The 57412-nt window shown below is 66.9% G+C and carries 51 protein-coding genes (1 of these 51 cut by a window edge); 25 read left to right on the top strand and 26 right to left on the bottom strand.

What is annotated here, in order from left to right; all coding sequences use genetic code 11:
* From CF68_RS20320 to CF68_RS20310, 3 genes are all read right to left on the bottom strand, one after another.
* A protein-coding gene (locus CF68_RS20320; protein WP_035822216.1) for an efflux RND transporter permease subunit crosses the window boundary here: on the bottom strand, window positions 1-840 show its beginning. 2346 nt of this gene lie to the left of the window's left edge; 840 of the gene's 3186 nt are visible here — the first part of the coding sequence; the start codon lies at window positions 838-840; the stop codon falls past the left edge of the window.
* 118 nt (window positions 841-958) lie between these two features.
* Window positions 959-2209 (bottom strand): efflux RND transporter periplasmic adaptor subunit, encoded by a 1251-nt coding sequence (locus tag CF68_RS20315; protein ID WP_035822214.1) that lies wholly within the window; start codon window positions 2207-2209, stop codon window positions 959-961.
* 176 nt (window positions 2210-2385) lie between these two features.
* Window positions 2386-3351, bottom strand: a complete 966-nt coding sequence (locus CF68_RS20310; RefSeq protein WP_035822211.1) for an alpha/beta hydrolase — start codon at window positions 3349-3351, stop codon at window positions 2386-2388.
* A gap of 388 nt (window positions 3352-3739) precedes the next feature.
* Here CF68_RS20310 and CF68_RS20305 point away from each other — a divergent pair, with 388 nt between their 5' ends.
* Both CF68_RS20305 and CF68_RS20300 read left to right on the top strand, forming a co-directional pair.
* Window positions 3740-4675 carry a LysR family transcriptional regulator gene (locus tag CF68_RS20305; RefSeq protein WP_011617016.1) on the top strand — a complete coding sequence of 312 codons (936 nt, stop codon included), beginning with the start codon at window positions 3740-3742 and terminating at the stop codon, window positions 4673-4675.
* Window positions 4676-4792: 117 nt separating this feature from the next.
* Entirely contained in the window at window positions 4793-5371 is a 579-nt protein-coding gene (locus CF68_RS20300; protein WP_035822209.1) for a superoxide dismutase family protein, read from the top strand.
* Window positions 5372-5585: 214 nt separating this feature from the next.
* On the opposite strand, the gene CF68_RS20295 is transcribed toward CF68_RS20300, so the two are convergent.
* The gene (locus tag CF68_RS20295) at window positions 5586-6584 is read right to left on the bottom strand and encodes an isopenicillin N synthase family oxygenase (RefSeq protein ID WP_035822206.1); all 999 of its coding nucleotides are present in this window, start codon (window positions 6582-6584) and stop codon (window positions 5586-5588) included.
* Between the two features lie 542 nt (window positions 6585-7126).
* On the opposite strand from CF68_RS20295, the gene CF68_RS20290 reads away from it, so the two are divergent.
* Together CF68_RS20290 and CF68_RS20285 are read left to right on the top strand one after the other, a co-directional pair.
* The gene (locus CF68_RS20290; protein WP_035822204.1) at window positions 7127-8167 is read left to right on the top strand and encodes an ABC transporter substrate-binding protein; all 1041 of its coding nucleotides are present in this window, start codon (window positions 7127-7129) and stop codon (window positions 8165-8167) included.
* Between the two features lie 174 nt (window positions 8168-8341).
* The gene (locus tag CF68_RS20285) at window positions 8342-9919 is read left to right on the top strand and encodes a phospholipase D family protein (protein ID WP_035822202.1); all 1578 of its coding nucleotides are present in this window, start codon (window positions 8342-8344) and stop codon (window positions 9917-9919) included.
* A gap of 25 nt (window positions 9920-9944) precedes the next feature.
* On the opposite strand, the gene CF68_RS20280 is transcribed toward CF68_RS20285, so the two are convergent.
* Complete coding sequence (locus CF68_RS20280) at window positions 9945-10208, bottom strand: hypothetical protein (RefSeq protein WP_010812450.1); 264 nt, start codon at window positions 10206-10208, stop codon at window positions 9945-9947.
* A gap of 121 nt (window positions 10209-10329) precedes the next feature.
* Window positions 10330-11589 carry a M20/M25/M40 family metallo-hydrolase gene (locus CF68_RS20275; RefSeq protein ID WP_035822200.1) on the bottom strand — a complete coding sequence of 420 codons (1260 nt, stop codon included), beginning with the start codon at window positions 11587-11589 and terminating at the stop codon, window positions 10330-10332.
* A 187-nt stretch (window positions 11590-11776) separates the two neighbouring features.
* Between CF68_RS20275 and CF68_RS20270 the strand changes: the two genes are divergently transcribed.
* Window positions 11777-12859: a GlxA family transcriptional regulator gene (locus CF68_RS20270; protein ID WP_035822198.1), complete on the top strand. Its 1083-nt coding sequence runs from the start codon at window positions 11777-11779 to the stop codon at window positions 12857-12859.
* Window positions 12860-12877: 18 nt separating this feature from the next.
* Here CF68_RS20270 and CF68_RS20265 read toward each other — a convergent pair whose 3' ends face one another.
* On the bottom strand, window positions 12878-13609 hold the full coding sequence (locus tag CF68_RS20265; RefSeq protein ID WP_035822196.1) for a BON domain-containing protein: 732 nt from the start codon (window positions 13607-13609) through the stop codon (window positions 12878-12880).
* 148 nt (window positions 13610-13757) lie between these two features.
* Window positions 13758-15410: an AMP-binding protein gene (locus CF68_RS20260; RefSeq protein ID WP_035822194.1), complete on the bottom strand. Its 1653-nt coding sequence runs from the start codon at window positions 15408-15410 to the stop codon at window positions 13758-13760.
* 240 nt (window positions 15411-15650) lie between these two features.
* On the opposite strand from CF68_RS20260, the gene CF68_RS20255 reads away from it, so the two are divergent.
* A complete protein-coding gene (locus CF68_RS20255) occupies window positions 15651-16325 on the top strand; it encodes an SOS response-associated peptidase (RefSeq protein ID WP_035822192.1) in 675 nt (224 codons plus the stop codon).
* A gap of 50 nt (window positions 16326-16375) precedes the next feature.
* Here CF68_RS20255 and CF68_RS20250 read toward each other — a convergent pair whose 3' ends face one another.
* Window positions 16376-18583 (bottom strand): TonB-dependent siderophore receptor, encoded by a 2208-nt coding sequence (locus tag CF68_RS20250; protein ID WP_035822190.1) that lies wholly within the window; start codon window positions 18581-18583, stop codon window positions 16376-16378.
* Window positions 18584-18833: 250 nt separating this feature from the next.
* Between CF68_RS20250 and CF68_RS20245 the strand changes: the two genes are divergently transcribed.
* Window positions 18834-19103, top strand: coding sequence for a BrnT family toxin (locus CF68_RS20245; protein WP_035822188.1), 270 nt, complete (start codon window positions 18834-18836; stop codon window positions 19101-19103).
* Window positions 19087-19437 (top strand): BrnA antitoxin family protein, encoded by a 351-nt coding sequence (locus CF68_RS20240; RefSeq protein WP_063832576.1) that lies wholly within the window; start codon window positions 19087-19089, stop codon window positions 19435-19437. The genes CF68_RS20245 and CF68_RS20240 overlap by 17 nt, the downstream gene beginning before the upstream one ends.
* Window positions 19438-19494: 57 nt before the next feature.
* On the opposite strand, the gene CF68_RS20235 is transcribed toward CF68_RS20240, so the two are convergent.
* The 3 genes from CF68_RS20235 to CF68_RS20225 form a co-directional block, all read right to left on the bottom strand.
* Window positions 19495-20043 (bottom strand): TetR/AcrR family transcriptional regulator, encoded by a 549-nt coding sequence (locus CF68_RS20235; protein ID WP_035822184.1) that lies wholly within the window; start codon window positions 20041-20043, stop codon window positions 19495-19497.
* Between the two features lie 107 nt (window positions 20044-20150).
* On the bottom strand, window positions 20151-21542 hold the full coding sequence (locus CF68_RS20230) for a dihydrolipoyl dehydrogenase (RefSeq protein ID WP_035822182.1): 1392 nt from the start codon (window positions 21540-21542) through the stop codon (window positions 20151-20153).
* A 142-nt stretch (window positions 21543-21684) separates the two neighbouring features.
* The gene (locus CF68_RS20225) at window positions 21685-22416 is read right to left on the bottom strand and encodes a glutathione peroxidase (protein ID WP_035822180.1); all 732 of its coding nucleotides are present in this window, start codon (window positions 22414-22416) and stop codon (window positions 21685-21687) included.
* Window positions 22417-22720: 304 nt separating this feature from the next.
* On the opposite strand from CF68_RS20225, the gene CF68_RS20220 reads away from it, so the two are divergent.
* Window positions 22721-24439 carry a dipeptidase gene (locus tag CF68_RS20220; protein ID WP_235205831.1) on the top strand — a complete coding sequence of 573 codons (1719 nt, stop codon included), beginning with the start codon at window positions 22721-22723 and terminating at the stop codon, window positions 24437-24439.
* A 129-nt stretch (window positions 24440-24568) separates the two neighbouring features.
* Here CF68_RS20220 and CF68_RS20215 read toward each other — a convergent pair whose 3' ends face one another.
* Window positions 24569-25048: a nuclear transport factor 2 family protein gene (locus tag CF68_RS20215; RefSeq protein WP_035822176.1), complete on the bottom strand. Its 480-nt coding sequence runs from the start codon at window positions 25046-25048 to the stop codon at window positions 24569-24571.
* A 236-nt stretch (window positions 25049-25284) separates the two neighbouring features.
* Between CF68_RS20215 and CF68_RS20210 the strand changes: the two genes are divergently transcribed.
* Both CF68_RS20210 and ada read left to right on the top strand, forming a co-directional pair.
* Window positions 25285-26055 carry a 2OG-Fe(II) oxygenase gene (locus tag CF68_RS20210; RefSeq protein ID WP_200872574.1) on the top strand — a complete coding sequence of 257 codons (771 nt, stop codon included), beginning with the start codon at window positions 25285-25287 and terminating at the stop codon, window positions 26053-26055.
* Between the two features lie 8 nt (window positions 26056-26063).
* Window positions 26064-27134, top strand: a complete 1071-nt coding sequence (gene ada / locus CF68_RS20205; protein WP_035822174.1) for a bifunctional DNA-binding transcriptional regulator/O6-methylguanine-DNA methyltransferase Ada — start codon at window positions 26064-26066, stop codon at window positions 27132-27134.
* An 11-nt stretch (window positions 27135-27145) separates the two neighbouring features.
* Here the strand turns inward: ada and CF68_RS20200 are convergent, their stop codons facing one another.
* Complete coding sequence (locus CF68_RS20200; RefSeq protein WP_035822172.1) at window positions 27146-28882, bottom strand: FAD-dependent oxidoreductase; 1737 nt, start codon at window positions 28880-28882, stop codon at window positions 27146-27148.
* Window positions 28883-29088: 206 nt separating this feature from the next.
* Here CF68_RS20200 and CF68_RS20195 point away from each other — a divergent pair, with 206 nt between their 5' ends.
* From CF68_RS20195 to CF68_RS20185, 3 genes are all read left to right on the top strand, one after another.
* Window positions 29089-29829, top strand: coding sequence for a YceH family protein (locus CF68_RS20195; RefSeq protein ID WP_035822169.1), 741 nt, complete (start codon window positions 29089-29091; stop codon window positions 29827-29829).
* Between the two features lie 284 nt (window positions 29830-30113).
* Window positions 30114-31016, top strand: a complete 903-nt coding sequence (locus tag CF68_RS20190; protein WP_035822166.1) for a patatin-like phospholipase family protein — start codon at window positions 30114-30116, stop codon at window positions 31014-31016.
* A gap of 150 nt (window positions 31017-31166) precedes the next feature.
* A complete protein-coding gene (locus CF68_RS20185) occupies window positions 31167-31760 on the top strand; it encodes a TetR/AcrR family transcriptional regulator (RefSeq protein ID WP_035822163.1) in 594 nt (197 codons plus the stop codon).
* A gap of 9 nt (window positions 31761-31769) precedes the next feature.
* Here CF68_RS20185 and CF68_RS20180 read toward each other — a convergent pair whose 3' ends face one another.
* Both CF68_RS20180 and CF68_RS38525 read right to left on the bottom strand, forming a co-directional pair.
* The gene (locus CF68_RS20180; protein ID WP_035822161.1) at window positions 31770-32276 is read right to left on the bottom strand and encodes a hypothetical protein; all 507 of its coding nucleotides are present in this window, start codon (window positions 32274-32276) and stop codon (window positions 31770-31772) included.
* A gap of 323 nt (window positions 32277-32599) precedes the next feature.
* Window positions 32600-32683 carry an Hpt domain-containing protein gene (locus CF68_RS38525; protein ID WP_235205834.1) on the bottom strand — a complete coding sequence of 28 codons (84 nt, stop codon included), beginning with the start codon at window positions 32681-32683 and terminating at the stop codon, window positions 32600-32602.
* Here CF68_RS38525 and CF68_RS20175 point away from each other — a divergent pair.
* Window positions 32658-33209 (top strand): hypothetical protein, encoded by a 552-nt coding sequence (locus CF68_RS20175; protein ID WP_235205835.1) that lies wholly within the window; start codon window positions 32658-32660, stop codon window positions 33207-33209. The two genes, CF68_RS38525 and CF68_RS20175, sit on opposite strands and share 26 nt — an antisense overlap.
* A gap of 293 nt (window positions 33210-33502) precedes the next feature.
* Here CF68_RS20175 and CF68_RS20170 read toward each other — a convergent pair whose 3' ends face one another.
* Window positions 33503-33709: a hypothetical protein gene (locus CF68_RS20170; RefSeq protein ID WP_035822159.1), complete on the bottom strand. Its 207-nt coding sequence runs from the start codon at window positions 33707-33709 to the stop codon at window positions 33503-33505.
* A gap of 76 nt (window positions 33710-33785) precedes the next feature.
* Between CF68_RS20170 and CF68_RS20165 the strand changes: the two genes are divergently transcribed.
* Window positions 33786-35612, top strand: a complete 1827-nt coding sequence (locus CF68_RS20165; protein ID WP_035822156.1) for a PAS domain-containing sensor histidine kinase — start codon at window positions 33786-33788, stop codon at window positions 35610-35612.
* Here the strand turns inward: CF68_RS20165 and CF68_RS20160 are convergent.
* Window positions 35609-36082, bottom strand: a complete 474-nt coding sequence (locus CF68_RS20160) for an Lrp/AsnC family transcriptional regulator (RefSeq protein WP_010812428.1) — start codon at window positions 36080-36082, stop codon at window positions 35609-35611. The two genes, CF68_RS20165 and CF68_RS20160, sit on opposite strands and share 4 nt — an antisense overlap.
* A 230-nt stretch (window positions 36083-36312) precedes the next feature.
* Between CF68_RS20160 and hppD the strand changes: the two genes are divergently transcribed.
* From hppD to CF68_RS20135, 5 genes are all read left to right on the top strand, one after another.
* Window positions 36313-37392 (top strand): 4-hydroxyphenylpyruvate dioxygenase, encoded by a 1080-nt coding sequence (gene hppD, locus CF68_RS20155; protein ID WP_018314692.1) that lies wholly within the window; start codon window positions 36313-36315, stop codon window positions 37390-37392.
* Window positions 37393-37565: 173 nt separating this feature from the next.
* Window positions 37566-38960 carry an amino acid permease gene (locus tag CF68_RS20150; protein ID WP_035822153.1) on the top strand — a complete coding sequence of 465 codons (1395 nt, stop codon included), beginning with the start codon at window positions 37566-37568 and terminating at the stop codon, window positions 38958-38960.
* A 109-nt stretch (window positions 38961-39069) separates the two neighbouring features.
* Window positions 39070-40266 (top strand): amino acid aminotransferase, encoded by a 1197-nt coding sequence (locus tag CF68_RS20145; protein ID WP_035822152.1) that lies wholly within the window; start codon window positions 39070-39072, stop codon window positions 40264-40266.
* A 173-nt stretch (window positions 40267-40439) separates the two neighbouring features.
* Window positions 40440-41300, top strand: a complete 861-nt coding sequence (locus CF68_RS20140) for a MipA/OmpV family protein (RefSeq protein ID WP_369798895.1) — start codon at window positions 40440-40442, stop codon at window positions 41298-41300.
* A 176-nt stretch (window positions 41301-41476) separates the two neighbouring features.
* Complete coding sequence (locus tag CF68_RS20135) at window positions 41477-42478, top strand: tripartite tricarboxylate transporter substrate binding protein (protein WP_035822150.1); 1002 nt, start codon at window positions 41477-41479, stop codon at window positions 42476-42478.
* Here CF68_RS20135 and CF68_RS38520 read toward each other — a convergent pair.
* Window positions 42436-42771, bottom strand: coding sequence for a cupin domain-containing protein (locus CF68_RS38520; RefSeq protein ID WP_235205832.1), 336 nt, complete (start codon window positions 42769-42771; stop codon window positions 42436-42438). The two genes, CF68_RS20135 and CF68_RS38520, sit on opposite strands and share 43 nt — an antisense overlap.
* A gap of 529 nt (window positions 42772-43300) precedes the next feature.
* Here CF68_RS38520 and CF68_RS20130 point away from each other — a divergent pair.
* Window positions 43301-44377 carry a porin gene (locus CF68_RS20130; protein ID WP_035822148.1) on the top strand — a complete coding sequence of 359 codons (1077 nt, stop codon included), beginning with the start codon at window positions 43301-43303 and terminating at the stop codon, window positions 44375-44377.
* A gap of 169 nt (window positions 44378-44546) precedes the next feature.
* On the opposite strand, the gene CF68_RS20125 is transcribed toward CF68_RS20130, so the two are convergent.
* Window positions 44547-45476 (bottom strand): AraC family transcriptional regulator, encoded by a 930-nt coding sequence (locus CF68_RS20125; protein ID WP_235205829.1) that lies wholly within the window; start codon window positions 45474-45476, stop codon window positions 44547-44549.
* Between the two features lie 117 nt (window positions 45477-45593).
* Between CF68_RS20125 and CF68_RS20120 the strand changes: the two genes are divergently transcribed.
* On the top strand, window positions 45594-45899 hold the full coding sequence (locus tag CF68_RS20120) for a carboxymuconolactone decarboxylase family protein (RefSeq protein WP_022539875.1): 306 nt from the start codon (window positions 45594-45596) through the stop codon (window positions 45897-45899).
* 245 nt (window positions 45900-46144) lie between these two features.
* Window positions 46145-46636, top strand: a complete 492-nt coding sequence (locus CF68_RS20115) for a YkgB family protein (protein ID WP_035822142.1) — start codon at window positions 46145-46147, stop codon at window positions 46634-46636.
* A gap of 253 nt (window positions 46637-46889) precedes the next feature.
* Here the strand turns inward: CF68_RS20115 and CF68_RS20110 are convergent, their stop codons facing one another.
* A complete protein-coding gene (locus CF68_RS20110) occupies window positions 46890-48032 on the bottom strand; it encodes a 3-deoxy-7-phosphoheptulonate synthase (protein WP_035822140.1) in 1143 nt (380 codons plus the stop codon).
* A 572-nt stretch (window positions 48033-48604) separates the two neighbouring features.
* On the opposite strand from CF68_RS20110, the gene CF68_RS39190 reads away from it, so the two are divergent.
* A complete protein-coding gene (locus CF68_RS39190; RefSeq protein ID WP_035822138.1) occupies window positions 48605-48883 on the top strand; it encodes a DUF1484 family protein in 279 nt (92 codons plus the stop codon).
* Between the two features lie 210 nt (window positions 48884-49093).
* Here CF68_RS39190 and CF68_RS20100 read toward each other — a convergent pair whose 3' ends face one another.
* The 5 genes from CF68_RS20100 to CF68_RS20080 form a co-directional block, all read right to left on the bottom strand.
* The gene (locus CF68_RS20100) at window positions 49094-51274 is read right to left on the bottom strand and encodes a phosphocholine-specific phospholipase C (RefSeq protein ID WP_035822136.1); all 2181 of its coding nucleotides are present in this window, start codon (window positions 51272-51274) and stop codon (window positions 49094-49096) included.
* Between the two features lie 48 nt (window positions 51275-51322).
* A complete protein-coding gene (locus tag CF68_RS20095) occupies window positions 51323-51508 on the bottom strand; it encodes a hypothetical protein (RefSeq protein WP_035822134.1) in 186 nt (61 codons plus the stop codon).
* Between the two features lie 229 nt (window positions 51509-51737).
* Window positions 51738-52640 carry a MurR/RpiR family transcriptional regulator gene (locus CF68_RS20090; RefSeq protein WP_235205827.1) on the bottom strand — a complete coding sequence of 301 codons (903 nt, stop codon included), beginning with the start codon at window positions 52638-52640 and terminating at the stop codon, window positions 51738-51740.
* 293 nt (window positions 52641-52933) lie between these two features.
* Window positions 52934-56344 carry an error-prone DNA polymerase gene (locus CF68_RS20085; protein WP_063832575.1) on the bottom strand — a complete coding sequence of 1137 codons (3411 nt, stop codon included), beginning with the start codon at window positions 56342-56344 and terminating at the stop codon, window positions 52934-52936.
* The coding region (locus tag CF68_RS20080; protein ID WP_035822132.1) for a DNA polymerase Y family protein at window positions 56341-57412 on the bottom strand (1072 nt) is incomplete at its 5' end. The genes CF68_RS20080 and CF68_RS20085, both read right to left, overlap by 4 nt.

Genomic DNA, 57412 nt, shown 5'->3' with positions numbered 1-57412 from the left:
CAGCGCGTATTCCGACGCGCCCAGCTCGATGCGGGCAACGTCCTTCAGGTACGTGACGGCACCGTCGGCGGAAGTGCGCACGACAATATCGCCGAACTCCTCCACCGTGCTCAGGCGGCCCTGCGCATTGACCGAAAGCTGCAGGTCCGCGCCCGGCAGCGCCGGCGACTGGCCGATCACGCCGGCCGCCACCTGCACGTTCTGCTCGCGGATGGCCCTGACCACGTCGCTGGTGGCAAGCTGGCGCTCGGCCATCTTCTCCGGATTGAGCCAGACGCGCATGGCGTAGTCGCCCGAGCCGAACAGCTGCACCTGGCCCACGCCCTGCAGGCGCGCCAGCCGGTCCTTGACGTTGATCACCGCGTAGTTGCGCAGGTAGGTCATGTCATAGCGGTCGTTGGGCGAGACCAGGTGGACCACCATGGTCAGGTCCGGCGAGCTCTTGACCGTGGTGATGCCCAGCCGGCGCACGTCTTCCGGCAGGCGCGGCTCGGCCTGCGACACGCGGTTCTGCACCAGCTGCTGGGCCTTGTCCGGGTCGGTGCCCAGCTTGAAGGTCACGGTCAGCGTGAGCAGGCCGTCGCTGTTGGACTGCGAAGACATGTACAGCATGTCTTCGACGCCGTTGATCTGCTCTTCCAGCGGCGAAGCCACCGTCTCGGCAATCACCTTGGGGTTGGCGCCCGGAAACTGCGCGCGCACCACGACCGACGGCGGCACCACTTCCGGGTACTCCGAGATCGGTAGCTTGAACATCGATATGGCGCCAATCAGGAAGATCAGCACCGACAGCACCCCCGCGAAGATGGGGCGGTCGATAAAGAATTTAGAGAGATTCATCTTGGTCTCTGCCTGCGTTGGCGTAGCGGCTCCCCTGGCGGCCCGCCGAAGCGGGCGCCATCCACATCATGGGGAGCGCTGGAGTTGTCTGGCTGTGCTGGTTGCTCGGGTCCGGGGATCAGATCACGGGCTTGCCGTCGTCGCCTTCGGCACTGGCCTTGCCGCTGGCGGCCTGCTTGCGGTCGGGCGTGGTGCCGCGCGGCTCCAGTTCGCTGCGGAACGCCATGGCCACCGGCTTGGGCTGGACCGTGTCGCCCGGCCGCACGCGCTGCAGGCCATTGACGACGATGGTCTCTCCCGGCTTCAACCCCTTGCGCACCACGCGCAGGCCGTCATGGTTGGGCCCCAGTTCCACTTCGCGGTAGACCAGCTTGTTGGTCTTGTCGACCACCAGCACGAACTTCTTGCCCTGGTCGGTGCCGACGGCGCGGTCATTGACCAGCACCGCCGCATGCGGCGCGCCGCCGCCCAGCTTGACCTTGGCGTACAGGCCCGGCAGCAGGCGCCCGTCTTCGTTCTGGAACACCGCGCGTACGCGGATGGTGCCGCTGCGCGGGTCCAGGCGGTTGTCGACCGACTGGATCTTGCCCTCATGCGGATTGCCGTCCTCGTTGGCCAGGCCCAGGTAGACCGGCAGGTTGGGCTGGCCACCGCCGGCACCCGGCGCGGTGTAGCGCAGGTAGCTCTGCTCGTCGATCTCGAAGCTGGCATAGACCGGCGACACCGACACCACCGTGGTCAGCGCCGGCGAGGCCGTGCCCGCAGCCACCAGGTTGCCGACGGTGATCTCGGCGCGCGACACGCGCCCGGCGACCGGCGCGGTGATGCGGGTGTAGGCCAGGTTCAGGCGTGCGGTTTCCAGCTGCGCCTGGGCAGCACGCACGTTGGCGCTGGTTTCGCGGGCCGCGTTGATGCGCTCGTCGAACTCGCGCTTCGAGATGGCGTTGTCATCCAGCAGCCGCTGGGCGCGCGTCTGTTCGCTCTGTGCATGGGCGGCGCGCACCTGCGCCGCGCCCAGCGCGGCGTCGGCACGGGCGACTTCCGCGGCATAAGGACGCGGGTCAATCGTGAAGAGCGGATCGCCCTTCTTCACCAGCGCGCCCTCGCGGAAGTGCACGGCGTCAATGGTGCCGCCGACGCGCGGGCGGATCTCGACGCGCTCCACGGCCTCGACCCGTCCGGAGAACTCGTCCCACTCGGTGATGGTCTGGCCGACCACTGCGGCCACTTCAATCGCCGGCGCGGGCGGCGGGGTGTTGGCATGGGCTTCGCCGCCATGCCACGGGCGCAAGATCGAGCCGGCCACGCCGGCGCCCAGCACCACGACGATGGCGAGGGCAATCAGGGTACGTCGTTTCTGCTGCTGCATTTCTCAAACTCCTGGATCGGGTTTTCTTCAACCGGAAAAGCNNNNCCCCCCCTGCCGGTCCGCGTGGGCGGACCGGAACCATGGCCAAACTGATGGTCGGACTTAGGACCGCTTGCGTATTGCGGCGGTCCTGGCTCTGGCCGAAACAGAGCCGGCTGGCGGTTGTCTGGAGCGGCTCAGCCGGCGGGCTTGGCTCCAGGCCGGCTGGCGTTGGCGTCAGCGCGGCGTTCAGTCAGGGATGAGGTATCGTCGGCCGCGGCCAGACATCGCCGCAGGAACCGCGCACCTTCGTCGACCCATGCCTGACAGCTGTCATGGGCCTCTTCCACGCCGTCGCCGCAGGCGCCGGGCATGATCATGGCCTGGGCCGGCACTCCGGCCTTGGCCAGGCGCCCGGCGAAGGCTTCGCCTTCGGCACGCAGCGCGTCGTATTCAGCCACCTGGACCAGCGTGGGCGGCAGCCCGGCCAGGCGCGAGGCCAGCGCCGGGGCGGCATACGGATGCACCGTATCCGCCGGCGTCGGCAGGTAGTCGCGATAGTTATCGGCCAGGCGCCGCAGGGTGTCCATCGGCACCTGCCCGCCGTCGAACCCCGCGCAAGAGGCATGCTGCAGGCACGGGTCCGTGACCGGGCGGATCAGCCATTGCCCGCGCGGTTGCGCGGTCCCGCGGTCGCGCAGCATCTGCGCCAGCGCGATTGCCAGGTTGCCCCCGGCCTCCTCGCCCACCAGCGCAAAGCGGGTCTTGTCCAACTTCAGCCGCCGGGCATTGCGCAGCACCCACTGCACCGTGCTGTGCGCGTCCTCCGGCGCCGCCGGGAACGGATGGTCCGGCGCCAGCGAATACGCCGGCGTTACCACCACCGCCGGCACCGTGGTGGCCAGGTCCTGCACCAGCTTGCATGCGTGTTCCAGGCCGCCTTCGACGAAGCCGCCGGCATGCAGGTAAACCAGCCAGGGCAGCAGCGCCGCGCCCTCGGCGCCCGGCGCCGGATAGCCCGCCGGGTAGCACACCCGCACCAGGATCTCGCGCCCGTCGCTGGTCACCGTATGCTCGGCCACGCGCGCCTGCCCCTGCCCGGCTGCCGTGGGGGCAGTGGCGGCGCTGGCTGCATCGGGGCGTTGGCCTGGCTTCTGGGACATGGCATTGGCGCACGACGGAAACAATGCGCTTGAGTGTTGCGATGCAACGGATTATGGTGGTTGACGAGGATGGGATAAAGCGAGAGATCGCCAATGCACTGTTCCGGGATTGGAATAATCGCAAACCGCCCCGTCATGCCACTGAAACCGCATATCCCCACGCATGACAAGGTCTTGGATTTTGTGATTCACTGCGGCTCTCGGCACGCGCGGCGGTCTGCCAGGCCGGTGCGCGCCCGATCAGAAATCCATGCCGGAACCCGCGCCCAGCCAGCGCGCAGTCCCTGTACCAGCCAGCCGGCAGACTCCCCACAACAACAACCAGCATGGCCACGTGCGTCACGAGCGCGCGCGGCACGCCGTTCGGATCTATCGTCGGAACCTCATCATGGACCGTCTCGTATCAATGCAGGCATTCACCCGGGTCGTGGACGTCGGCAGCTTTGCGCGCGCCGCGGAATCGATGGACCTGCCCAAGGCCACGCTGACCCGCCTGATCCAGAACCTGGAAACCCACCTGGGCGTCAAGCTGCTGCACCGGACCACGCGCCGCATCAGCGTGACCAACGACGGCGCGGCCTATTACGAACGGTGCGTGCGCATCCTGGCCGATGTCGAGGAAGCGGAGCAGTCGCTGACGCGGCAGAACAACTCGCCGCGCGGCACGCTGTCGGTGGACACCACCGCGGGGCTGGCGCAGCTGGTGCTGGTGCCCCACCTGCATGAATTCTTCCAGGCCTACCCGGACCTGAAGCTGGACCTGACCATCAACGGCAAGCCGATCGACCTGCTGCAGGAAGGCGTGGACGTGGTGCTGCGCGTGGGCACGCCGGTCGAGGAATCCATGGTGGCCCGCCGCATCGGCCATGTGCAACTGGCGTTCTACGCCTCGCCGATCTACCTGAACCGCTTCGGCACCCCGCACGACCTGGCCGAACTGGCCCAGCACAAGGCGGTCAATTTCCTGTCCAACCGCACCGGCCGTGAGATGCCGTGGCCCATGGCGCGCGGCATGGAGCGCAGCGAGGTGCTGCTGCCGTCGGCCATTTCCACCAACGATGCCGATGTCTACATGGGCTGCGCGCTGGAAGGCCACGGCGTGGCACGGGTCTCGCGCGCCATGGCCGAGCCCTATGTGGCCAGCGGCCGGCTGGTGGAGGTCATGACCGACTGGCAGACCGAAGAACTGCCGATCTCGGCGATGTATCCGCAGAACCGGCACCTGTCGGCCAAGGTGCGGGTGTTCGTCAACTGGGCAGCGGACCTGTTCTCGCGCCACCCGCACTTTGGTGCGGCACAGCAGCGGCTGGCGGCCGCGGCCTGATGGCGTGATTGGCTAGTATCCGCAGTTAGTGCGGTATGTAGGACAAAACCGGAAATCGGCCTGGCGCCGGCCAGCCTATACTGTTTCTTCCGAAATCATGACAAGAAGAGGAGTCCGATGAAACAAGTGCTTACCCCCCTGGCGGCCTGCATTGCCGCGACCATTGCACTGGCCGGCTGCGCCGGCTCCGGCAAGACCTCCTCGTCTGCGGCCAGCGCGTCCGCCGCCAGCACCAGCACCGGCAGCAGCGCCAAGGCGACGGCCACGCTCCAGCCCAAGAGCGGCGCCAATACCGCCGGCACCGTGACCTTCCAGCAGCAACCGGGCGGCGTGATGATGACCGCGGCGATCACCGGCCTGCCGCCCAACTCGGTGCACGGCTTCCACGTCCATGAGAAGGGCGACTGCTCCGCGCCTGACGCGATGAGCGCGGGCGGCCACTTCAACCCGACCGGCAAGCCCCACGGCCAGATGACCATGCCCGACCACCATGCCGGCGACATGAACAACGTCACCGCGGACGCCAGCGGCAACGTGCGCGTCAGCATGCTGCTGCCGGACCTGTCCGTTGGCACGGGCGCCAACGGGGTGATCGGCCGCGCGGTGGTGGTACACAAGGACCCGGACGACTACAAGACGCAGCCGACCGGTAATGCGGGCGGGCGGATTGCTTGCGGGGTTGTCGCGGCTTCGTAATGGCGTCATAAACATGGCGTCACAAGCGACCAGCGGACTTCGACACGCCCGCCGGTGTTCTCCCTCTCCCGCTTGCGGGAGAGGGCCGGGGTGAGGGCCGGCGCGTCAACGAAGTGAGCGCGTCGGCATAGCCACGGCCTGCCCTCACCCCCTGCCCCTCTCCCGCGCGCGGGAGAGGGGAGCAAACCCTCAGTGGCGGCATCGCCTCGCCGCCTCAATACCCCTTGAAATTCGCATTCACCCGCTGCCGCAGGTAATCCCCGGCGCTGATCGGCGGATACTTGCCCCCCGGCCCTTCGATCATCGAACTGCGGTTGGCCTGGCAGAAGAACGCCATGCTGTAGCGCGGGCCCATGTACTCATCCGGCGCGGGATTGCGCACGCGGTGGAAGTTCGACGGCAGCCGGTCGTCGCTCCAGCGCATCAGCATGTCGCCGATATTGCAGGTGATGACTTCCTCGTCCGGCTCGATCGGGGTCCATGCCTGCGCCTCCATCTCCTTGCCGGGGCAGACCTGCAGCCCGCCCTGGCCGGGACGCTGGAACAGCAGCGTCAGGCAATCGAAATCCGTATGCGCGCCGGCGCGCCAGAGCTCCAGCTTGTCGCGCAGTTCGGGCGGGATCGCGTAGTAGTGCAGCAGCCGCAGCGTGCTCTGGTAGTCCGGCGCCCGCGGATCGTGCGCCTGCGTGAAGAAGTCGCTGGCAAAGCCGAGCTTGCCGGCAAAGCATGACAGCACCTTCATGCCCACCTCCCAGCATTGCGCCTCGAAGGCAAGCATGGTGGCGCGGAAGCCTTCCAGCTTGTCATCGCCGGGCCACAGCCCGGCCATATGCGGGCGCGTGATCTGGTAGGACTCCTTCTGGTCCGGGGTGCCGGTCGAGGGGCGCACCTGCGCGCGGCTTTCCCAGCCGGCGTTGTTGGCCTTCTGCAGCGGGTATTGCGCCTTGACGGCGTCGGGCAGCGCGAAGAAGCGCTCGGTCATGGCGAAGGCTTCGCGCACCCTGGCCAGGTCGATGCCGTGGTTGGCGATCTGGAAGAAGCCGACGTCGACCGATGCCTGCCACAGTTCATCGGCGATCTGCGCCTTGCGCCGCGCGTAGTCGGACAGGTCGATGCGGCGGATCTCGCGCTGGCGGGTTTCCGAACCGAACGCGCCCATGCGCGATTCGCGGTGGAGTTCGGCCAGGGTGTAGGCGGTGTCTGGTTGGCTCATGGTGTTCCTTGTGCAAAGCGGGTCAGGGATTGGCCCCTCGCCGGCACAGGCAGACCACCCATGGCAACGCACGCCGGGACAACGCGCTCCTGAGGTCGCCTGTGCCAGCCTGCGCGATAGCGAGGGGCACGGACTTCAAGAGCAATTCCCGGCCATCCGGCGTGCGTCTGTGACGCGCGGCGCGGATGGTGAACGCTTCTACTCTTGCCTGAGGTCATGCAGGTTCCGGGCCAGGGGTTTTGCACCAGGGTCGCAGCGAGTGCGCCGGGGATTGCGCCGTGATGGCGCATGCCGGGCAACGGCTTGGTGCATGTCGCCGCGCAGCGCCCGGCACGGATCCTGCTGAAACCGCAACGGAGTAGAAGCGTTCAGCGGCACGCCGCCCGGAAATTGCTCCCGATGATGTGCATGGTCCCCGCGCATGCCCTGGCCGCATGCCGGCGCGGCATGGTGCCGGCGACTCGGGAGGCCACGCTCTCCTTCCGCACCCGCGCCCCCGCCCGTGCACGCATCGTCCAGTGACATTCGTTCCGGAGAAAGACATGCGTCGCCGTTCCTTCCTGCGCGCCACTGGCGCCACCGCCCTGCTTGCCGCCGCCCCGTGCGCGGTGCCCCATGTCCGCGCGGCGGGCTCGCTGCAGAAGTTCAAGTTCAATCTCGGCTGGAAGGTGGAAGCCTCGGGCGCGGGGTTCCTGCTGGCGCACCAGCGCGGCTACTACAAGGACGCCGGGCTGGACGTCACCATCGATACCGGCAACGGCTCGGCTTCGGCCATCAGCCTGGTCGCGGGCGGTGCCTATGACTGCGCCTCGGCCGACCTGGCGGCGATGATCGAATTCAACACCACCAATCCGTCCGCCACGCTCAAGGCGGTGGCCATCCAGTACGACCTGAATCCGAACGCGATCCTGGTGCGCAAGGGCAGCGGCATCGTCAGGCCCGCGGACCTGGCCGGCAAGTCCATTCTGGGCCAGCCGTTCAATGCCTCGCGCAAGCTGTTCCCGGTCTTCGCCAAGGCACAGGGCTTCGACCCCGGCGGCGTGAAGTGGGAGAGCGTCACGCCCGATATCGGCGACACGCGCTTCGTCAAGGGCGACTTCGATGCCGCCGCCTACTTCTTCTTCACCGGCCTGGTGAACCTGAAGGCGCGCGGCATGGGGCCAGAGAAGATCACCGTGTTCCGCTTCTCGGACTACGGCATGAAGTCCTACGGCAACGGGCTGGTGGCCAACCGCAAGAGCATGACATCCGATCCGGAGGTGATGAAGGCCTTCGTCAAGGCCTCGACCCGCGGCTGGCTCGACGCCATTGCCGATCCCGCCGCGGGCGGTGCCGCGGTCAAGGCGCGCGAGCCGCTGGCCGACCAGGCGCTGGAGACTGAGCGCCTGCGCCTGATTGTCGACGGCACCATGAAGACGCCCGACACCCGGCGCGATGGCTGGGGCGCGGCCACGCCGGCACGGCTGCAGGCAACGCTGGATGAAACCGTCGGCGCCTTCGGCATCAAGGCGCCGCTGACGGTGGCGGACATCTGGACTGACCAGTTCCTGCCAGCGCCGTCGGACCGCCGCCTCAAGGCGTAAGGAGAGCACGCCCGTCTCTATATCGTCCCTGGCCTGGGCGATGCGCCGGAGCCCCGTGGTGCGCCGCCACTTCCCGCTCCCGGTGCGTAATTAAGCTCGCGGCCCGCGCGGCATGGCAACATGGCGGCATTGCCGTAACGATCGGACCCCGCGAGGGTTCCGCCAGGACCCGCCATGCCATCGCCGACAGACGCCGCGTTCGCCCCCAACCGCCGCCTGCGCGCCAATTCGCTGCTGCTGTGCTGCGCCGCCCTGCTCGGCGGCTGCGCCTTGCCGCCGCTGGATCACCGCACCGAATCCTCTGCGCTGACGCCCACCGAATCCCAGGCCACGCCGCTGGGCCAGGCGGTGGCCGGCGAAGTGGCGCGCCATCCGGGCCTGAGCGGCATCCATCCGCTCGAGAATGCCTACGCCGCCTTTGCCGCGCGCGTGCAGCTGGCGCGCACCGCGCAGCGCACGCTTGACGTGCAGTACTACATCTGGCGCGACGACCTGACCGGCACCCTGTTGCTGGAAACGTTGCATGAAGCCGCCGACCGCGGCGTGCGCGTGCGCCTGCTGCTGGACGACAACGGCATTGCCGGCATGGACGAATTGCTGGCGGCCATGGACGCGCATCCGCAGGTCGAGGTGCGGATCTTCAACCCGTTCGTGATCCGCCACCCCAAGGCGCTCAATTTCCTGACGGATTTCCGGCGCCTGAACCGGCGCATGCACAACAAGTCCTTCACCGCCGACGGCGTCGCCACCATCATCGGCGGGCGCAATGTCGGCGACGAATACTTCGGCGCCACCAACGGCGTGCTGTTTGCCGACCTCGATGTCATTGCCGTCGGGCCCGCCGCGGGCGACGTGGCGCACGATTTCGACCGCTACTGGTCCAGTGCGTCGGCCTACCCGGTGGACCGGCTGGTGCCGCCCGTCAGCGTCGAACGGCTGCAGGCGCTGGCCAGCAATGCCCGCGCAGTCGAGCAGAACCCGGCTGCCGCCGCTTACCTGGCCGCGGTGCGCGACCTGCCTGACGTGCAGCGGATGCTGAACGGCACGCTGCAGTTCCAGTGGGCAAAAACGCGCATGGTCAGCGACAACCCCGCCAAGGCGCTCGGCGAGGCATCGCGCAACACCCTGGTGGCGCACCAGCTGCGTGAAATCCTGGGCGACCCGCAGCGCGAGCTTGACCTGGTCTCGCCCTATTTCGTGCCATCGACGGGCGGCACGTCCTATTTTGCCGACATGGCCAGGCGCGGCGTGGCGGTGCGCGTGCTGACCAATGCGCTGGAAGCCACCGACGTGGCCGCCGTGCATTCGGGCTATGCCAAGCGGCGCAAGGCGCTGCTGGAAGCCGGCGTGGACCTGTATGAGCTGCGGCGCTCGGCCGCGCCCGGCAAGAAGGAAGAGCGCGCCGGCCCCTTCGGCAGCTCGGGCTCCAGCCTGCACGCCAAGACCTTCGCGGTTGATAGCAGCCGGATCTTCGTGGGCTCGTTCAATTTCGACCCGCGCTCGGCCACGATCAACACCGAACTGGGCTTCGTCATCGACAGCCCGGAGCTGGCTGGCCGGATCGAGTCCACCTTCGCCAGCGTGGTGCCGCGCGCGGCCTACCAGGTCAAGCTAGATGAAACCGGCAAGCTGTACTGGCTGGAACGGCGCGACGACGAAGTCATCCGCCACGACACCGAGCCGAACACCAGCTGGTGGCGCCGGCTTGGCATCTGGTTCCTGTCGATTCTGCCGATCGAGTCGATGCTGTAGAACGGGTTCCTGGGAGCGCGGCCCCTCAGATCTGGTCGAGCAGGCTGCGCACCACATCGGCCAGCCGGCCGGCGCGCTGGCGCCCCTTGGTGTCCAGCGCCATGCCGCTGCCGCCGGCCAGCGCTTTCAGGCCAAACAAGGCATCGCCCACGTCACGCCAGGCCGGGTAATCGGCATGGATTTTTTCCAGCGCGGCGGCGCCGGCGGCCACCTGCGCGGGTGCGGGGGTGCGGCCGGCGGCCAGGTCTTCCAGTGCCGTGGCAGCGTCCAGCAAGCCTTTGCGGTTCATCTCCGTCTCCCCTGCAATGTCTCTTTTGTCATGGCCGCCGCATGCGGGCAGCCATGACACTGTAGCAGGCTTGCCGGGAGGGGCAACCAGGCGCTGGCAACGCAGGCCTGGCGGCGCCGGCTCAATTGCGCCCGATATCCTGCAGGATGCGGGTCATCAGGTACAGGCGCGGCACGATCGAGTCCAGTTCGATGTACTCGTCGCGGGCGTGATAGCCGAAGCCGGCCAGCCCGAAGCTTTCCACCACCGCGGGCTTGCCCGAGCGCGCGGCATAGCTGGCGTCAGTGGCGCCGCCGGTGCCTTCGGCCAGGGCCAGCGTGCGGCCGTCCAGCTCCGCGTAAATCTCCTGCGCGCGCTTGGCCAGCGCGCGGCCGCGCGCGTCGGCCACGAACGGCGGGCGGCCCTCTTCCATCGTCACCGTGGTCTGCGTCTCCGGCACCAGCTGGCTGGACTTGGCCTTGTCCTGCAGCGCCACCCTCAGCTTCTCGGCGGCGCCGGCCGCGGTGGTGCGCACATCGCCGTAGGCGACGGCGCTTTCCGGGATCTGGTTGCGCACCGTGCCGGCCTGCGCCTGGGTCCAGTTCAGCTGCGAGCCCGGCACCTGGCTGGCGGTATCGCGCGTCTGCTGCAGCTGGTGGGCGAGTTCGATCAGCGCATTGCGGCCGCGCTCCGGCGCGGCGCCGGCGTGGGATGCGCGGCCCTTGACCTGCATGGTGGCGGTGGCGGTGCCGGAGGCGCCCAGCAGCAGCGACTCGGCCTTGACCACGTCCTTGGCCGCGGTGGGCTCGCACGACAGCACCACGTCGTGCTGCGCGGCCAGCGCGGCGATGGCTTCGCCGGAGCCGACCGAGCCGACCTCTTCGTCAGGATTGAACAGCACCGTGATCTGCGCGTAGTCGCGCCAGCCCTGGTTCTTCAGGATCTCCAGCGAATGCAGGATCACGGCGATGCCGCCCTTGTCGTCGGCAATGCCCGGCCCGTAGAGCCGGTTGCCTTCCTCGCGGATGGGCTGCGTGGCCAGGGTGTTGTCCGGGTACACCGTGTCCATGTGGGCGATCAGCATGATGCGGCGCTTGCCGGTACCGGTGAAGGTGGCCTTGACCATGGTTCCCGGGCCCTTGGTGACCGGCATGCGTTCAACCTTCGCGCCCAGCGCCTGCAGGCGCTTCTCGGTATAGCCGGCCATCTGCGCCAGCCCCTTCGCGTTGGCGCTGCCGGATTCGATCGACACCATCTCCTTGAGCGACTGCACCAGCGCGGGCTGGGCCGCCTGCGCGGCGGACAGCAGCGCGGCATCGGGCTGGGCGGCACTGGCCAGGGTGCCGGCCCCGGCAAGCGTCAGGGCGGCGGCAACGGCAACGTGGCGAACGGAAAACGGCATGGAATCTCCTCGGATTGGTCTTGTTGGTGCCATGCCCCGGCGCACGGGCGGCGCCGCGGCACAACTGCACGATGCTAGCCCTTGCCAGAAACTTAGGGGAGGATCAATATCGCCAATCCGGATGCCGATCCCGCCACGGCATCCTGCCCCCACTCATCGCTCCATGCACCCGACCACGCCCCCACGCATGCCAGCCACCATCGCGCCGCCGTCACAGAACATCCCGCTGCATGTCCGCCTGCTATGGCTGCCGGAAGCCATGCCGGGCAGCCTGTTCACCACGCTCGACGTGCTCCGCACCGTGGCCGGCGTCGCCAGCCTGCAGCGGCCCGACGCGGCGCCCACGCTGAGCTGGCAGCTGTGCGGCAGCAACGGGCGCACGCTGGCGGCGGACCTGCCGGGGCTGGTGGCCTCCACCCGGCGCACCCGCACCGCGGACAGCCGCACGCTGCTGGTGATCCCGGCCCTGCTGGCCAGCAACGCGCTGCAGCTGGGCGAGATCGTGCAGCGCGATGCCGCGGCGCTGCGCCTGGTGGAGCGCCATGCGCAGGCGGGCGGCTGGATCGCGGCGTGTTCGTCGGGGATGGTCTTGCCGCTGCAGCTGGGGCTGCTCGACGGCGCCAGGACCGGCGCGCCGTGGATGTTCCAGAGCTGGATGATGCGCCAGTATCCGCATTGCGACCTGGGCAGCGACCAGGCCATGAGCGTGCACGAGCGTGTGTTCTCGTGCGTGGCGCCGGCGCTGCAGGTGGAATTCATGCTGCGCGTGCTGGGCCACCTGCACGACCCGGACCTGGCTCAGGCGGCGTCGCGGCTGATGCTGTTCCAGCCCGAGCGCCAGCGCAGCGTGCCGGCGCTGGTGTCGCAACGCTGGCTCAGCCGCACCGCAGACAGCCCGGTGTATCGCGCCATCCAATGGCTGCAGGACCATGTGTCCGAGCCCTACAAGCTGGCCGCGGTGGCCCAGGCGGCCGCGGTCAGCGAACGCACGCTGCTGCGGCATTTCCGCCAGGTTACCGGACTGAGCCCGCTGGACTACCTGCACACCCTGCGCGTGGAGCGCGCGCGCATGCTGCTGGAAGTCACGCTGCACGGCACGCAGGGCATTGCCGAAGCCTGCGGCTACAGCGACGCCGCCGCGTTCCGGCGGCTGTTCCAGCGCACCACCGGCATGTCGATGTCAGACTATCGCGCCCGCTTTGCGCTGCGGGCGCGGCGGCGCTACTGGCGCATGGAAGATGCCGCGGTACGGCGCGGCACCGGGGAGTGACCGCGCCCAGGGCAGCGCTCAGGTGCGCAAGGCGATGTGGTTGACCACGTTCTCCACGCCCTGCACGTACCATGCGTCACGCTCGGCCTGGCGCCGCGTGTCCTCGCTGGCGACGCAGCCTTCCAGCGTCACTACGCGGTTCTCGGTGCGCGCGCTGACCTGGCCGGCATCGATGAAGGGATCGGTCTCAAGCACCAGCATCAGTGCCTCGGTGATTTCGTCGTCGCGGTCGGCTTCGGCGGGCGCTACCACCAGTTCATTGACCACGCAGCGGCAACCGCGCGACCACCAGGCCAGCACCCCTGCCAGGCGCATGTGCGACAGGCTGATCACCTGCCCCCACAGGGTGACCACGCCGTCGTGCACTTCCACTTCAATCCAGCCGCTGCGTTCGCCCACGGCTTCGCGCATGGCCTCGGGCTTGCCCTTGACCCGCGCGCAAATCTTGCAATTGCGGAAATCGATGGCATTGAGCAGGCGCTCGCACACCGCGTCGCGCAGTTCGCCGTCGCCTACCTGCATGCCGCCATTGGCCACGCGCAGGTGATCAATCACGCTGGTTACACCGTCCACGCGCCGCACCGTCGCCGCGGCCCTGGTCTTGTCGACGATATCGGCCACCTCGCCTTCCAGGATCAGCGCGCCGTCAGAAAGCCGCAACTGGATGGTGGGATGGAGGACATGACCCTGATAAGGCACATGCGCCAAGGCTGCGCGCGCCTGCGTCAGCACCGCTTCGCTACTCTGCATTTTGTTCGCCTCGCCCGATTGGTCTGGAGATGGAAGACGCGCGCCCCTGCCTGCAGGCGCGCCTGGCGCGGTGCCGCTGGCTCCTTCACCCCCGGGGCCTGGCAACCGCTTCCTCATTATAGGAAGCGGTCCGGGAACGGCTCGGGCCTCAGGCCGCGGCTGCCTCGCGCGCGCGGGCCACTTCCTGGTTGCGCAGGATAAAGCGCTGGACCTTGCCGCTGGGGGTCTTGGGCAGTTCGGCGACGAACTCGATCTCGCGCGGGTAGGCATGGGCGGCCAGGCGCTTGCGCACGTGCTGGCGCAGCGCCTCGGCCAGTTCCGGCGCGGCGCGATATTGCGGGTCCAGCACGACAAAGGCCTTGATCAGTTCAGTGCGCTCCGGATCGGGCTTGCCGATCACCGCGGCCTCGACCACGGCCGGGTGTTCGATCAGCGCGCTTTCCACGTCGAACGGGCCCACGCGGTAGCCCGAGGTGGTGATGACGTCGTCGGCGCGGCCGATGAAGCTGATGCTGCCGTCGTCATTCAGCTCGGCGGAATCGCCGGTCAGGTAGTAGCCGCCGGCAAACCCGCTGGTGGACGTGCCGTGATAGCCGCCGAACCAGCACATCGGCGAGCGCTTCAGGTCCAGCGCCAGCGTGCCCGGCTGGCCCGGCGGCAGTTCACGCTGTTCATCGTCCACCACTACCACGCGGTGCCCCGGGCTGGCAAAGCCGGCCGCACCCATGCGCACCGGATGCGCCAGCGCATGGTGGTTGCACAGCACCATGCCCAGTTCGGTCTGGCCGTAGTGGTCGTGGATGGTCACGCCCAGCTCGCTGGCGAACCAGCGGATCACTTCCGGGTTGAGCGGCTCGCCCGCGCTGCTGACCGCGCGCAGCCGCCCGCGCAGCGGACCCGACACGGCCTCGCCCGCGGCGATCAGCAGCCGGTATGCCGTGGGCGAGCCAGCCAGGTTGGTGATGCCGTACTTGCGGATCACACGGCATGTGCTCTCGACGGTGAACGGGCCATCGTAGAAGGTGGTGGGATGGCCCAGCGCCAGCGGGCCCGTGACCGCGTAATACAGGCCGTAGGCCCAGCCCGGATCGGCCAGGTTCCAGAAAGCGTCTTCGGCGCGCAGGTCGACCGCGTCGCGCATATAGCCGGCAAACGCGGCGATTGCCTTGAGCGGCACCAGCAGCGGCTTGGCCGGGCCAGTGGTGCCGGAGGTGAACATTATCAGGAAGGGGTCGTCGCCCCGGCGCGGCACCGGCTCGAACGACGCCGGCTGGCGTTCCAGCTCGGCCCAGAAGCTGAAGTCGCCGCGCACCAGGCCGCGGCCTTTGTCGCCGGCCACGGTGACGACGGTGGGACAGCCATCCACGTCATCCAGCTTGGGGCGGTTGGCGCCATCGGTGACCACCACCTTGGCGCCGGACGCATTGAGCCGGTGCTCGATGGCCTTGGGGCCGAAGGCCGTGAACAGCGGCTGGTACACCGCGCCGGCGCGCCAGGTGCCGAGAATCGTCACCAGCAGTTCCGCATTGCGCGGCAGCAGGCCCGCCACGCGGTCGCCCGGCTGCACGCCCTGCGCCTTCAGGAAGCCGGCAAACTGCGCGGACAGTGCCTGCAGCTCGGTAAAGGTCCAGCTGCGCGAATTGCCGTCGCGCCCTTCCCAGAACAACGCGATACGGCCCGGCAGCGCGTGCCGGTCGCAGCATTCGACGCAGGCGTTCATTGCCTCAAGGTTGCCGTGCAGCTGCCGTGCCACGGCGTCGTCATAGGAAAATCCGTCGAAGGCTTGGGCGTAGTCGCGCATGGTGTCTCCTGTATTCCGGCATGTGCCTTTTGGTAGGTGGCCAGTGCGCGCGGCATGGCGGCGCGCAACGGCAGCCGCATGAGTTTGCGCGAGCGCCCGGGGAGCAGGCAATAACCGATTCCGCCAGCGCGGCTGACGGTTTTTGCCATCCCTGCCGTGAGCCCTGAGGCACCCCGAGGCACCCTTGACGCGGCACCGCCCGGCGCCGACGATACGGACATCACCGCCAGGAGACAGCGCATGTGCACCAATTACGCCCCGGTCCAGAGCCGGATCCTGCGCGAAATCTTCGGCGTGGAACCGCCGCCGGGGCTGTACAAGGCTGAAACCTATCCGGACTATGCGGCGCCGATCGTGCGCGCCGCGGACGATGGCACGCGCAGTGGCGCACTGGCCTCGTTCGGCATGGTGCCGCGCCCGCGCATCCCGCCGGGCGCACGGCGCTTTGACACCACCAATGCCCGCAGCGAGACCGTGGGCGAGCGCCCCGCCTTTGCGCGCTACTGGCGCCAGTGCCAGCTGTGCCTGGTGCCGGCCACGGCGTTCTATGAGTTTGCGTATCCCGAAGATGTAGTGCCCGGCGGCCCGCCCGGCAAGCCGGTGCGCTGGCGCGTCTGGCTACCCGGCGAGCCGGCCTTCGGCATTGCGGGCCTGTGGCGCAGCTGGCCGGACCAGTCGCTGTCCTTCACCATGCTGACCATCAACTCGGCCCAGCACCCGGTGATGCAGCGCTTCCACAAGCCGGGCGAGGAAAAGCGGTCAGTGGTGATCGTGCCGCGTGAACAGTGGGATGACTGGCTCGCCTGCCGCGACCCCGAGGTCGCGCGCACCTTCCTGACGCTCGTGCCCGCGGAGGCCATGCGGGCCGAACCGGCGCCCAAAGTGCAGGGAGCGCCAATCCCCGACTCGGAGTAAGCGCGCCGCTTTCGCCGCCATGGCCGCTGCTCGCTTCCATGCAAGGCGGCTCAGAAGCGGTAGGTAACGCTGCCCACCACCGTGCGGCGCGCGCCGAAGTAGCAGTCACCGCGCGCCAGGCAGGTAGTCAGGAATTGCTTGTCGAACAGGTTGTTGGCATTCAGCGAGACCCGCAGCGGGCCGTGGTCATAGGCGATCATCGCGTCGTAGAGCGTCACGCCGCCCACCCGGTTCTGGTCGGCACCGTCATAGCTGGGACCGACATAGCGCACCCCGCCGCCGGCGACAAAGCCCGGCACGCCAAACAGCTTGAAGCGATAGTTGGCCCACAGCGACGCCATGTTCGACGGCGTGCTCGCCAGCTTCTTGCCCACCTCGGCCGGCGTGCCGTCGATCACGCGCGCATCCAGGTAGGTATAGGTCGCGATCAGGTCCAGCCGGCTGGACAGCGAGGCCAGTGCCTCCACCTCGATACCGCGCGTACGCGCCTCGCCCACCTGGACCGAATCGGGAATGCCATTGACCACGCCTGCGGTCTTGCGGTTCTTCTCGCGCATATCGAATGCGGCGATGGTCAGCGTGGCGTTCTTGCCCGGCGGCTGGTACTTGATCCCCGCCTCCCACTGCGAGCCGCGCAGCGGCTTGAAGGCCTGGTTGGCCTTGTTGAAGCCGGCCAGCCCCTGGAACGACTCGGAATAGCTCACGTACGGGTTGAGGCCGGTGTCCGAGCGGTACATCAGTCCGGCACGCTTGGTAAGCTCGCTGTCGTCGCGGCTGGCTGAAGGCGTGTTGTCCTGCGCGGCGCGCGACCAGTCATAGCGCAGCCCCAGCATCAGCAGCCACTTGTTCCACGACAGCTGGTCCTGCACGTACAGGCCGGTCTGCGCCTGCGTGGCGGGGTTCAGGTCGCGCGTGCCCGGCAGGGTGAAATTGCCGTAGACCGGGTTGAACACATTGAGCGGCGCGGCCGTGCCCCCCACCCCGGCGCGCCCCGTGATCTCGGCGTGCTGGTAGTCGACACCGGTCAGCAGCGTGTGCTGGACCGGGCCGGTGCGGAAGTTGGTCTGCGCCTGGGTATCGACCGCGAACGAGTTCAGCGTGGGCTGGTTCAGGTAAACCGTGCGGCGCATCAGCATATCGCTGCCCGGCACCCAGCCGTGGCCGGCGCCATTGAAGCCGGTCGCGTAGATGCTGCGGTAGTCCACCGTGCTGTGCGAATAGCGCAGGTTCTGCCGCACCGTCACGGTGTCGTTGAACTTGTGCTGGAACTCATAGCCCACCGACGCCTGCTCGGCGTTGTAGCGGTCGAAGCCGGGCTCGCTGATAAACAGGTGATCGGGGATCTGGCCGGCCGGGTTGGCCTGCAGCGTGCCCCGCCAGGGGAAGAAGCCGACCGAGGTCCCGCTTTCATCGCGCTGGAAGTTGGCCAGCAGCGTGAGCGAGGTGTCCTGGCTCGGGCGCCACGTCAGCGAAGGCGCGATCAGGTAGCGGTTGTCCTTGACGTAGTCCACCTGCGTGTCGCTGTCGCGCGCCAGCGCCACCAGACGGTACAGCCACTTGCCGTCCGCATCGAGCGGGCCGGTCAGGTCGGCCTGCACTTGCTTGCGGTTGTAGTTGCCGAACTGCACCCCGATCTCGCGCGCCGCCTCAGGCTGCGGGCGTTTGCTGACCAGGTTCAGGATGCCGCCGACCGCGCCCTGCCCGAACAGCATCGACGACGGCCCGCGCAGCACGTCGATGCGCTCCAGCGCGTAAACATCGGGCCGCACGTTGTTGTAGAAGCCGACCTGGTTCAGCAGGCCGTCGCGATACTGCGTGAAATCCGTGCCGCGGAACTTGCCCCAGTCGCCACGCGCATCGTTGCCGTACGGGCCGGCATAGACCCCGGCGCTGTAGCCGATGGCCTGCTGCACGCTCTGCGCGCCCTGCGCCTCCATCCGGTCGCGCGTGATGACGGTGATCGACTGGGGCGTCTCCATCACCGGTGTGTCGGTCTTGGTAGCCGTGGCGCTGCGTTTTGCCACGAAGCCATGGACCGGGCCGGTGGCGGTTTCGTCATCACTGCTGGCGCGGACCGTGACCGCCGGCAGTTCAGCCGCAGCACTGGCCGTCGCCGGCGCAGGCACTTCGCCGGATTGGGCAAACACGCCGCCGGCCTGCAGGCTCAGCACAAGGGTGGTCAGCGAAAGGCCGCGCGGGGTGACAAGCGCGGGGCAGGCAAAGCGCGGCTTTGCCCGCTTGGTCGGGTGGAGATACATCACTCAGGGATCGGAAGGTAGCTACCCCGCAGGCGCGGCGTGGCAAGTGGAGAATACTGATTACGAATACGAATAATTCGCAATTCCAACAGAATTCTAACCTGAATGTGTCAGAAGCGAGACATTTTCTATGGGCGTCTGGACTGTCTGGTCCGGAGTGATCTGTTTCCGCTTTACTACGATGTAAGGATTAACGCTGTAGCGTAAAAAATATTGCACCACCTATTTCTTGCTGCTACAGTAAATCCGAATGGAAATCGAGTTCGACTTGGCGAAGGACGCTATCAACCAACGTCAACACGGGTTGTCCCTGGCAGCCGCGGGGTTGATGGACTTTGGTAGCGCCCTGCTGGAGATCGATGACCGCAAGCCATACGGCGAAACCCGCTACATCGCATACGGGCCGATTGGCCGGCGCCTGTATTGCCTGGTATTCACCATACGCGGCGACACGTTACGGGCAATCAGCCTGCGTAAAGCCAACTCCCGAGAGGTGCGAGACTATGAACAGGAAACCTGACCTCACCATGCCGACGCCCGCGGAGGACGCCGCAATTGCGCGCGGCATTGCCGGAGACCCCGATGCGGTGTCGTTGCCGACGGAACAAATCAAGCGGCTGCGCCCGGCGCGCGAGGTACTTGAGCAGGTCGTGGGAAAAGAAAATGCCGATGCACTGGTGAAACGCCGTGGCAGGCCGGCCAAGCCGGCTGGCGAGCGCAAGGTCAATCAGACCTTGCGGATCGATCCCGATGTACTGGACGCCTACAAGGCAACCGGCAGCGGCTGGCAAACGCTGATGAACGACGCACTGCGCGATTACGCCAAATCGCACCGGATGCTGCCTCGGCGCTAAGCCAGACGAAGAAGGCGTTGGGCAGTTCTCAGCCTCAGTGGCCAGCCCCCACGCCAATCAGCCGGCCTGCAGCCGGCCCAGCAACCGCCGCCCCGCCTCGATCACCGCCGCATCCGGCTGCATCTGGTAGCGCACGATCATGCCTTCGATGCACAGCATCGCTTCCTCGGCCACCGCTTGCGGCTGGTCCAGGCCCAGGCGCGCGGCGATGTCGGCGACGAATGCGGCCAGCTCGGCCTTGTGCGCCGCGGCCTGTTCGGCCGCGCGCGCGTCGCCGCCCGCCTCGGCCACCACGTTGATAAAGGCGCAGCCACGGAAGTCGCGGCTGAACCAGTCCGCCAGCGCGTCGGCAATCACGTCCAGGTGCGGGCGCACGGCCAGCCGGGCTTCCACGTCCTGCCGGAACCACGTCATCCACTCGTCATGCCGGCGCGCCAGGAACGCCGAAATCAGCTCGTTCTTGGAGGCGAAATGGCGGTAGAGCGACATCTTGGCGACGCCGGATTCGGCAATGATCTTGTCAATGCCGGTGGCGCGGTAGCCCTCCTGGTAGAACAGGCGGGCAGCGGTGTCGAGGATGCGGTCGCGGGCGGAAGGCGTGGCCATGTTGGTGGCGGAGTCGGTAATGGGAGCGGCCGGACAGCACCCTGCGCCGTCCGGCCTCTATAGGTCGATACTATGACAGACAGACCTGTCTAGCAAACCTGGCCCGCTCAGACCTTCAGCTTCGCCTCCGCATCACGCAGCGCCGTACGCAGGCCCTCTTCCACCACCGGGTGGTAGAACGGCATGCCCAGCATCTGCCCGATACTCAGGTCCTGCTGGTACGACCACGCCAGCAGGTGGGCGATGTTCTCGGCACGCGGGCCGGTCCATTCCGCGCCCAGGAAGCGGCCCGTGGTGTTGTCGGCATAGACGTGCATCAAGCCGCGGTTCTTCAGCATCACGCGGCTGCGGCCCTGGTCCTCGAAGCTGACCTCGCCGGTCACGAACGTGCCTTCGGCCAGGTCGGCGTAACGCTGGCCGACCATCGCGATCTGCGGGTCCGTGAACACCACCGCGATCGGCGCGCGGCGGGCCAACGGCTTCACCTGCGGATAGCTGGCGGCGTTCTCGCCCGCGGCCTTGCCCTCGTCCGCGGCCTCATGCAGCAGCGGCAGCATGTTGTTGGCGTCGCCGGCAATGAACACCGGCGCATTGCCGCACTGGAGCGTGCGCGCATCGAACAGCGGCACGCCGCGCGCATCCAGCGCCAGGCCGGCATGCTCCAGGCCCAGGCCGCGCACATTGGGCACGCGGCCGGTGGCGACCAGCGCATAGTCGAAGCGCTCAGTCACGCTGCGGCCTTCGCGGTCCAGGTAGGTCACCACCACCTGGTCGCCGTCGCGGGCCATGTCGGTCACCTTGGCGTCCGGATCGAGATAGAACTCGCCGTTGAAGGTCTTCGCCGCGTAGGCGCGGATCACGGGATCCGTCAGCGGGCCGAGCGAGCCGCTGACGCCGAACACGCGCACCCGCACGCCGAGGCGCGACAAGGCCTGGCCCAGTTCCAGCCCGATCACGCCGGGGCCGAACACCACCACGCTGGCGGGCAGGTCTTCCCAGGCGAACACATCGTCATTGACGATCAGGCGGTCGCCGAACACCTGGAACGGCGCCGGCAGCATCGGCGTGGAGCCGGTGGCGATGACTACGCGGCTGGCACGCACGGTGGTGTGCCCATCCACTTCCAGCGTGGTGTTGTCGATAAAGCGGGCATAGCCGCGGATGCGGTCGGCTTCGGGGATGCTCTCCACGCCGCGCACCACAAAGCCGACAAAGCGGTCGCGCTCGCTGCGCACGCGGGCCATCACCTCGCGGCCGTCGATGCGGACCTGGCCATCCACGTGCACGCCGAACGGCGCGGTGTGGCGCAGTTCGTGCGCGGCCTCGGCGGCAGCGATCAACAGCTTGGAGGGCATGCAGCCCACCCGGGCGCAGGTGGTGCCGTACGGGCCGCCTTCGATGATCACGGCGCGCTTGCCCGCGGCAATCGCGGCACGGTAGGCGGCAAGGCCGGCGGTGCCTGCGCCGATCACGGCGACGTCGGTCTGGATGGTGGTCATGGCGGTCAATTCCTTTGTCTTGATGGCGTCAAACTGGTGTCAATCAGCGGGCTGGATGGGGCCGCCATGCCCGTCGGGCAAGGGGGCCCCATCGGGTCCGGCGACTGCCGGTCCCCGGATGGGGGATGAAAGAGGAATCGGCTTACTTGCCCAGGTACTGCTGCAGCGCCTCGGCGCCGCCGATGAGCTTGCCGTTGATAAAGACCTGCGGTGCGGTCATCTCGCCCGAAACGGCGCCCAGCACCTTGCCGCGCACCTTGTTGTCCAGCGGCACGTCGATGTAGTCGAAGCCGTTGTCGTCCAGCAGTTGCTTGGCCTTGGCGCAGAACGAGCAGCCGACCTTGGAGAACACCACCACCTGGTCCGGCTTGCGCGCATTCGGGGCGATGTGGGCCAGCATGGTGTCGGCGTCGGACACCTTGAACGGGTCGCCCGGCTCTTGCGGCTCGATGAACATCTTCTGCACCACGCCGTCCTTGACCAGCATGGCATAGCGCCAGCTGCGCTTGCCAAAGCCCAGGTCGGCCTTGTCCACCAGCATGCCCATGCCTTCGGTGAATTCACCGTTGCCGTCGGGGATCATGGTGATGTTCTCGGACTCCTGGTCCTTGGCCCATTCGTTCATCACGAAGGTGTCGTTGACTGACACGCACAGGATGTCGTCCACGCCGTGCTTCGCGAACACCGGCGCCAGCTCGTTGTAGCGCGGCAGGTGGGTCGACGAGCAGGTCGGCGTGAAGGCGCCCGGCAGCGAGAACACGACCACGGTCTTGCCGTTGAACAGCTCGCCGGTGGTGACGGTCTTCCACTCGTTGTCTTCACGCATGCGGAAAGCGACATTGGGAACGCGTTGGCCTTCACGGGATTGCAGCATCAGTTCACTCCTTGGTCTGGATCGGGTTGGTTTCGGCTGCGGGTTGCAGCGAAGGCCCCATTCTGTCGACCGGGATGTGATTTGTACAATTCATCGTATTAACCACGACGATTGTCTTACGCTATTGATCCGGCATAGCCGTCCCCTATTGCGCCGGCAATGGCACCTCATCCGCGCGCACGCAAAAGCATATTTTTTCGGTAAATGCCGGCGAGTGCCCTATCATGCGGCATCCACTCAGACTCCCGTTTTGTCCGCAATGACCCGACCTTGCCGCCTGCCGTCTCTCTGCCGATGGGCCCCGATGCTCGCGCTGTCGCTGATGCTGGCGCACCCCGCGCAGGCGCAAACCCTGAAGAAACCGGCCCTGGACGCGCTGGTCTCCGGCACCCGAACGGCGGCCCAGGCCGACCTGCAGGCATTCATGGCCGCCGCGGCCAGGGCCGAGCCCTCCGTGGCGCCGGCCGTGGCGGCGTGGCAGGCCCGGTCGCCGCTGGCCGGCGACAACCTGGCCAATTTCGGCCGCCTGCTGGGCGTCTACAACCGCGTCCGCAACGAGGCCGCGGTGATCGACGCCATCGGCAGGATGGTGGCGCTGCGCACCGTGCGCGACGAGAAAATCCCGCAGCACGAGAACCCTGCCATCATCGAGTTCGGCAAGATGATCGAGGCCATGGCGCGTGACTTCGGACTGGCCTACCGCAATGTCGACAACCGGGTCTTCGAGGTCACGCTGCCCGGCGGCGGCAAGGACACCTTCGGCATCCTGACCCACGCCGACGTGGTGCCCGCGGTGGCCGAGGAATGGGTGCTGGAGGACGGCACCAAGCTGGATCCGTTCCGCATGACGCGCGTGGGCGACACGCTGTACGGGCGCGGCACCATCGACGACAAGGGCTCGATCGCCGCGGTCATGTATGCCATGAAGACCGTCAAGGAAAGCGGCGTGCCGCTGGAGCGCACCATCCGCCTGATGATCGAGACCACCGAGGAAACCGGCGGCGACGGCATGAAGTACTACCGCCAGCACACCACCCTGCCCGAGTACAACGTCGTGCTCGACAGCAAATACCCCGCGGTGGTGGCGGAAAAAGGCGCGGGCACGCTGACCGTCTCCTTCGGCATCAAGGCAGCGGACGACAAGAGCGCGCAAGGCAAGGCCGACCATAAGGGACCTGCCATCGTTGCCATGCGCGGCGCGGCCTCGGCCAACGCCATCCCCGAGACCGCCACTGCGCGCATTGCCGGCGGCGATGCTGCCGCCGTGGCTGCCACGCTGGAACAGGCACGCGCTGAATTCCTGCGCCGCCATACCCCGCGCGGTAAGTTCTCCATCGACGTGAAGCGCGCCGGCAACGACGTCGAAGTCAAGGTCACCGGCGCCTCGGCGCACGGATCGCGCCCTGAGGAAGGGGTCAACCCGCTGCCGCGGCTGGCGCTGTTCCTGCAGGCCAGCGGCGTGCAATTTGCCGAGAACCACTACCTGAACGCGGTCCGCTACCTGAACGACCTGTACGGGCTGGATTATCTTGGCACCAGGATGGAGGTGGCCTACCGCGACCCGTTCATGGGCCCGCTGACCATGTCGCCGACGCTGGTGCGCGAGCGCGGCGAATATGTCGACGTGGTCACCAACGTGCGCATGCCGCGCGGCCGCACGCCGGACGAGCTGGGCGGAAAGATCACCAAGCGTATTTTCGGCTGGGCCGCCACCCATGGCCCGGTCGAGATCAAGTACGACCAGGGCAACTGGATGGCGCGCGATCCCAAGGGCGCGTGGCTGTCCACGCTGCTGAATATCTTTGGCGATACCACCGGGCTGGAAGCCAAGCCGGTTTCCACCGCCGGCAGCACCACCGCCAAGCTGATGCCCAATGCCATCAACTTCGGGCCAGCGATGCCGGGCAAGAAATACACCGCGCACAACGCGCGCGAGTACAAGGAAGTGGCCGACCTGAACCTGGATATGCAGATGTTCACCGAGATGCTGGTGCGGATCGGGAACCTGGACAAGATGCAGTAACGAGGGTTTCAGGCGTGTCCCTCTACGCTTGTGTGCTCCCTCTCCCCTCATGGGGAGAGGGCCGGGGTGAGGGGTGGTCTAGCTAGGAACCACATCAAGCGGGGCCTTCGGTTTTAGGACCCAACAGCTTCACAACCCCAGTTCACTCAACCCCGCATGTTCATCCGGCCGCCGGCCCAGCGTCCAGTGGAACTTGCGGTCCGTCGCCTTGATCGGCGCATCGTTGATGCAGGCAAAGCGCCTGCGCATCAGCCCCGCCTCATCGAACTCCCAGTTCTCATTGCCGTATGACCGGTACCAGTTGCCGGAATCGTCGTGCCATTCATAGGCAAAGCGCACGGCGATGCGGTTGCCGTCGTGCGCCCACAGCTCCTTGATCAGCCGGTAATCCAGTTCCTTCTGCCACTTGCGCTGCAGGAAGGCGACGATGTCGGCGCGGCCGTTGACGAATTCCGCACGGTTGCGCCAGGCGCTGTCGACGGTATAGGCCAGCGCCACGCGCGCGGGGTCGCGGCTGTTCCAGCCATCCTCGGCGGCACGAACCTTGGCGATGGCGGATTCAAGGGTGAATGGGGGCAACGGCGGACGGATTTCGGCTTGTGCGGACATGCGGAGGCTCCTTGGCGGAAACAGGGTGAATCAGGTAGGAAGAACAGCCTGCTCGATATGATACAGACCTGTCTCATTATTGGTAGACAGATCTGTCTTGTCAAGGCAGGATGCCGAGGCAGAATTCAAAAGCAAGACCCGGAGTGCGAGGCGCACGCGGGCGGCCTAAAGTTGGCACCATGCAAGCGAGAGACAGGAGACCCGCGGTGAGCATCAGCCAGATACAACGTCCCGAAATGACCGTGGCAGGGCCGCGCAGGCCAATACCGCCAACGCGCGGCACGGCGCGGGGACAAGCGGCCGATATCGCCACCCGCGTCGATGGCACCGACTGGGCGGCCATTGCACGCGAACTCGACGACTACGGCTGCGCCGCCATCCGCGGCCTGCTGTCGGCAGCCGAATGCGACGCGCTTGCCGCCGGCTATGCGCAGGACGCGCTGTACCGCTCGCGCATCGAGATGCGCCGGCACGGCTTTGGCCAGGGCGAGTACAAGTACTTCCGCTACCCCCTGCCCGACACCGTGGCCGCATTGCGCATGGCCCTGTATCCGCACCTGGTGCCGGTGGCCAACCGCTGGAACGCCGCCATGGGCATCGATGTGCGTTATCCCGCCGCGCACGCCAGCTATCTTGCCCGCTGCCACGACGCCGGCCAGGTCCGCCCGACGCCATTGCTGCTGCGCTACGGCCCGGGCGACTACAACTGCCTGCACCAGGACCTGTATGGCGAGCACGTATTCCCGCTGCAGGTCGCCATCCTGCTGTCCGAGCCGGGCCGCGACTTTACCGGCGGAGAATTCGTGATGACCGAGCAGCGGCCGCGCATGCAGTCGCGGGCCGAGGTGGTGACGCTGCACCAGGGCGATGCCGTGGTCTTTGCCGTCAGCCAGCGCCCGGTGCAGGGCAGCCGCGGCAGCTACCGCGTGAACCTGCGGCATGGCGTCAGCCGGCTGCACGCGGGCCAGCGCTACACGCTGGGCATCATCTTCCACGACGCCACGTGAGGTATTCCATGACCCGTTCCACACAGCAACCGGAAGCCAGCACCATCGAACGCGACCCGCGCTGGGCCCGCGTGCTGGCGCGCGATCCGGGCGCCGACGGTGCCTTTGTCTATGCGGTCAAGACCACCGGCGTGTACTGCCTGCCGAGCAGCCCGTCGCGCCTGCCGCATCCGGCCAATGTCGAGTTCTTCGATAACGCCGCCGCGGCCGAAGCCGCCGGCTACCGGCCCAGCCGCCGTGCCGCCGCGCCTGCGCTGGCGGCCCAGCACGCGGCCATCGTGGCCGACGCCTGCCGCCGCATCGAGGCCGCCGACACCCTGCCCACGCTGCCAGAACTGGCCAGCGCGGCGGGCGTCAGCCCCTATCATTTCCACCGCCTCTTCAAGGCCGCCACCGGCCTGACGCCGCGCGCCTACGCCGCCGCGCATCGCGCCAGGAAGCTGCGCGAGCAACTCGGCACCAGCGACTCCGTGACCGAGGCGATCTACGACGCCGGCTTCGGCTCCAACAGCCGCTTCTACGAGACCTCGGACGCAGTGCTGGGCATGACCCCGTCGCGCTACCGCGCGGGCGGGGCCGACACCGATATCCGCTTTGCCATCGGCCAGTGCTCGCTGGGTGCGATCCTGGTGGCACAGAGCGAGCGCGGTGTCTGCGCGATCCTGCTGGGCGAGGATCCGCAGACGCTGCTGCAGGACCTGCAGGACCAGTTCCCGCGCGCCAACCTGATCGGCGGCGATGCGCAGTTCGAGCAACTGGTGGCCCAAGTGGTGGGCTTTATCGAGGCACCTTCGATCGGCCTGGCGCTGCCGCTGGACGTTCGCGGCACCGCGTTCCAGCAGCGTGTATGGCAGGCCCTGCAGGAGATCCCCGCGGGCAGCACCGCCAGCTATGCCGAGATTGCCGCCCGCATCGGCGCGCCGCGTGCGGTGCGCGCGGTGGCGCAGGCCTGCGCCGCCAACCACCTGGCAGTGGCCATTCCCTGCCATCGCGTGGTGCGCAGCGACGGCAACCTGTCGGGCTACCGCTGGGGCGTGGCGCGCAAGCGCGAACTGCTGGAGCGCGAGGCGCAGGCCTGAGTGGCCCGCCCTCAGCGCGCCACGGCTGCCTGCACCCGAGCCAGGTAGTCGTGGATCTGCGCCACCACCGCCGCGCCCTCACCTACCGCCGCGGCGACCCGCTTGGTCGAGCCCGCCCGCACGTCGCCGATGGCAAACACGCCCGGCACGCTGGTCTGCAGCGGATACGGCACCGCCGACGCGCAGCCCAGCTCGCCGCCACCGGTGCGCACGAAGCCCTTGTCATCGACCTCGACGTTGCAGGTGCGCAGCCACGACGCATTGGGATCGGCACCGATGAACAGGAACAGGTGCCGCACGTCCATCGTGACCGGGGCCGCGCTTTCCGCCCGGCATTCGTAGCGCACCGAACTGAGCCACCCTTCTCCCGCCAGTTCACTGATCTGCGCGTGCGTGCGCAGCGTGATATTGGGCAGCGAACCGATGCGGTCGATCAGGTAGCGCGACATGGTGGCGGCCAGCCCCGGCCCGCGCACCAGCATATGCACGTGTGCCGCGTGCGAGGCCAGGTAGACCGCTGCCTGCCCGGCCGAATTGCCGCCACCCACCAGCATCGCCGGCTCGTTCTTGCAGAGCTTGGCCTCCACCGGCGAGGCCCAGTAGTACACGCCGCGCCCTTCAAAGTGCTCCAGCGCGGCGATGTCCGGGCGCCTGTACTGCGCGCCGGTGGCAATCACCACGGTGTGGGTCGGGATCATGCGGCCATCGGCCAGCTCCAGCCGGATCGGGTCCGCGCCGCAATGCAATGCCTTGACCTCCAGCGGGATGGCGATATGCGCGCCGAACTTCAGCGCCTGCACGAACGCGCGCCCGGCCAGCGCCTGTCCGGAGATGCCGGTGGGAAAGCCAAGATAGTTCTCGATCCGGGCACTCGCGCCCGCCTGCCCGCCCGGCGAGCGGCAATCGATCACCGCCACCGACAAGCCTTCGGAAGCGGCATACACGGCCGTGGCCAGCCCCGCCGGCCCGGCGCCGACCACCACCACGTCATAGACATGGGCCGGATCGAACTCCGGCAACAGCCCCAGGCACGAAGCCAGCTGCCCTTCGTCCGGCGCGCGCAGCACGCGGCCGTCGGCGCAGATCACCAGCGGGAAGTCGCTGGCGGGCGCGTTGGCGTAGTCAAGCAGCAATGAGCAGTCGCGTTCCGCGTCGATATCGATGACCGTATGCGGGTAGCCGTTGCGCCGCAGGAAGGCCTGCAATGCCACCAGCTGCGGCTCGGTGCCGTGCCCGACCAGCACCGGCCCGCTGCCGAATTCGATCAGCCCCACGCGGCGCAGGATCAGCGCGCGCATGATGCGCTCGCCCAGTTCGGCCTCGGCCACCAGCAGGGCGCGCAGCCGCTCGGGTGTGATTGAATAGCCCTGGGTATCGGTCACGGCCACGCCGTCGACCAGCGCCGGGCGGCCGCTGAGGGTGCCGACCTCGGCCAGGAAGTGGCCGGGTCCCTGCTCGGTGATCTGGTGTTCGCGGCCCAGGCCGTCGCGCCGCATCAGCCGCACGCGGCCGCTGATAACCAGGTACATGCCTCGGCCCGTATCGCCGATGGAAAAGAGCTTCTCGCCCGCGCGCCAGTTCTGCGGCGTGCCGAAGCGCCGCACGCGCTCCATGTCGTCCGCGCTGAGCTGCGGGAACATCTGGTGCGAGCGCGACTCCAGCGTGGAATACGGCGCCTCCAGGCCGCCGCCGGTCTCGGGGCCGGTGTCTGCATCAGGTTCCATTGCTTCCGACTGCGAAATCGCCATGCTACCTCCCCGTCTGGACCCGCGCCAACCCGGGCGCATTTTCCCCGCTGCCGCGGCGCGGCCTATCGATAGTAGACGGCACGGCGCAGAATGCGAGATCCGCACGGCGCAGTTGCGGATTGTGCCGGCTTGGGATTGAATGAGCGCCTCGGCGTGCCCCCAGGCCCTCTGCCACCGCCGCCACCCTCATCCAGAACCAAGACTTGATGCATTCCAGCCCCGAATCCGACGCCAGCCAGCCTGGCGAGCACACCGACCGCCCCGCCCGCCCCAGCCTGCGGCCCCTCACGCCTGTCGAAGGCCGCGTGCTGGGCGTGCTGGTCGAAAAACAGCACACCGTGCCCGACACCTACCCGCTGTCGCTCAATGCGCTGGCCTCGGGCTGCAACCAGAAGACCGCCCGCGCCCCGGTGATGAACGTCAGCGAGGCCGAGATCCTCGAAGCCATCGACGGCCTCAAGGGCCTGAGCCTGGTCTTTGAAGGCAGCAGCAGCCGCGTGCCGCGCTTCGAGCACAATATGCAGCGCGTACTGGCCGTACCCAGCCAGTCCGTCGCGCTATTGGCGCTGCTGCTGCTGCGCGGCCCGCAGACCGCGGCGGAGCTGCGCCTGAACACCGCGCGCCTGCATGGCTTTGCCGATATCTCGTCGGTCGAGGCCTTCCTTGACGAACTGGCCAGCCATGCGCCGCCCTTTGTCGTCCGGCTGCCGCGCGCGCCGGGCGCACGCGAAAATCGCTGGATGCACCTGCTGAGCGGCGAAGTGAGCGCCGCAGCGGCCGCCGACGATGCCGAACGCACCGCGGGCGGCGCCACGGCCTCGCCGGGCGAACTCGAACAGCTGCGCGCCGAGCAGCAGGCCCTGACCGAGAAGGTGGCGAAGCTGCAAAGCCTGGTAGAACACATGGCCGGGCAACTTGGCATCCCCGTGGACGAGTTTCTCGACTGACACCCCGCCTGCCATACTTGACGGTACCGCCCACCCCGCTGCCAGCCAGTATCGGTGGTTGGCGGATACTCTTGGCGGTTAATTGCATTATGGACTCGCGAAAGCGAGCTACAACGCAAGGCAGGCGGCGCGGAGGCGGGCCGGGCTTATCATGCCCGTGTGATAGATGGCATACATACACGCAGCGCGGCAGACAGCTTGCCGCCAACCTGCCCGATGACCCGAATGTCGCCTATGCTTTGCTCAGGACAGACAACAGACTAGACGGGGAGACTGGCGCAGCCATGGACAAGACAGCCTTCGTATTTGCCGGCGGCGGCAGCCTGGGTGCAATCCAGGTCGGCATGCTGCGCGAACTGGTGGCGTGGGGCGTGATGCCCGATATCGTGATCGGCGCCTCGGCCGGCGCCATCAACGGCGCCTACTTTGCCTGCAATCCGGGCGTGGCCGGCGCCGGCCGGCTTGACGCGCTGTGGCGCGGCATCCGGCGCTCGGACATCCTGCCGTGGAGCTGGCGCAGTGTCTTGAGCATGTTCGGCGGCAACCGCGGCCACCTGGTGGAGGCGGCCGGGCTGCGCGGGCTGCTGGCGCAGCACTTCGGGCCGCGGCGGCTGGAAGCGGCGGAACTGCAGCTGCATGTGGTGGCCACCGACATGCACAGCGGCGACGAGGTCTTGCTGTCCAGCGGCAGCATCGTCGACGCGGTGCTGGCCAGCGCGGCCATCCCCGGCGTGTTCCCGCCGGTGCAGTTCGAGGGCCGCACGCTGATCGACGGCGGCGTGGCCAACAACACCCCGGTGTCCACCGCGATCGCACTCGGTGCCACGCGCGTGATCGTGCTGCCCGCGGGCTTCACCTGCGCCGAGCGCCGCCCGCCGCGTGGCGCGCTGGAACATGCGTTCAACGCCCTCTCGCTGCTGGTGGCACGCCAGCTCGTGAACGACCTGCAGCACTTCGCCGACCGCGCGCAGATCAGCGTGGTGCCGCCGCTGTGCCCGCTCGATATCTCGCCCTACGACTACTCCAAATGCGGCGAGCTGATCGACCGCTCCGCGGCCACCACCGCGCAGTGGCTGCAAGGCAAGGGGCTGGACAGCCAGCGCATACCGGGCGCACTGGCGCCGCATTCGCACGACGAAGCGACGCCCAGCTGCAGCGCTGACATCCCGGCTGCGGCACCCCACTGAAGCCGCTCAGCGCGGGGTGGAAGTACACGAACGGATTGTGCCGCGCCGCATACTGGTCGCCCTTGTACCGGCCCTCGTCGACGCGGATCAAGGCATGCCCACGCTGCCCGCGCGCCAGGCTGCCCTCTGGCCATTGCTACAATCCGACAGATGTCCACCCAAGCCGAGCGCAGCGCCAGCACCCGCCAGTCCCTGATCGACGCCGCCGTGGCCTTGCTCGTCGAGCAAGGCTATGCAGCCTTTTCAGAAGCGCGCGTGTGCGAGCTGGCCGGCAGCAGCCGCGGCTCGCTGCGGCACCATTTCCCCGAAGGCCGCTATGACCTGCTGCCAGCCATGCTCACCTGGCTGCTTGAGCGCGAGGCAGCGCGCCTGGCCGCGCTGGGCCCGCTCAGCCCTTCGCTGTGCCTGCACCTGATGCTGCATATCCTGGCGACCCGCCCACAGCGGCATGCCTCGCTCGCCATACTGGAGGTGTGGATGGCAACGCGTGGCGACGCGCGCCTGGCCACGGCAGTGCGCGCGCCGCTGGAGGCCGTGCCGCAGATGCTGTTCGGCCAACCGCCGGACGCGCCGCCAGAGCCTGAATGGCTGGCGCTGCGCTGTTTCCTGCATGGCGCCACGCTGCACAGCTTTGCGCCGGACTATGACGGCCAGGGCTTGTCCGAAGCGGTGCGCTGGCTGATGGCGCGCCTGCCGGCCCCGGCGGGCCTGGACGCCTTGCTGGCGCGCATGCACGCGGATTAGTCCACCGGATCAGGGCAGCCGCGCCAGCAACCGGTCGCCCAGCGTGGGCGGCAACGCCAGGCGCCCTGCCTTGCCAGGCGCCGCGGCATCGAAGACCACGGCCTGGCCGTCCCAGCTGAGCCGCACCGGCCCGCTGCTGTTGAAGGTGCGCTGGGCCAGCACGCGGTCGCGCTCCACCCCGTAGATGCGCAGCAACACCCGCTCCCGGCCCAGATAGCAGTATTCCGCTGCGTACCGCGCGGCGGCATCCAACGACGGCAGGTGCCGGCAGTTATGCGCGCCGGCGCGCTCCCAGGCGCCGTGGCCATAGGCGATGGCGGTCCAGATACCGCCGAGCGCCAGCAGCCGCCCCGCGGTGACCAGAGCCAGCCGCTGTGCGCGGGCCTTGCGCCCGTCGGGGGTGGCCATCACGTGCGACACCGCGAGGTACACCGCCAATCCCAGCAGCAGCATCGTCACCGCCGCCAGGTGGAAATAAAACGCCGACTCCGGCATTGACGCCATGATCTGACCCATGCCCGCTCCCGGAAAATATCGTCAAACTACCGTCCTGCCGCAATAAGAATCCGGCGCCCGCGCCGTCATATAAAACCGCACCGCATTAATCGGCGCCATTAATTCCAGGGTATTGAAAATCGGCGCCCTGATATATCCGAGCATAATCAACCACCCGCACCGGGCCAATCCGGTGTATTCCCGCACCGGATCTGCCGGCGACCGCCGCGATCTTATTTTTCCGATGGCAGCGCCGCCAGCAGGCTGAGCAGCCGCGCCACCGTCGGCGCCACGATCGCGGCCAGGGCTGCGGCGTTGGCAGCCTCGCCGTCGCGGGCGGCATGCTACAGGCGCTGGGCAAAAGCACGCAAGGCATGACAGCCGACGTAGTGGGCCGAAGACTTGAGCCGGTGGGCGACGCTGCGCACCGTGTCCAGCGCACCGTCCGCCACCGGCGCGTTGCTGCTTGCCACGCCCGGCGACACGCGCTGGGTCGCCGGGGTTGCTCCGATCCTGCGCGATCTCGGCTTTGATGTGCATACCGACACGCCCGCGCCGAACGCCGCCGCAGACATCGGCCTGGTGATTGCCGGCGCCGCGACCGAGATCCCCGACACCCTGTTGCGTGCCTGGCGTGCCACCGGCCCGGTCTGCGCCGTGGTGCTGCCGGCAGATGCGGTGCCGGTGCCCGGCGCGGACGAGGGTGTGATCGCCTGCCTGCGCGAACCGGTGACCGAAGCGGCCATCGTCGCCATGCTGGCCCACCAGCGCTACCTGGAGCTGTCTCCCCGCGAGGCCGCGGGCATCGGGTCAGCCATCGCGGCGCAGACCTTCGGCAACCGCGCCTTTGCCGCCGAGCTGGTGCACGCCCTGGTCACCTCGGCGCAGGCCGACCTGGCGCAGCTGCACACTCAGTTGCGCAACCCCAATCATAACGCTGCCGCCACGGCGTGAAAAACCACGTCGCCGGACCATGGCCGGGGGTATCCAAGGATTTTCGACCTGCCCGCAGCCATCGGGTTTCCCGATGCTGCCGCGTGCGTGCCTGGCTAATGCCGGCGTGCCGGCCCGCGAGATGCTGACTGGGATTGTCTTCGATATGTGACGTGACAGGCGTCAACAGCGCGTGATCCGGAAATTTCACCCCCAATCTCAGATTCGTCCTAATGAGATATCGAGGCTGAGCCAATAGAGTGAAAACTATCCAGCGACCGCTACGCCAACCGCGCAGCGGTCGCTGCCACGTTTCACTGAATTTTGCCGCCCCGCTTGCCCATTCGTCCGCCCATCCATAGCGCATCGCCATCGGCCACCGCTTGCCCGCACCGCTTCACGCGCGCCTGGCGGCTGGCAAGTGCCGCCTTGCTGCTCGTCAGCGTATTGGTCTGCGCCGGTACCCAGCGGACGGCAGAACCCGCGTCAGCGCCCACCGCGGCGCCATCCCTGGCCGGCATGCCTGTGGCCTTGCCCGAGGCACCTGCCCTGCAGCCAGCCCCGCCACCGCAAGCAAGGCCACAGGCGCACTGGCGGGTGCTGGGATGGACGACTGGACTGCTCTGCCTGCTGACGCCATGCCTGCTGGCATGGATCTTCGTGCTGTATCGCGAGGTGCGCCGGCGCCGGGCCGCGGAGATCGCGCTGAAGGACAATATCGCGATCCAGTCGGCGCTGCTCGACGGCATTCCCCAGCCTGTCTACCTGCGCGATGCCTCGCTGCGGCTCATCACCTGCAACCGCAGCTATGAAGAACTGGTCGGCGCCACGCGCGACACCTTGCGCGGGCAGCCGCTGGAGGCGTCGATCCAGGTGCATCCCATCGCCATCGACATGGCCGAGGTGGTTCGCGACTACCACAAGGTGATCGAAGACGGCACCCCCCTGCACAAGGACCGCTGCCTGCGCCCGGGCGGGCGCACCCACCACGTGCTGAACTGGATGACACCGCTGCGCGGCGCCGATGGCACCGTCAAGGGCCTGGCCGGCGGCTGCGTCGACCTGACCGAACGCCACGACATGCTGGCCGAGCTGGCGCAGGCCAAGACAGAAGCCGAGGCCGCCAACCGCGCCAAGTCCACCTTCCTGGCCTCGGTCAGCCATGAGATCCGCACCCCGATGAACGCCATCACCGGCATGCTGGAGTTGACCCTGGCGCGCTGCCAGCTGGCCGAGCAGGAACGCCTGCAGCTGGTCACGGCGCACAAGTCGGCGCTGGGCCTGCTGGCGCTGATCGACGACATCCTGGACCTGTCCAAGATGGAGGCCGGCAAGTTCAGCATCCAACCGGCACCCGCTTCGCTGCCCGGGCTGGTCAAGGACACGCTGCTGATCTTCGGACCGGTGGCGGCACAGAAAGGCCTGCCGCTGACCAGCGGCATCGGCGTCGCCGTTGCGCCGCTGCACCAGGTCGATGCGCTGCGTTTCCGCCAGATCCTGGCCAACCTGGTGTCCAATGCGGTGCGCTTCACCGACAGCGGCACGATCCACGTCAGGCTTGATGCGCTGGCGCCTCGCGACGGCGTGCAGCAGGTCATGCTGACCGTCTCCGACACCGGCATCGGGATTCCCGCCGGCGCGCAGGCGCGCATGTTTGAACCCTTCGAACAGGTGCATGACCGCACCCGCCCCCATGCCGGCGGCACCGGGCTGGGGCTGGCAATCTGCCAGCGCCTGGCCAGCGCGATGGGAGGCCAGATCTCGCTGGCCAGCCAGCCGGGCCAGGGCACGCGCGTCATGGTGACGCTGCCGTTGGCGCTTGCCGTCGCCACGGAACTGCCCGAGCCGGTGCCACCGCCCATGGCGGGCTGCGCACGGCGCCGGGTCAACGTCCTGGTGATCGACGACCATGCGCCCAACCGGCTGCTGCTGCAGCGCCAGCTGGAACACCTGGGCCACCGCGTGAGCACCGCCTGTGATGGCCGCGAAGGGCTGGCCATGCTGGACCGGGCCAGCTTCGACGTGATCTTGTGCGACTATGCCATGCCGGTCATGGACGGCATGGCGTTCGCACGGGCGGTGCGCGCACGCAAGGATGCGCACGGCAGCGTGCCGGTGATCGGTTGCACCGCAAGCGCCGTCGCGGTGGACCATGCCGCGGCGCTGGCGGCGGGCATGAATGCCGTGATCGTCAAGCCGGTTGGCCTGCAGGCGCTGGATGCGGCGGTGGCACAAGCCTGCGCCAGTGGCCACCGGGTGCGCGAAATTGCTGTGCCAGTGCGGGTCAGCACGCCCGATAGCCAGGCCGGCACGCGTGACGAGGCCGCCCACTGCGGCGTCAAACCCGGCTCGCGGCCGTCATGGTGCGCGGTGTGCCGGGCGATGAACGTGCAGTGCGACCGCCTCGACCAGCCGGAAGATTAAGCCTCCAGCGGTACCGCGCTGGTGCACTTGATCTCGTCCAGGCACACGCTGGATTTCACGCCGCTGACACCCGGGATACGCATCAGCGTATCGAGCAGGAAGTCAGACAAAGACTTCAGGTCCTTGGCGACCACCTTGAGCACGTAGTCGATATCCCCGGTCACCGAGAAGCATTCCTGGATCTGTGCCAGCTCCGCCACCAGGCGCTTGAAGTTGGACAGGTCGCGGATATGCCCGCGCTCCATCGTCACATGGATAAAGGCCACCACGCCAAAGCCCAGCGCCGCCGCGTCCAGCCGCGCCTCATAGCGCTTGACCAGCCCGGCCTCTTCCAGGCGGCGGTGGCGCCTCAAAGTCTGCGCCGGCGACAGCGCGATGGCCTCTGCCAGCTCCAGGTTGGAGGCCCGCCCCTGCTCCTGCAACACCCCCAGCAAGCGGCGATCGGTACGGTCCAGCTCGATCGATTGCACTTTGATTTCCTCATATCAGAGATTCACGCAATCAGATTTCATAATCTAGGGTTTCCCTGCCTGTTTTACGAAATCCAATTTTGCCGTCAGGAATATACACTGCATCCCAAGCAAGCGCACTACAGGCCTGTCCTGCAACAGGTTTCCGCCGAGCCGACTGACACCGGCGCGACCTCGTTGCCAAGTGCCGCCGCCACAATATTATTTCCCGCCCCTTTAGTGAGAAAGCCATGGCCGACCTGTTTGACAACCCGATGCAGCTGATGGGCTTCGAATTCGTGGAATTCGCCTCGCCCACCCCCAACGTGCTTGAGCCGCTGTTCGAGCAGATGGGCTTCACGCTGGTGGCAAAGCACCGCTCCAAGGACGTGGTGCTGTACCGCCAGGGCGAAGTGAACTTCATCGTCAACCGCGAGCCGCACAGCCACGCCGCCTACTTTGCCGCCGAGCATGGCCCGAGCGCCTGCGGCATGGCTTTCCGCGTCAAGGATTCCCACAAGGCCTACGCCCGTGCGCTGGAACTGGGCGCCCAGCCGGTGGAGATCCCGACCGGCCCGATGGAGCTGCGCCTGCCCGCGATCAAGGGCATCGGCGGCGCGCCGCTGTACCTGATCGACCGCTTCGAGGAAGGCAAGTCGATCTATGACATCGACTTCGAGTTCATCGAAGGCGTCGACCGCCACCCGGTCGGCCACGGCCTCAAGCTGATCGACCACCTGACCCACAACGTCTACCGTGGCCGCATGGCTTACTGGGCCAATTTCTACGAAAAGCTGTTCAACTTCCGCGAAATCCGCTACTTCGACATCCAGGGCGAATACACCGGCCTGACCTCCAAGGCCATGACCGCGCCGGATGGTAAAATCCGCATCCCGCTGAACGAGGAATCGTCCAAGGGCGCCGGCCAGATCGAAGAGTTCCTGATGGCCTTCAATGGCGAGGGCATCCAGCACATCGCCTTCCTGACCGACAACCTGATCGAGGTCATCGACCGCCTGCAACTGGCAGGCGTGCCGCTGATGACCGCGCCGAACGACTACTACTACGAAGCACTGGACACGCGCCTGCCCGGCCACGGCCAGCCTGTGGAGCAACTGAAGTCGCGCGGCATCCTGCTGGACGGCACCACCGAAGGCGGCAAGCCCCGCCTGCTGCTGCAGATCTTCTCCAAGACCGCGCTCGGCCCGGTGTTCTTCGAGTTCATCCAGCGCCGCGGCGACGAAGGCTTCGGCGAAGGCAACTTCAAGGCCCTGTTCGAGTCGCTGGAACGCGACCAGATCGCACGCGGCACGCTCAAGGTCGAGGCCTGAACGGCATCGGCCTTCCCTGACCGGCTCCGGCCGGTTCCGGAAACGCGCACACCTCCCACGCGGCAGTGACCCTGCCGCGCGGGGCGGTGACGTCCCCCGGCCCAAGCGTCCGACTCCAAACAGCCAGAGACGCGGGCCCGCATTCCATGAGAATGGGTAGAGGAAACAACTGAATGCATGCAAGCAGCAATGACGGCACGCTCAAACGCGGCCTGAAGAACCGGCATATCCAGCTGATCGCGCTGGGTGGCGCCATCGGCACCGGCCTTTTCCTGGGCATCGCCCAGACCATCAAGATGGCGGGCCCCTCGGTCCTGCTGGGCTATGCGATCGCCGGCATCGTGGCGTTCTTCATCATGCGCCAGCTGGGCGAGATGGTGGTGGACGAGCCCGTCGCCGGCTCGTTCAGCTACTTCGCCGACAAATACTGCGGCCACTTCGCCGGCTTCCTGTCGGGCTGGAACTACTGGGTGCTGTACATCCTGGTGAGCATGGCCGAGCTTTCGGCCGTTGGCATCTACGTGCAGTACTGGTGGCCTGAGATCCCGACCTGGGTCTCGGCGCTGGCCTTCTTCGTGATCATCAACGTGATCAACTTGTCGAGCGTGAAGTCCTTCGGCGAGATGGAGTTCTGGTTCTCGATCATCAAGGTCGCGGCCATCATCGGGATGATCGGCTTCGGCGGCTACCTGCTGCTGTCCGGCGATGCCGGTCCGCAGGCGAGCGTGGCCAACCTGTGGCAGCACGGCGGCTTCTTCCCCAACGGCATGGGCGGCCTGGTGATGGCCATGGCGGTGATCATGTTCTCGTTCGGGGGGCTGGAGCTGGTGGGCATCACCGCGGCCGAGGCGGATTCTCCCGAGAAGACCATTCCCAAGGCCACCAACCAGGTGATCTACCGCATCCTGATCTTCTATGTGGGCGCGCTGGCAGTACTGCTGTCGCTGTACCCGTGGGAGAACGTGGTCACCGGCGGCAGCCCGTTCGTGCTGATTTTCCACGCGCTGAACAGCAACTGGGTGGCTAATGTGCTGAACGTGGTGGTGCTGACCGCGGCGCTGTCGGTCTACAACAGCGGCGTGTACTGCAACAGCCGCATGCTGTACGGCCTGGCCCAGCAAGGCAACGCCCCCAAGGCGCTGCTCAAGGTCAACCAGCGCGGCATTCCGCTGACGGCACTGGCGTTCTCGGCGGTGGCCACCGCGGCCTGCGTGGTGATCAACTACTTCATGCCCGGCAAGGCGTTTGAGATGCTGATGGGCCTGGTGGTGTCGGCACTCATCATCAACTGGGCGATGATCAGCCTGATCCACCTGAAGTTCCGCGCCGACAAGCGCCGCGCCGGCCAGACCACGAAGTTCCAGAGCTGGGGCTATCCGCTCACCAACTACCTGTGCCTGGTGTTCCTCGCCGGCATCCTGGTGGTGATGTACCTGACGCCTGGCCTGCGCCTCTCGGTCTACCTGATCCCGGTGTGGCTGGTGGTGCTCGGCGTGAGCTACCTGGTGCGCCAGAAGAACGCGGCCGCCGCGCTGCAAAGCGGCGTGGCCGCCCAGCAACTGCGCTAAGCGGCAAGGCGGCGCCTGCAGGCTGCGGGCGCCGCCGGTTAGAATTCAGGCTGCGCGACGCCCCCTGCGCCGCGGCAGCTGCCCCCCCGACCCAATTCCATCGCATCCCATGTTTGCACACATCGAGGCATTTCCCGGCGATCCGATCCTCTCGCTCAACGAGGACTTCCAGCGCGACCCGCGTACCGACAAGGTCAACCTGAGCATCGGCATCTACTTTGACGACGAGGGCCGCCTGCCGGTGATGCAGGCTGTGGCCAAGGCCGAAGCCGCGCTGCTGGCCGACATGGGTCCGCGCCCCTACCTGCCGATGTCGGGCCTGGTGGCCTACCGCAACGCGGTGCAGGCGCTGGTGTTCGGCGAAGACTCGCCGGCGCGCGCCGCCGGCCGCATCGCCACGCTGCAGACGCTGGGCGGCTCGGGCGCGCTGCGCGTGGGTGCCGACTTCCTCAAGCGCTACTATCCGCAGGCGCAGGTGTGGATCAGCGATCCCAGCTGGGAAAACCACCGCGTGGTGTTCGAGCGCGCCGGCTTCACCGTCAATACCTACCCGTACTATGACGACGCCACCGGCGGCCTGAAGTTCGACGCGATGCTGGACGCGCTGCGCGCCATCCCCGCGGGCAGCATCGTGCTGCTGCACGCCTGCTGCCACAACCCGACCGGCGTGGACCTGAACCAGGACCAGTGGCGCCAGCTGATCGCGCTGCTCAAGGCCAACCAGCTGCTGCCGTTTGTCGACATGGCCTACCAGGGCTTCGGCGCCGGCCTGGAAGACGACGCCTTCGCCATCCGCGAGCTGGTGGCGCAGGACGTGCCTTGCCTGGTGGCCAACTCGTTCTCGAAGAACTTCTCGCTGTACGGCGAGCGCTGTGGCGGCCTGAGCGTGTTCTGCAACACCGCGGGCGAAGCCGCCAACGTGCTGGGCCAGCTGACCGGTGCGGTGCGCGCCAACTACAGCAACCCGCCCACGCACGGCGCGCGCGTGGTGTCCAAGGTGCTGACCACGCCCGAACTGCGCCAGCTGTGGGAAGAAGAACTGGCCCAGATGTGCAACCGCATCGCGCGCATGCGCGAAGCGATCCACCACAACCTGCGCGACCATGTCAGCGGCGAGGCCCTGTCGCGCTACCTGACCCAGCGCGGCATGTTCACCTACACCGGCCTGAGCGCCGACCAGGCCGAGCGCCTGCGCGAGCAGCACGGCGTGTACCTGCTGCGCTCGGGCCGCATGTGCGTGGCCGGGCTGAACGAGCGCAATGTCGGCATCGTGGCCAAGGCCATCGGCAGCGTGCTGGCAGGCTGATCCGGTCCATGCACTGCCCGCCGTAGCGGGCGGATCGCAGCAAAGCGGCGCCATCTGGCGCCGCTTTTCTTTTGCCCCGACGGGTTGCGTGCGCCGCCATCCAATGAAAAGATGTCGCCCACGGGCCTCATGCCCGCAACCTGACTGCCCGCCTGGCGGGCGTGGAGGCTGCCGTGACCGAGCTCTACCCCAAGCGTCCGTCCTCGTGCATTGCCCTGCTCCTGGCCGCCGGCGCCGTCCTGGCCCCGGGCCTGGCCAGCGCCCAGACCCCGGCACCACTGGCCGAATGGCAGTTCTCCGCCGGCATCCCGCTACAGAAGCTGTTTGAAGACACCATCCCCGACTGGCAAGTCCGACTCGGCGCCGCGGCCATGGTGCGGCCGCGCTACGACGGCTCGTCGGAATACATCCTTATCGGCGGGCCCAGCATCGATATCCGCTACCGCGACCTGGCCTTTGCCTCGATCGGCGAAGGGCTGGGCGTGAATCTGCTGCGCGGCAAGAACTGGCGTGCGGGGATCGCGCTGTCCTACAACCTGGGGCGGCGCGGCCAGGAAGACTCGCCGCACCTGGACGGCATGGGCAATATCAACCCGGCGCCGGAAGGCAAGCTGTTCGCGGAATACGCGGTCTCGAAGGAATTCCCGCTGGTGCTGCGCATCGACGCGCGCCGCAGCCTGGGCGGCAGCGACGGCTGGGTCGGCGATATCGGGGCCTATATGCCGCTGCCGGGCAGCTCCGAAAAGTTCTTCTGGTTTGCCGGCCCCACCGTGACGCTGGCCGACTCGCGCTACATGAACGCCTGGTACGGCGTCAGCAGCGCGCAGGCCCGCGCCGGAAGGCCCGCCTACCATGCGCGCGGCGGCATCAAGTCCTACGGTTTCGGCGTCAGCGCGGTGTGGTATTTCAACAAGCACTGGTTCGCCACCAGCGACATCGCGATCTCGCAACTGGCCGGCGATGCGGCGGACAGCCCGATCACGCGCAAGTCGACCAACGGGGTCTTCGACCTCTCGATCAACTACGAATTCTGAGCCGGATGGCCGGGCGCGACGTGCGGCTATCGCACAGTGGATGGCTGGCGCCCGTGATTTGGGCGGTATTGCCACGGCACCTCAATATTGCGTCCCGCATAATTGGCCAGCCGGAATATCCGGCCGCAGCGTCCCCGCCAGGGGAATAGTCGAAGAAGCCAAGGAAGGAGATGTAGTTGAAGTCCAGCATCAAGCATCGCGTATCGCGCAGCGCGCGTTTCGCCGCCATGGCCATTGCCGGCCTGGCCGCCACCCACACCGCCCCCACTGCCGTCGCCGCCGAAGCGTGGCCGGCCAAGCCGATCAAGGTGATCGTGCCTTACACACCGGGCGGTTCCACCGACACCGTCTCGCGCGTCGTGTTCGAAAGAGTCTCGCAGCGGCTGGGCCAGCCGATCATCATCGAGAACAAGCCCGGCGCCAACAGCACGCTGGGCGTCGGCGTGGCCGCACGCTCGGCGCCGGATGGCTACACCTTCGTGTCGGTGCTGGCCGCCTACAGCGCGAACATGTCGCTGTATTCCAAGCTCAGCTACAAGCCCACGGACCTGGTGCCGGTGGCGGAAATGGCCGAGCTGCCGCTGTTCCTGTTCTCCAGCAAGAAGCTGCCGGTCAAGACCGTCGCCGAACTGGTCGACTACGGCAAGAAGCACCCCGACACGCTGACCTTTGGCTCCAGCGGCGTCGGCAGCTCCGCGCACCTGACGGGCGAACGCCTGGCGATGGAATCGAAGCTCAAGCTGACCCACGTGCCGTACAACGGCAGCGCGCCGATCCTGCCCGCGCTGGTGTCCGGCGAAGTCTCGGTCGCCTTCGACCCGCTGCTGGTGCCGATGCCGCATGTGAAGTCGGGCAAGATCAATGTGCTGGCCGTGGCCTCCGCCAAGCGCTGGCCCGGCGAGCCCAACATCCCGACCATGGAAGAAGCAGGTTTCCCCGGCTTCGTGATGAGCTCCTGGACCGGGCTGATGGCGCCGGCCGGTACGCCGCAACCGATCGTGGCCCGCATGGCCAAGGAAATCGCCGCAGCCACGCGCAGCCCGGAGGTCACGAAGAAGCTCACGGACCTGGGATTTGTGCCGGTGGGCGGTACATCTGAAGAATTCCGCAAGCTGATCGAGCGCGATACCGCGCGCTACGCGGAGATTGTTAAGGCGGGGAAAATTACGCTGGATTGAGGTTGCAGACCGCGATACAAGCCCGGGTATGAACGTGGCGAGCTACCAGGCTCGCCACGTTTTTTTTGGGGGATGGCGACTTCCGGGGTGAACGAAGGTCTCAGTGCGCGGGCCGTGCCATTGTGCGGGTTGCTAAAGTGATGAACCGACCCACGTGGGGTAAACATCCATTCGCCCAGGTCTCGGACTACCCCGTCGACCGAGTACCGAAGTATCCCCTCCAGCACATAGACGCACTCTTCGTTACGTGTGTGGATATGCGGCGGCGGGACTTGCGAGCCGGGGGCCACCATCAATTCGAAAACACCCATCCCGTCCGTGGCAGTTCCATCAATCAGGTACTGAATGCTCAATTGACCAATGTTGATTGGTTCGATCGGAGCGCCGCCGCTAAGGGTCATTTTCGAACTCCTTCGGATTAAGGATTCTCTTCAGTCCGCCGACGTCCTCGAACGCTTCCTGTCCCCTGCCTGTTCACTGATTTGCTGGAGCAGGCTAAAGCACTGCATGAACTGATTTCGCAACAGCTTCTCATGAGGTTGCAGATCACGTTCCCTTGTATTGCAGTGTATTCGGTGGGCATTCGCACAAAGCATCGTTCAAAAGCCCATCGTATCCAGATACACAGCCAATACAATTCAGCTTCAAAGTGCGTGTGCCGCGGAATGACCTGTGTCGATATGTACGCTTGTTCCGTGGCTACGCACGGCATGGAGGGGGTATGCAAGCATTGGCCGCCTGTAGTTGCTTATCTGCGGGCACTGCATGGCAGTCGCTCCATTCGTGCCATGCGCGTCTGCCCATGAGCAAATGAGAGGTCAGATGAAAAAGATTCTTGCGGTCGTTGCCGCATCCGTCGTAGCCAATGCCGTGTCTGCCCAGTCCGGCGTGACGCTGTTCGGTATCGCCGACGCTGGTATCGAGTTCAACAACAATGCTGGGCGCAACGGTGACAGTGTCGTGCGACTGGTTTCCGGGAACCAGTCTGGCTCACGTTGGGGTCTGCGCGGCGTGGAGGATCTGGGCAGCGGGCTGAAGGCGGTCTTTCATCTGGAAAGCGGCTTCGACATCGATACCGGTAGTTCGGCCCAGGGCGGGCGTGTGTTCGGCCGCGGCGCCTATGTGGGGCTGGATAGCTACTACGGCTCACTGCTGTTCGGACGGCAGCAGACCGCCATGCGCGAATTCGGCAATGTCTACGATCCTAATGCGATTGCTGACCGCTACGGCATCCTCTCGATTGCACCAGAATTTGGAGCGCGCGCAGACAATGCCGGCAAATATGTCGGAAAGTTCGGGAGACTCACTGCACAGGCTTTCTACTCCTTCCAGGCTAATGGCAGCGAAGTGGCCGGCAGCAACGTATTTGGGCGCAACTTCGGCGCGTTCGTCAACTATGCCTCCGGCCCCTTCGCGCTCGGCGTGGCCTATGACGATGCGCATGTCGGCACGCCGTCAAACCAGGCGCCGGTCCTGCGACGCGTTTCCGTGGCCGGCACGTATGCGGTGGGTGATGCCAAGGTATATGTGGGCTACCGCCTGGCCAAGGCCTATGACGGGGCCATGCTGCCGGGCGCCCAGGCGGCCGATGCCGGCTCGAACCTTTACTGGCTGGGCCTGGCTTACAAGCTGACGCAGGCGTTCTCCCTGACCGGCACGGCCTACTACCAGGACTTCCGGCAGACCGGGGCTGACCCGTGGCAGTTCGTGCTGACCGGCGACTATTTGCTCAGCAAGCGCACCGACCTCTACGCGTCAGTCTCCTACGTGCTAAACAAGGATAACTCGGCACTGGGCGTCAACGGTTTCAACAGCGGCAGCGGCACGTCGGCCGTCTTCAACGTACAGCCGGGCAAGAACCAGGCGGGTGCGGTGATGGGCCTTCGCCACCGGTTCTGATGCGACTTGCCCGGGCGACGGCGCATAGTTCCCAAACGGTTGACCAGCAAATTGGGCAGCCCCGTCTGCGGCGTGCTCTGGACAGCGGGAACCGTGTCAGGGCTTCGCAACACGCGCGCCCACACAGCCTGTAGTGTGCTGCATCGACCGGTTGAATCAGCCGTCGAAATCAGCCGCCACCCACACGCTGACGAGATGTCATGCGCTGCCGGAATCCGCTTGGGTCCACAGCATGCTGTTTGTGGAACGCCTGTGAGAAATTGCTGCGGCTGGAGAAACCAACGGCGTGCGCCACCTGGGAAACTTGCAGGGTTGTGGTCGCCAGCAGTTCCGCGGCCTTGTGCAGCCGAACCGCTCGCAACATGGCCATAGGCGTCTGACCGAACGCTCGTTCGAAGTGTGCAGCAAACGCTGATCGGCTCATACCGGCCAGATCGGCCAATCGTTGCACCGACAGCGGTGCTTCGGGATGCTCAAAGAGCTTCTCCAATGCGAGAAGCAGGCGAGGATCTGCAACCGCCGCCGTCCACGACAGCTCCGCGTCATTGTCCTCCACCTGGCGCCGCAGCAGCATGACCAGGCATTGCTTGAGCAATGCCTCGATCAAAACCCTCGAGCCCAATCCGGGCTGTGCGGATTCCGCCAACAGCATGACGAACTGATCTTTCAGCCCCGCAGGCCCGTCGAATCGGGTCACGATTGGACGCCGCAGCATCCTGAAGGGATCGGCGGTACTCGCCGCGAAGCGCAACTCCCCACACGCCATCTCAATCCCCGCTGCTGCATCGCCCACCTTCACTGTCGGAGCCGTTTCGTGCGCGGACCACGAGCCAAGCCTTGCCCGATCCACCGAAACGGCCGGCGACTCGAGCTCGCACTCCAGCCGGTAGGAAACGCGCGGCGGCATCAGGACGAAACTGTGCGGCTGTAACGCGATGCGGTGGCCATCGCCTGCGTCGAGCGTCCCGCGACCGTCCAGGCAGTAGTGGAGGCTGGCCGTTTCACACGCTTCGAAACGCACGCTCCAGCCATCGCGAATGTCGCACCGTGTGATGTGCGTGACACCAATGTCGAGTGTGGCAAGGAAATGTTCGAGCACACGATGTGCAGAAGGGGGGGACGCCATCATTGGACGAATTGAAACCAAACTAAGACCACCTGGAACCTTGCCACTCCTATCATACCTACTCCAATCCCAATCTTGATAGAGGTTCCCATGTTCGATATGAAAGATCTTGCCCGTTTGAAGAAGCTGGACGAAAACGCTCCTGAAGCGATGAAACGCTTCCTTGCATTCGACCATGCAGCTTTCGCTGACGGCGCGCTTTCGGTGCAGCAGAAGCAGATTATTGCGGTGGCCGTCGCGCTGACCACGCAGTGCCCATATTGCATCGCCCTGCATACCAAGGCCGCCCACGATGCCGGCGCCACCGATGAGCAACTTGCGGAAGCCGCACTTGTGGCGGCGGCAATCCGGGCGGGCGGTGCCGTAACGCATGCCACGCACCTGTTCCGCGACTGAACGCCGCTCAAACACACCTTTCCGCGTGGGGATAGTCCCGAAGTCCATGGGGCGACTTCATATCGGTAAGGGACGCGCCTGATACGTCTATGGAACGACAAATTTTTCGAAATCGCCGGTTCTGGCAGGGCTGGAACCGGCCGCGCCGGAATGCGCGCATGCGCATCGTCGCAATGACAGGAAAGGAGGTCTGCGCCACCGGGGCGTGCTCCTCCGCCACACACCAAATCTGTTGAGGAGTAAACATGCAACCCATCACCTCCGTTACCACAACGCGGACCAGCGAAGCCATCCACAACCACGGAGCGTTGCTGCGCTGGTCCCTCGTCATTGTCTTTCTCTGGTTCGGCGGGATGAAGTTCACCGCCTACGAAGCGCAGGGTATTGCGCCGTTCATTGAGAATAGCCCCTTCATGGCTTGGCTCATCGACGCATTCGGTGTTCGTGGAGCCAGCGGTGTCATTGGCTTGCTGGAACTGTCCACCGCGGCGACGCTGGCGGTCGGTGCATTCCATCGTGGGGCGTCGGTACTTGGTGCAGCCATGTCATGCGCGACGTACGCCATCACGCTGACGTTCTTTGTCACCACCCCCGGCGTGGCCGAGCCGACTGCTGGTGGGTTCCCGGCGATCTCCGCGCCGATCGGTCAGTTCCTGCTGAAGGACCTCGTGCTGTTGGCCGCGTCCGCTTCTTTGCTGCGCATGGCGTTGGCACGTTGGCAAGCGGCGCGTTCCTGATAATAGGCTCTCGTGACCCCGCCATCGTACGGCAGGTTCACGCCAGTCATGTGGTCGGAGAAGGCGGATGACAAGACTTCGACAGCCAGGGCGACCTCCTCCGGCCTTCCATATTTTCGCAAGGGGATGTTCAGTGTTTCCGCGGCTAACCGTTCAGGGACGGTCACGGCGATTCCAGTCGCTGAAGCACCCCCAACCGAGCTGTCAGCTGCTCTCCCGGATACCGGAGGCATGAAGCGTCCTGACGTCTTTCCTACGGCTGCGAATCCCGCCCGCGGCGCAGACTGACCGCCTCGCTAAGCATGTCCAGCACTGCCACCGAGTCGTCCCACCCGATGCAGGCGTCGGTGATGCTCTGTCCGTATGACAACGCGGACGGACTGTGCACGCCTGGGGTGAACTTCTGTGCGCCAGGGAACAGATGGCTTTCGACCATTACCCCGAAGATGGATTCACTGCCGCTGCTGATCTGTTGCGCCACGTCCCGCGCGACATCGACCTGCCGCAGGTGTTGCTTACTGCTGTTGGCGTGGCTGCAATCCACCATCAGCGAGTTGCCGAGCCCGGCCGCTTCCAATTCCCTGCAGGCGGCCGCTACGGAATCCGCATCGTAGTTCGGGGCCTTGCCGCCACGGAGAATGACGTGGCAGTCCGGGTTGCCCTTGGTATGCACCGTCGCCACCTGCCCGTTCTTGTGCACTCCCAGGAAGTGATGTGGGCGCGATGCGGCCTGGATAGCGTCGATGGCAATCTTGATGTTGCCGTCAGTGCCATTCTTGAAGCCAATCGGTGCTGAAATGCCCGAAGCCAGCTCGCGGTGCACCTGGCTTTCGGTGGTGCGGGCACCAATCGCGCCCCAGCAGATCAGGTCACCTATGTACTGTGGCGAGATCACGTCCAGGAACTCACCGGCCGCCGGCAATCCGAGGCGATTGATATCAACCAGCAGGCTGCGCGCGATGCGCAGGCCCTCGTCGATGCGATAGCTCTCGTCCAGATAGGGGTCGTTGATCAGCCCTTTCCAGCCCACCGTGGTACGCGGCTTCTCGAAGTACACACGCATCACGATCTCCAGGGACCCGGCGTAGCGCTGCCGCTGCTCCATCAACCGCCGCGCGTACTCGAGTGCCGCCTGCGGGTCGTGGATCGAGCAAGGTCCCATGATCACAAGCAGCCGGTCATCCTTGCCGTGCAGAATGCGCGAGATGCGCTGGCGTGTCTGGTTGACCAGGGATTCGACAGGCGTGCCCCGGATGGGGAAGAAACGGATCAGGTGTTCAGGCGGAGGCAGCGGAATGATGTCTTCGACGCGGGCGTCGTCAGTCACGCTGGTGCGGTCCGGCGGCGCCTGCCAACCCTCGGCAATGGTCAACGGAGATTTCTGTGGATCATTCATGGCTAGCTCCTGGAGAACTGGGACAGGAAGACCGCCGGCGGGTGCCAGTCAGGCGCAGCAGCGGAATCCGGGCAATATGTCGTTGCGATGCGGCAGGTAGCGACGGCGACGGATCCTGAGGGACGGCCCAGGCGCGCTGGTGCGCGTCGGCAAACGCCACATCCAGCCAGGACCTGGCTATACCCCCTCAGCCCTCATCACCGTGCAACCTCCCGAGACCACACTGTCGTGATTATCAGCCCGGCGCTGCGCAAAGCCAACCCAATCTACGCCACCGCGGGGACTAATGCCGTTCGGTTAACCACCGTCGTTCCCGCGCAGGCGGGAACCCAGTGACTTCATCCCCCGAAGGGGGACGTGAAAGACGCTGAACTGCTCGCTCCGCTCACCCTGCGGGCCGTCCTGCGGACGTCCAATGCACAAACGTGCATTGTCCCGCCTGCGCGGGAATGACGGTAGTGTTTGATACCTAAACTGAACGGCACTACACCCCGGGGACTGGAGTTCAATAACGGCCCAGCCCCCGACCAGCTAGCTGCCAGTCGACGTGTAGTGGCGCAGCCCGATACGCCATGCGCCGATCGCCGCCAGGAGAAAAACGAAACCCGTCAACGGCGACACCAGCCCGATCCAGACAGGCGCACCGATCGGATCAGGCTCGCTACTTTGCTGATCATGGCTACGCCCCGCTCGCCCCCCCGGTTAGCAGCGGACTGCGAGCCTCCATCACTCACTTGGAGGTCATCATGCAAATCGACACCATGCCCCAGGGCATCGGCCTCCACGCCCTGCTCTTGCCGCTCAAGCAGCAACTGGACGAGAGCGCCAACCGCCTGCAGGCGCTGGTCTGACGAGGGAGCGCTGCTGACCCGCGCAACGGATGAGCAGCGCTGAAAAGCAAACGGCGTGAGCCAGCTGGTCTCGCCGTTTGCATCTTCCCGATGGTCGAGCGGTGCAAGCTGCAGATCCGCATCGAGATCCGGAGTTTCGAGGCGATATGCCATCACCTCGCAAAGCTGCGGTCCGGCACGCATTCCGGCCGGACCGCGGCGACCGGACGCTCAGCCCAGCCCGGTTGCCATCGCCGGGTCCGTCACGCCATGCCGGCCGGTTTCCAGGCGACCGGCGAAGCGGCGTTCGAATCCGCTTTCGGCTTCCGTGACCGTGAAGTCGTACCAGTTGCCGCTCTCCTGCAGCGGCCAGTGGTGCTCCACCTCGGCGCCGGCCGTTATATGGAGTTGCCACGGACCGTCGTTACGGTAAGCGTTGGGCGTCACCACCAGCGTCAGCGGCTTGCCTCCGCCGTTGACTGCGTCCTTGCCGTCGTTGCGCGCAGACAGGTAGACGCTGCCCTTGCCCAGGTCGTAGCAGACGCGGACCTCAGGGGCATCGGCCATGGCGTCCGCAGGCAGCTGGCCCTTGAACATGCGCACGAAGCCGTTAGGCCCGTAGACCGCCAGGTCATAGCGCCCGTTGTCCGTGGTGCGCGCATCCCATTCATCGTCCAGCATCTTGCCGGGCTCGACCGTGTAGCGGCGCGGGATCTGGTCCAGATGGAGCCGGTCGTAGACATGGAAGACCGCGCCTTGCTCCCCCGTATTGCTGAAGATCAGCTTCAGCTTGCCAATGGTGGGCTCGGCCAGCGCACTCGCATGGAGGACATAGGGCAGCGCGCGCGAATACTTGGTGCCAGTCTCCTGGAACAGCGACGCCGGCACGGCCGGTGCCGCCGCCTTGGGTTTCGCCAACTGCTCCGCGATCACCTGCTTGTAGTTGCTGGTATCCGGCAGCGTCGGAAACACCTGGTCATTCGGCGTCCTGAAATCGAAGACGGAAGTCAGGTCGCCGGCCACTGCGCGGTGCCACGGGCTGATCGCGGGCACCGTGATGCCGAAGCGCTGTTCCAGGAAGCGCCCCATCGAGGTGTGGTCGAACACCTGCGAGTTGATCCAGCCGCCGCGCGTCCACGGCGAGATCACATACATCGGCACGCGCGGGCCGAACCCGTACGGGCGCAGGCGGATGGTCTCGCCGCTGGTGGTGGTGCCGTCGAGCGCCGTATTGCCGGCGGTGTCGAAGTATTCGCCGGTGACGTCGACGGTCGACTTGCCGTGCAGGACGCCATTGGCGTCGTAAGAGGGCACCGCGGCCGGCGGCATATGGTCGAAGAAGCCGTCATTCTCATCGAAGGTGATGAAGAACACAGTCTTGCTCCAAACCTCCGGGTTGGCGGTCAGCGCCGTCAGCACCGTGTTGATGAAGGCCGCGCCTTCGGTCGCGCTCGACGGCCCGCCCGGATGTTCGGACTGCGCCGGCGTCGGCAGGATCCAGCTCACGGCCGGCAGCGTGTCGTCCCGCACATGCGCGGCCAACTGCTCGATGGTCCAGCTGCTCATGCCGTTGTCGTAGAGCGGATTGCCCGGCTGCGCTTCACGGAAGCTCTTGAAGGCAAGCCCGCCATGCAGCAGGCCGCCCCAGTTGGCGTTGGGGTTCTGGTAGATGCGCCAGCTGACGCCCTTTGCCTGCAGCAGTTCCGGCAGCGTGGCCCACTGGAAGGCGGAACCCTTGTATGTGTAGCCCGGCGTCGGCAGCTTGCCGCTCACGCTGCAGCGCAGGTTGTTGACCTCCGCGTCGTCAAGCGTGCAGTTGCGCCCCGCCTCGCGCATCGCGGGGTTGTAGTTGGAGCCCGACATGAAGGTGATGCGGTTCGGGTCGGTGCCGCCGGCGTGGCTGCAGTGGTAGGCGTCGCAAAGCGTAAATGCCTCGGCCAGCGCGTACTGGAACGGAATGTCTTCACGACGGTAGTAGCCCATCGAATGGTCGTTCTTGTACTTGGCCCAGAAGCCGAAACGGCCCTGGTTCCACGCATTCTGCGCGTCCATGAAGCTGTGCGGCGTGCCGGAGACGCGCAGCGCGTTGACGGTCGCGCTGTCGAGGTGGAACGGCGTGATCTCGCGCGTGCCGTTCGACTCGAACCACACCGGCTTGCCTGACGGCACCGGCACCGGGAAGCGGTCGCCAAAGCCGCGCACGCCGCGCATGGCGCCGAAGTAATGGTCCAGCGCGCGGTTTTCCTGCATCAGGATCACCACGTGCTGCACGTCCTGGATCGTGCCGGTATTGACCGCAGCGGGAACGGCGAGTGCGCGCGCGATGCTGGGCGGCAGCATCGACAGAACCGAAGCAGCGGCAGCGCTTTTGACGGCGCCGGTGAGGAAGGTGCGTCGATCGATTTTGGTCATGATCGGGGAATGGTAGGTGCGGACGATGGGAGGAGGATCGCGGGCGTGTCAGGGTGCGCAGTGCATGCCCTTCTTCGACGCTGCCGCGTCGTCGGCTGCTGCCGCCTGCATGGTTGTCTTGACGGCCTGGGGAGTGATGCTGCTGCTATCCTCGCCGCCGCCGCACGCGGTGAGGGCAAGGGACAAGAGCGCCGCGAGCAGCGCGGCACGGCCATACCACAATGGCTTGTTCATGACGACTCCTAGTGTTCGAGGGTCAGGGGGACGGGACTGATGCGACTCGAAGACTAGGTTCACCATGTGACATACAAATGAATATTACTCACTTAATTTGTTTTAACATTTGAATTATCCTCATTTCTTGGACGTGGAACAGCACCCGCTCCCGCCAACTGACGGGAGCAAGGCTAGACGACAACTGCAGCAGGAAAATGTCAGGATGCCGGCGCGGGCCGGCTGGGGCTCAATATCGCTTGAGCGACAGGACGTCGAACGTACGCCGCAGCGTTTCGACGGAGGTGTCGTAGTCGGTAAGCGCGAGGCAGGCGATCAGCACATCGATGATCGCCAGTTGCGCCAGGCGGCTGGTCATCGCCTCGGTCCGGAAGCGGGTCTCGCGCGCCATCGTGAACAGCACGACGTCGGCGAAGGCCTGGATCGGCGACTTGCCGAAATTGGTGATGCAGATGGTGCTGGCACCGCTCTCCCGGGCCAGCCGCGTGGCCGTCACGGTTTCATGCGTGCTGCCCGAATGCGAGATGGTCAGCGTGGCAACCCTGGGGCCCGCGAGCGATGCGCTGATGGCCTGGATATGCGAATCCACAACCGCCTTCACGTTGAGCCCGATGCGCAGCATGCGGTACTGCGCATCCTCGGCGATCGGCGCCGCGCTGCCAATGCCATAGATCTCGATGCGTTCGGCCGCCCTGAGCAATGCGACCGCGCGCTCGATCGCGGCCACGTCGAGCACGGCGCTGGTGTCATGCAGCGTCTGGACGTTGCTCTGGAAGATCTTGCGCATGACCGCCGGGCAGGTGTCGCCGGGCTCGAGGTCTTCGTGGATGATCTGGACCCCCTGCACCAGTTCCTGCGCCAGCAGGATCTTCAGTTGCTGGAAGCCCGTCGCGCCCAGGCTCTTGCAGAAACCGACCACGCTGCCCTCGCTCGCATTGGTGCGCTCGGCCACTTCGCTGACCGACATATGGATCACGGTCTGCGGATACCGGGTCACGAAATCGGCAATGCGCTGCCCGGCCGGCCCCAGCGAGTCCCGCATGCTGTGAATGCGCGCGAGCATCGCCGACGTGGTGGCCGACGGCGGCGCTGGCTCGGCGGTCTGCGCGGCCTCCGTTCTGGCCGATGACACCTGCGACGACGATTTCCGGGCCGGCGCTGCGCCCGCGCCGCGGCGGCCCTTTACCATGGGCCCCGCCCGCCCACGGGCTGATGGTACGGCGCGAAGCCAGGATGGCAAGACGGAATCGGCATCAATCGACCTGCAAAGGGTATGGTGAGTTCAATGTTCCGGATGAAACCGGCAAGGCACGGCATGATGATAACTGTTTGCGTTGACGGTACGGTTTTCCCTTGCCCCGCCACGGAACTGGTCGCGAGCGCCCGGCTTCCATGCAGAGTGTTGCATCCGGTCCGCTGTCCGTCTCAATGAAAATCCCGGCTCCCCACCATCAACCGCCCCAGCATCGGGCTTAAATCCACCAGTTCCTTGGCCACCAGGTGGCGCACGTCGCCCTGGCGCTGCCAGGTGCCGACCACGCCCAGCAGCGTGGCGCCCAGCACCTCCTTGCGCTGGCGCTCGACCAGGTCGGGCCACAGGATCAGGTTGACGGAGCCGGTCTCGTCCTCGATGGTGGCGAAGATGGTGCCGCTGGCGGTGGATGGGCGCTGGCGCACGGTGACGATGCCGCAGGCGCGCACGCGGCGGCCGTTGGCGCAGCGCGCCAGCTGGCTGGCGGTGGCAAAGCGCATGGCCGCCAGCTTGTGCCGCAGCAACGCCAGCGGGTGCGACTTGAGCGACAGGCCCAGGCTGGCATAGTCCGCCGTCACGTCTTCGCCGAGCCGGGGCGCGGGCAGCGCCAGCGCGGCTTCGGCGGGCGGCGCTTCGTACAGCAGGTCGCGGTGCGCGGCATGCGCGGCGGCGGCGCGCGCCTGCCAGCGGGCCTGGCGGCGGTTGCCGGCCAGGGGCGCCAGTGCGTCGGCGGCGGCCAGCACGTCGATGTCGTGCCGGTCCAGGCTGGCGCGCAGCGCCAGGTCTTCGACACTGTCGAACGGACGCTGGGCGCGCGCGGCCTCGATGCGCAGCGCGGCCGCTTCGCGCATGCCCTTGACGCGGCCCAGGCCCAGGCGCACGCGCGGATGCTGCGGCCTGGTGCGGGCCTGCGCGTCGGCGACATCGGCCTGCACCGGCTCCAGCGTGCTGTCCCAGCGGCTGATGGTGACATCCACCGGCAGCACCTGCACGCCATTGCGGCTGGCGTCCTGCACCAGTTGCGACGGTGAATAGAACCCCATCGGCTGGCTGTTCAGCAGCGCGCACAGGAAGGCGGCCGGATGATGGCACTTGAGCCAGGCGCTGATATAGACCAGCTTGGCGAAGCTGGCCGCGTGGCTCTCGGGGAAGCCATATTCGCCAAACCCCTCGATCTGCTTGCAGATCGCCAGCGCGAAGGATTCCGGGTAGCCGTTGCCGGTCAGCGCGCGCACCAGCGCATCCTGGTGCTGGCGCAGGTCGCCGCGCCGCCGCCACGCCGCCATCGATCGGCGCAGCTGGTCGGCCTGCCCCGGTGAAAAGCCAGCCGCGTCGATGGCCAGTTGCATCACCTGCTCCTGGAAGATGGGCACGCCCAGCGTGCGGCCCAATACCTTTTTGATGACCGGGTTGAAGTAAGTGGGCGGCTTGCCGGTGCGGCGGAAGGCCTCGCGCCGTTTCAGGTAGGGATGCACCATGCCGCCCTGGATCGGGCCGGGCCGCACGATGGCGACTTCCACCACCAGGTCGTAGTACTGGCGCGGCTGCAGCCGCGGCAGCATCGATTGCTGCGCGCGCGATTCGATCTGGAATACGCCGATGGTCTCGGCCTTGCAGATCATGTCGTAGGTTTGCTGGTCTTCCTTGGGGATGTCTTCCATCCGCGTCGGCAATGCGGCGCGGCCAGGGTCCGGGTTGGGGATCATCTGCAACGCGCGCCGGATCGCCGACAGCATGCCCAGCGCCAGCACATCGACCTTGAGCAGGCCCAGCGACTCCAGGTCGTCCTTGTCCCACTGGATCACGCTGCGGTCGGCCATGGCCGCGTTCTCGATCGGCACTAGCCGCGACAGCTTGTGCTGCGCGATCACGAAACCGCCCACATGCTGCGACAGGTGGCGCGGAAAACCGCGCAGCTGCGCGGTCAGGCTGGCCCACTGCTGCACCGCCGGCGATTCGGGATCGAGCCCGTAGCGGGCGATCTTCTCGACAAAGCCGCGGCCGCCGTCCCACCAGGCCTGGCCCTTGACCACCTGCTCCACCACGCTGGCGTCGATGCCCAGCGCGCGGCCCACGTCGCGCAGCGCGCTGCGCGAGCGGTAGGTGATCAGCGACGCCGCCAGCGCGGCGCGGTGGCGGCCGTATTTCTTGTAGATGTACTGGATCACCTCTTCGCGCCGCTGGTGCTCGAAATCCACGTCGATATCGGGCGGCTCATCGCGCTCGCGCGAGAGGAAGCGGCCGAACAGCAGGTTGGCCTGCTCGGGGCTGACCTCGGTCACATACAGGCAGAAGCACACCAGTGAATTGGCGGCCGAGCCGCGGCCCTGGCACAGGATGCCCTCCCCGCGCGCAAAGCGCACGATGTCGTGCACGGTGAGGAAGAAGGGCTCGTAATGCTTTTCCTCGATCAGCTGCAGTTCTTCTTCGAGCTGTTTCTCCCACTCCGGCTTCAGACCGTTGGGAAAGCGCTCCAGTTTGCCGCGCGCGACCTCCTTGCGCAGGTAGGAGATCGGCGTCTCGCCGGCCGGCACCAGTTCCTCGGGATATTCATAGCGCAGCATCCCCAGCGAGAAATCGCAGGACTCGGCAATCTTCAGCGTCTGCGCCAGCGCCTCGCGCGGGTACAGGCGCGACAGCACCTGGCGCATGCGCAGGTGCTGCTCGGCATTGGGCGCCAGCGCCATGCCGCATTCGGTCAGCGGCTGGCCCAGCCGGATCGCGGCCAGCACATCGGACAGCGGCTTGCGCGAGCGCACGTGCATGGTGACCGCGCCGGCCGCCGCCAGCGGCACGCCGGTCTGTGCCGATACCGCTTCCAGGCGCGCGCGGTGCAGCGCGTCGGCATGGCCCTGCAGCTGCTCCAGCGCAATCCAGGCGCGCTCGCCGAAGACCGCGCGGCACCACTCGGCCTGTTCGCGCAGCAGTTCAGGCTCGGCGCAATAGTCGGGCAGCAGCAGCGCCACGCAGCCGGGCATGCCGCGCAGGTGCGCTTCGTCGGCGGCGGGCGCGGCCAGGTCTTCGGGATGCAGCCGGTAGGTGCCCTTCTGCGCGCGCCGGCGGCCCAGCGTGATCAGCTCGCTCAGGTTGCCGAAGCCCTCGCGGTGCTGGGCGATCAGCCCCAGCCGCAGCGGCGGGCGCGCCGAACCATCGGCCGGGGTCAGGCTGAGGCGGCTGCCGATCAGCAGCGAGAAGGCATCGGCAGCGCGGGCCAGCGCCTGCAGCCGCTGGTGGCGGCTGGCGTGGGCGTGAGGATCGTCAGCGCCGGCGTCAGGCTCTTCGTCATTGTCCAGCAGCGGCTCATCCACGCCCTCCTCCCCGCGTGCCGCGCTGCGCGCCACTGCATCGTGCAGGCGCTTGCGCAGCGTCTCGATGGCATCGTGCGCGCGCGCGGTGCCGGCCACCGAGCATTCATCGGTCAGCGCCAGCCCGCTGTAGCCCAGCCGGAAGGCGCGCTCGATCAGTTCGCCCGGGTGCGAAGCGCCGGTCAGGAAGGTGAAGTTGGAGATGCAGTGCAGCTCCACGTAATCCGGCAGCGCGGGCAGCAAACCCGGCAGCGAGGCAGGCAAGGATAGCGCGCTCATGCGAACAACCCATGCAGGAACCAGCGGTACTCGCCGCCCTCGTCCTGCGCCGCATGGCCCGGACGCTCACGGAAGATCCAGCAGCGCAGGCCGTCGGCGCGCTCGGCGATAAAGTAGTCGCGCGTGGCCAGCGCGCCATCCCACCAGCCGGCCTCGATGCGCTCAGGCCGGCTCAGCAGCGCCAGCGGGCCGCCGTGGCAGGGCCGGTGGCGCTGCACCGGCAGCGGCAGCGGTTGTGGCAGCAGCCACAGCGGGCGCTCCGGCTGCGGATCCGGCAGGCTGGCGGCCTTGTTGCCGCCGGGCTCGTCGACCGGGCACCAGCGGTTGGCGCGCTCGGGCCGGTGGTCGGCCAGCGGCCGCGGCTGCAGCACGTTGTCGCGGCCCAGCCGCGCCATCAGCGTATCGAGCAGGCGGCCCAGGTCTTCCGGCGTGCCGCCGGGCTCGGGGAACAGCGCATCGCTTTGCGGCACGCATGCGGCCATCGCCTCCACGCGCAGCGCCAGGCCAGTCACCGGGGCGTGGAAGTTGAGCTTGTCGAGCTTCTCGCGCAGCAGCCGCGACAGGTGCGCGGGATCGCGGCTGGGCTGGGCCAGGCCCACCGGCACCTCGGTGCCGTCGGTGTCCACGCCGCGCCGGTAGCGCTCATGCTCCAGCACCAGCACGCAGCGCGTGACGCCGGCCTGCTGCACTGCCAGCCAGCCCGCCAGCGCCAGCAGCAGGCGCTGCGCGCCGGTCAGCACGCCCTCGGCGGATTCGATGTGGCCCGGCAGGTCCATGCGCTGCGCAAACGCGGGCGGCGCCACAAACCAGACAAAGCGCGCCGGCGCCTCGCCATAGGCCTGGTCCAGCCGCGCCAGCAGCGCCGGGCCCAGCCGGCGCGTCAGGCCCGCGCGCGGCAGGCGCCGCACCTCGCCCAACGTGCGGCAGCCGATGCCGTCCAGCCAGGCCGGATCGGCCAGTGTGTGCAGCGCCTCCACCGGCAGGCGGTCCAGCAGCCGGTGCAGGCGTGCCATGCCCACCGCGCGCCGCCCGGGCCGCACCACGCCGCGCCGCGTGCGCCGCAGTGGC

The organism is Cupriavidus sp. SK-4 (assembly GCF_000611125.1).
GTDB classification, from domain to species: Bacteria; Pseudomonadota; Gammaproteobacteria; order Burkholderiales; family Burkholderiaceae; genus Cupriavidus; species Cupriavidus necator.
Note: the sequence above shows the minus strand (reverse complement) of the source record. Positions and strands in the feature narration are given on the sequence as shown.

Coding starts and splice junctions, on each gene's coding strand:
- CF68_RS20300 (WP_035822209.1), top strand. CDS start 4,793: ATGAAACAAGTGCTTACCCCCCTGGCGGCCTGCATTGCCGCGACCATT.
- CF68_RS20295 (WP_035822206.1), bottom strand. CDS start 6,584: ATGAGCCAACCAGACACCGCCTACACCCTGGCCGAACTCCACCGCGAA.
- CF68_RS20255 (WP_035822192.1), top strand. CDS start 15,651: ATGTGCACCAATTACGCCCCGGTCCAGAGCCGGATCCTGCGCGAAATC.
- CF68_RS20145 (WP_035822152.1), top strand. CDS start 39,070: ATGTTTGCACACATCGAGGCATTTCCCGGCGATCCGATCCTCTCGCTC.
- CF68_RS20275 (WP_035822200.1), bottom strand. CDS start 11,589: ATGCCGTTTTCCGTTCGCCACGTTGCCGTTGCCGCCGCCCTGACGCTT.
- CF68_RS20195 (WP_035822169.1), top strand. CDS start 29,089: ATGCATTCCAGCCCCGAATCCGACGCCAGCCAGCCTGGCGAGCACACC.
- CF68_RS20180 (WP_035822161.1), bottom strand. CDS start 32,276: ATGGGTCAGATCATGGCGTCAATGCCGGAGTCGGCGTTTTATTTCCAC.
- CF68_RS20225 (WP_035822180.1), bottom strand. CDS start 22,416: ATGCTGCAATCCCGTGAAGGCCAACGCGTTCCCAATGTCGCTTTCCGC.
- CF68_RS20110 (WP_035822140.1), bottom strand. CDS start 48,032: ATGAATGATCCACAGAAATCTCCGTTGACCATTGCCGAGGGTTGGCAG.
- CF68_RS20230 (WP_035822182.1), bottom strand. CDS start 21,542: ATGACCACCATCCAGACCGACGTCGCCGTGATCGGCGCAGGCACCGCC.
- CF68_RS20215 (WP_035822176.1), bottom strand. CDS start 25,048: ATGTCCGCACAAGCCGAAATCCGTCCGCCGTTGCCCCCATTCACCCTT.
- ada (WP_035822174.1), top strand. CDS start 26,064: ATGACCCGTTCCACACAGCAACCGGAAGCCAGCACCATCGAACGCGAC.
- CF68_RS20130 (WP_035822148.1), top strand. CDS start 43,301: ATGAAAAAGATTCTTGCGGTCGTTGCCGCATCCGTCGTAGCCAATGCC.
- CF68_RS38520 (WP_235205832.1), bottom strand. CDS start 42,771: ATGGTGGCCCCCGGCTCGCAAGTCCCGCCGCCGCATATCCACACACGT.
- CF68_RS20150 (WP_035822153.1), top strand. CDS start 37,566: ATGCATGCAAGCAGCAATGACGGCACGCTCAAACGCGGCCTGAAGAAC.
- CF68_RS20250 (WP_035822190.1), bottom strand. CDS start 18,583: ATGTATCTCCACCCGACCAAGCGGGCAAAGCCGCGCTTTGCCTGCCCC.
- CF68_RS20220 (WP_235205831.1), top strand. CDS start 22,721: ATGCTCGCGCTGTCGCTGATGCTGGCGCACCCCGCGCAGGCGCAAACC.
- CF68_RS20120 (WP_022539875.1), top strand. CDS start 45,594: ATGTTCGATATGAAAGATCTTGCCCGTTTGAAGAAGCTGGACGAAAAC.
- CF68_RS20245 (WP_035822188.1), top strand. CDS start 18,834: ATGGAAATCGAGTTCGACTTGGCGAAGGACGCTATCAACCAACGTCAA.
- CF68_RS20170 (WP_035822159.1), bottom strand. CDS start 33,709: ATGCCGGCCAGGGATGGCGCCGCGGTGGGCGCTGACGCGGGTTCTGCC.
- CF68_RS20190 (WP_035822166.1), top strand. CDS start 30,114: ATGGACAAGACAGCCTTCGTATTTGCCGGCGGCGGCAGCCTGGGTGCA.
- CF68_RS20265 (WP_035822196.1), bottom strand. CDS start 13,609: ATGCAGAGTAGCGAAGCGGTGCTGACGCAGGCGCGCGCAGCCTTGGCG.
- CF68_RS20315 (WP_035822214.1), bottom strand. CDS start 2,209: ATGCAGCAGCAGAAACGACGTACCCTGATTGCCCTCGCCATCGTCGTG.
- CF68_RS20285 (WP_035822202.1), top strand. CDS start 8,342: ATGCCATCGCCGACAGACGCCGCGTTCGCCCCCAACCGCCGCCTGCGC.
- CF68_RS39190 (WP_035822138.1), top strand. CDS start 48,605: ATGCGCCGATCGCCGCCAGGAGAAAAACGAAACCCGTCAACGGCGACA.
- CF68_RS20095 (WP_035822134.1), bottom strand. CDS start 51,508: ATGAACAAGCCATTGTGGTATGGCCGTGCCGCGCTGCTCGCGGCGCTC.
- CF68_RS20200 (WP_035822172.1), bottom strand. CDS start 28,882: ATGGCGATTTCGCAGTCGGAAGCAATGGAACCTGATGCAGACACCGGC.
- CF68_RS20085 (WP_063832575.1), bottom strand. CDS start 56,344: ATGAGCGCGCTATCCTTGCCTGCCTCGCTGCCGGGTTTGCTGCCCGCG.
- CF68_RS20235 (WP_035822184.1), bottom strand. CDS start 20,043: ATGGCCACGCCTTCCGCCCGCGACCGCATCCTCGACACCGCTGCCCGC.
- CF68_RS20185 (WP_035822163.1), top strand. CDS start 31,167: ATGTCCACCCAAGCCGAGCGCAGCGCCAGCACCCGCCAGTCCCTGATC.
- CF68_RS20240 (WP_063832576.1), top strand. CDS start 19,087: ATGAACAGGAAACCTGACCTCACCATGCCGACGCCCGCGGAGGACGCC.
- CF68_RS20290 (WP_035822204.1), top strand. CDS start 7,127: ATGCGTCGCCGTTCCTTCCTGCGCGCCACTGGCGCCACCGCCCTGCTT.
- CF68_RS20115 (WP_035822142.1), top strand. CDS start 46,145: ATGCAACCCATCACCTCCGTTACCACAACGCGGACCAGCGAAGCCATC.
- hppD (WP_018314692.1), top strand. CDS start 36,313: ATGGCCGACCTGTTTGACAACCCGATGCAGCTGATGGGCTTCGAATTC.
- CF68_RS20310 (WP_035822211.1), bottom strand. CDS start 3,351: ATGTCCCAGAAGCCAGGCCAACGCCCCGATGCAGCCAGCGCCGCCACT.
- CF68_RS20260 (WP_035822194.1), bottom strand. CDS start 15,410: ATGCGCGACTACGCCCAAGCCTTCGACGGATTTTCCTATGACGACGCC.
- CF68_RS20210 (WP_200872574.1), top strand. CDS start 25,285: ATGACCGTGGCAGGGCCGCGCAGGCCAATACCGCCAACGCGCGGCACG.
- CF68_RS20270 (WP_035822198.1), top strand. CDS start 11,777: ATGCCAGCCACCATCGCGCCGCCGTCACAGAACATCCCGCTGCATGTC.
- CF68_RS20305 (WP_011617016.1), top strand. CDS start 3,740: ATGGACCGTCTCGTATCAATGCAGGCATTCACCCGGGTCGTGGACGTC.
- CF68_RS20280 (WP_010812450.1), bottom strand. CDS start 10,208: ATGAACCGCAAAGGCTTGCTGGACGCTGCCACGGCACTGGAAGACCTG.
- CF68_RS20100 (WP_035822136.1), bottom strand. CDS start 51,274: ATGACCAAAATCGATCGACGCACCTTCCTCACCGGCGCCGTCAAAAGC.